Raw genomic sequence first — 57,671 nt, forward strand, 5'->3', positions numbered from 1 at the left:
CACGCTTTTTCAGACAAAGCCCCGTTTTTGCTCCCTAATGAGGCAGGCGTTACCCTTTTATAGAACAAAATCCTGCCGACTTGACGCTATGGCCCTCACTAAAAACGACAGCCTGACGAGTTGCACCTTATTCGCGACATTTTAGGGTTGCACCTGGTTGCACCCGCGTTTTCCTACAGATAATCTTGTCGCCAGCTTAAGCCGCACTCGTGGCAATAATGAGGATAAGAAATGGCGACGACCACCCTTGGGGTCAAACTCGATGACCCTACCCGTGAACGACTCAAGGCCGCTGCGCTGTCCGTGGACCGCACGCCGCACTGGTTGATCAAGCAAGCGATCTTCAGCTACCTGGAGAAGCTCGAGGGTGGCGCGACCCTGACCGAAATCAGTGGCCAGGCCCTGGGCCTGAGCGATGAAGCCGGCGATGTACAGCCCGAGCAAGGTCACCAGAGCTTCATGGAATTCGCCGAAAGCATCCTGCCGCAGTCGGTCCTGCGCTCGGCCATTACCGCAGCCTACCGTCGGCCCGAGCAGGAAATGGTGCCGATGCTGCTGGAGCAGGCGCGCCTGAGCGCTCCGCTTGCCGACGCGGCCAACAAGATGGCTGCCGGTATCGCCGAGAAACTGCGCAACCAGAAGAGCACCGGTGGCCGGGCCGGCATCGTTCAAGGCCTGCTGCAGGAATTCTCGTTGTCTTCGCAGGAAGGTGTGGCGCTGATGTGCCTGGCCGAAGCGCTGCTGCGCATCCCCGACAAAGGCACCCGCGACGCCCTGATCCGCGACAAGATCAGCACCGGCAACTGGCAGCCGCACCTGGGCAACAGCCCGTCGCTGTTCGTCAATGCCGCCACCTGGGGCCTGTTGCTGACGGGCAGGCTGGTAAGCACCCACAACGAATCCGGCCTGACCTCCTCGCTGACCCGTATCATCGGCAAGAGCGGCGAGCCGATGATCCGCAAGGGCGTGGACATGGCCATGCGCTTGATGGGCGAGCAGTTCGTCACCGGCGAAACCATCGCCGAAGCACTGGCCAATGCCACGCGCTTCGAGTCCAAGGGCTTCCGTTATTCCTATGACATGCTCGGTGAAGCAGCACTCACCGAGCATGATGCCCAAAAGTACCTGGCATCCTATGAGCAAGCCATCCACTCGATCGGCAAGGCTTCCAACGGCCGTGGCATCTATGAAGGCCCGGGCATTTCCATCAAGCTCTCGGCCCTGCACCCACGCTACAGCCGTGCCCAGTACGAGCGGGTGATGGAAGAGTTGTACCCGCGCCTGCTGTCCCTGACCCTGCTGGCCAAGCAATACGACATCGGCCTGAACATCGATGCCGAGGAAGCCGATCGCCTTGAGCTGTCCCTGGACCTGCTCGAGCGCCTGTGCTTCGAGCCCGCGCTGGCCGGCTGGAACGGTATCGGCTTCGTGATCCAGGCGTACCAGAAGCGCTGCCCGTATGTGATCGACTACGTGATCGACCTGGCCAAGCGCAGCCGCCACCGCCTGATGATCCGCCTGGTAAAAGGTGCCTACTGGGACAGCGAGATCAAGCGCGCCCAGGTCGAAGGCCTGGAGGGCTACCCGGTCTACACCCGCAAGGTCTACACCGACGTATCGTACGTCGCCTGCGCGCGCAAGCTGCTGGCTGTGCCCGAGGCCATCTACCCGCAGTTCGCCACGCACAACGCCCACACCCTGTCGGCCATCTACCAGATCGCCGGGCAGAACTACTACCCCGGCCAGTACGAGTTCCAGTGCCTGCACGGCATGGGTGAGCCGCTGTACGAACAGGTGGTCGGCAAGATCGCCGACGGCAAGCTGAACCGCCCTTGCCGCGTGTATGCGCCGGTCGGCACCCACGAAACCCTGCTGGCCTACCTGGTTCGCCGCCTGCTGGAAAACGGCGCGAACACCTCGTTCGTCAACCGCATCGCCGACCAGTCCATTTCCATCCAGGAACTGGTCGCCGACCCTGTTACCAGCATCGAGCGCATGGGTACCCAGGAAGGCCGCATCGGCTTGCCACACCCCCGCATTCCGCTGCCACGTGACCTGTACGGCACCGAGCGGGCCAACTCCGCCGGCATCGACATGGCCAACGAACACCGCCTGGCTTCGCTGTCCTGCGCCATGCTGGCCACCGCCAACAACGACTGGAAAGCCGGTCCGCTGCTGGCCTGCACCGCCAGTGACAGTGCGGCAACGCCGGTGCTGAACCCTGCCGATCACCGCGATGTGGTCGGCCACGTTCAGGAAGCGACCGTTGCAGACGTCGACAATGCCATCCAGTGCGCACTCAACGCAGCGCCCATCTGGCAGGCCACCCCGCCAGCCGAGCGCGCCGCCATCCTGGAACGCACGGCCGACCTGATGGAAGCCGAGATTCAGCCCCTGATGGGTCTGTTGATCCGCGAAGCCGGCAAGACCTTTGCCAACGCCATTGCCGAAGTGCGCGAAGCCGTCGACTTCCTGCGCTACTACGCCGTCCAGGCGCGCAACGACCTGAGCAACGATGCCCACCGCCCATTGGGCCCTGTGGTGTGCATCAGCCCATGGAACTTCCCGCTGGCGATCTTCACCGGCCAGGTGGCAGCAGCCTTGGCCGCCGGCAACCCGGTATTGGCCAAGCCTGCCGAGCAAACCCCGCTGATCGCCGCCCAGGCCGTGCGCCTGCTGCTGGAAGCCGGCATTCCGGAAGGTGTCCTGCAACTGCTGCCGGGCCGCGGCGAAACCGTCGGTGCTGGCCTGGTGGGTGACGAGCGCGTCAAGGGCGTGATGTTCACCGGCTCCACCGAGGTGGCGCGTCTGCTGCAACGCAACGTGGCAGGCCGCCTGGACAACCAGGGCCGCCCAGTGCCACTGATCGCCGAAACCGGCGGCCAGAACGCGATGATCGTCGACTCCTCGGCACTGACCGAGCAGGTGGTGATCGATGTCGTGTCCTCAGCCTTCGACAGTGCCGGCCAGCGTTGCTCCGCGCTGCGCGTACTGTGCCTGCAGGAAGACTCCGCCGACCGCGTGATCGAGATGCTCAAGGGCGCCATGGCCGAAAGCCGGCTCGGTTGCCCGGATCGCCTGGCCGTGGACATCGGCCCTGTGATCGACGCTGAAGCCAAGGCTGGCATCGAGAAGCACATCCAGGGCATGCGCGAGAAAGGCCGCTCGGTCTATCAGGTGGCGATTGCCGACAGCGCCGAGATCAAGCGTGGCACCTTCGTGATGCCAACCTTGATCGAACTGGACAGCTTCGACGAGCTCAAGCGCGAGATCTTCGGCCCAGTACTGCACGTGGTGCGCTACAACCGCCGCAACCTGGACCAGTTGATCGAACAGATCAACAATTCGGGCTACGGCCTGACCCTGGGTGTGCACACGCGTATCGACGAAACCATTGCCAAGGTGGTCGAGTCGGCCCATGCCGGCAACCTGTACGTCAACCGCAACATCGTCGGTGCCGTCGTAGGCGTACAGCCGTTCGGTGGCGAAGGCTTGTCGGGCACTGGCCCCAAAGCCGGCGGCCCGCTGTACCTGTACCGCCTGCTGTCGACCCGCCCGGCGGACGCCATCGGTAGCCACTTCCAGCACCAGGACGGCGAAGCCAAGCCAGACCGCGCGCTGCACGAGCAGCTTGTCAAGCCGCTCCACGCGCTGAAGGCCTGGGCCGAGAGCAATCAGCTGTCCGACCTCGCCGTGCTGTGCAGCCAGTTCGCCAGCCAGTCGCAGAGCGGTATCGCCCGTCTGCTGCCAGGCCCGACCGGCGAGCGCAACACTTACACCATCCTGCCGCGCGAACACGTGCTGTGCCTGGCGGACAACGAAACCGACCTGCTGGCGCAGTTCGCTGCCGTGCTGGCGGTGGGCAGCTCAGCGGTGTGGGCCGACGGCGAACCAGGCAAGGCCCTGCGCGCCCGCCTGCCACGCGAACTGCAGGCCAAGGTGAAGCTGGTACCGGACTGGACCAAGGACGAAGTGGCGTTCGATGCCGTGATCCATCACGGCGATTCGGACCAGCTGCGCAGTGTCTGCCAGCAGGTGGCCAAGCGTGCTGGGGCGATTGTCGGGGTACACGGCTTGTCCAGCGGTGATCATCAGATTGCACTGGAGCGCCTGGTGATCGAGCGGGCGGTGAGTGTGAACACTGCGGCGGCTGGGGGTAACGCCAGCTTGATGACCATTGGCTGAGGCTGAGGGTTGTTGAAGAAAAAGGGAGAGCTTCGGCTCTCCCTTTTTTATGGAGTGCATGACTTGAGACTGGGGATGGCAGACAGTCTCACAGTCTCCACCCTTTGCAGCGCCGGAGACCGAACGCCGCCCGCGGCATCGGCCACACTATCTTTCCAAGATGGGCGATCCAGAGGTACGCCAAAGCCGCCAGATACTCCATCCCTTAATCGCCTCTGAGGCAATTAACAACCCAACCCATATCCAGGTATTGATGCCAGCAACTACCATAGGCAAGAGCAAAACCACCGAAATTGACGGAACAATGAAGAACAATCTGAGTGGCATCTGCACCACCGCCAAAAACACCGCGAATTTTTGATACTTGAAAAAACTCACACACGTAACAATAACTGAAAGCTGTAAAAACAGCCCGACCCAAATCACAATCCCTGGACCACCCCAACTCCGCACCACTTCAAGACCACTGTTCAAATCTGACCAAAAAGGTATTGCGCCTCGGGCGACACTACGCAAGATGTACAAAACAATATAAAAAGCATCCATACTTGCCCAAAACAAGTATATCGATCGTTGCTTATTCATATTTGAGACCATCAATAGGCGCCCCCTCTATACTCATACTCCTCGTCAGGCACCACAGGACGCCAGTGCCAAGACTGCCCCGTGATCGCCCATGCATCGTCAGCCTGTACATCGTTCTGCGTTATCCGTCGTACATCGCCATATCGATGTTTAGCCGATAACCTGACGAAACTCCGCTCATTTTCACCCAACGGTACCCACCTCTGACTTACAAGCCTACGGGTATTGGCATAGTCTTTCCCCTCGCTCGAAAAATACGCCCCTCATCCCCCTGAGGTCGTAGGAAGCTAGCTTCCTGCTGACTTCTCCGAACAAGTCTCTGATGCTTCAAATTCTTCATGCCGTCAGTGGAACATCTGAGCTTGGAAGGTGCCATGGCTGACAGATGCATGCCTTTTGATCTCACAGGTGCTGCACTATTACTGTGAAAACCTACTTCTCTTGACGCTCACTCAACCCAGCCTCTTTGCCCCGTCAACCGACATCAGACGTTCCAAATACGAGAATCTGTGACTGAACATCATCTGAATCAATCATGGTAGCCAGCCCTGTTCGGCCAATCCTAGACTCGCACCAAGCCCGCTCTAGGACCGCCCCATGCCCGAGACCCTGCTCAGCCCTCGCAACCTGGCCTTCGAGCTCTACGAAGTCCTCGACGCCGAAGCCCTGACCCAACGCCCGCGCTTTGCCGAGCACAGCCGTGAAACCTTCGACGCTGCGCTGACCACCGCGCGCACCATCGCCGAGAAATATTTCGCCCCCCACAACCGCAAAGCTGACGAAAACGAACCGCGCTACGTAGACGGCCGCGCCGAGCTGATCCCCGAGGTCAAGCCTGCCGTGGATGCTTTTCTTGAAGCCGGTTTCCTCAACGCCAACCGCGACTTCGAGGTCGGGGGCATGCAGTTGCCCAGCCTGGTGTCACAAGCCTGCTTTGCCCATTTTCAGGCTGCGAACGCCGGCACCACCGCCTACCCGTTCCTGACCATGGGCGCGGCCAACCTGATCGAGAGCTTCGGCAGCGAAGAACAAAAGCGCCTGTACCTGCAGCCGATGATCGAGGGCCGCTACTTCGGCACCATGGCCCTGACCGAACCCCACGCCGGCTCATCGCTGGCTGACATCCGCACCCGCGCAGAACCGGCCGGTGACGGCAGCTACCGGCTCCGGGGCAACAAGATTTTCATCTCCGGCGGTGACCATGAGCTGTCGGAAAACATCGTGCACATGGTCCTGGCCAAACTGCCGGATGCCCCACCGGGGGTCAAAGGCATCTCGCTGTTCATCGTGCCCAAGTACCTGGTCGGGCCCGACGGCAGCCGGGGCTCGCGCAATGACGTAGTGCTGGCGGGGCTGTTTCACAAGATGGGCTGGCGCGGCACCACGTCCACGGCGCTGAACTTCGGCGACAACGGCCAGTGCGTGGGCTATCTGGTCGGCCAGCCACATCAAGGCCTGGCCTGCATGTTCCAGATGATGAACGAAGCACGCATCGGCGTCGGCATGGGCGCGGTGATGCTTGGTTACGCCGGCTACCTGTACTCGCTGGGCTATGCGCGGCAGCGCCCACAGGGCCGATCAGCCGACAACAAGGACCCACAAACCCCGGCCATCCCGATCATCGAGCACACCGATGTCAAAAGGATGCTGCTTGCGCAAAAGGCCTATGTGGAAGGCGCTTTCGACCTGGGCTTGTATGCGGCGCGCCTGTTCGACGACACCCACACGGCGCCCGATGAAGACACTCGCCAGCAGGCCCAGGCGCTGCTCGACCTGTTGACGCCCATCGTCAAATCCTGGCCCTCGGCGTATTGCCTGAAAGCGAACGAACTGGCCATCCAGATTCTCGGCGGCCACGGCTACACCCGGGAGTACCCGGTCGAGCAGTATTACCGTGACAATCGCCTGAACCCCATCCACGAAGGGACCGAGGGCATCCAGTCGCTCGATCTGCTGGGCCGCAAGCTGGCCCAGAACGGGGGTGCCGGACTCAAGCACTTGATGCGCCTGATCGCTATCACTGGTGAGCGCGCCAGCCATCACCCCAACCTCGACCCGCTGCGCCAGCCACTGGAACAGCTGGTCAATCGCTTGCAAGGTGTCACCCTGGCCCTGCTCGGCGACCTGGCCCAGGGCAAGGTCGCCGGCGCCCTGGCCAACTCGGCCCTGTACCTCAAGGTCTTCGGCCATTGCGTGATTGGCTGGCGCTGGCTGGAACAGGCGATTCATGCCGAACTCGGTCTGCTTCAGCGCGCCGCGGCTGACCGCGACTTCTACCTCGGCAAGCTGCAGGCAGCCCGGTATTTCCTGACCTGCGAAATACCGGGCTGCCATGCAGACCTGGCCTTGCTTGAAGCGCGCGATGACACCAGCTTGAACATGCAACAAGAGTGGTTCTAGAAAGTGGCCTTGGCCCGCTCATCGTTGCGGGCACTCCCCTGCTGACGGCACACGTCGAGCGGTACGGGTGATGGCAATGCCAGTGGCGACTATCGTGATACCCAGGTAGGTCGTCCAATGAATGGCATCGCCGAACATCAACGCCGCCCAAATGAGCGTTACAGGGGGTTCCAGGTAGACCAACGCGGACACCCGTGTTGCCGACAGCTTGGTCAAGAGTATCCACAGGCTCAGGTAGGCGATGAAGGTCGAAAACAAGGTCAACCACGCCACCGCCACCCATACCTGAGCACTGCTGGGCAGCTCGATCAGGCGCAACGGCACTCCTGTGACACTGAGCAGTACCAGCGTCGCGCTCGATTGCAGGAAGAGCGGCATCAACAAGCCCTCTTTACTGTGATCCGTGCCCATGACCGACTGTCGCCGTTGGTAAACGGTGGCAATCGATAACGTGATCGCGGCAATCAGCGGCAGCGCATACAGCCATGGCTCGAGCCGAGTTGAAGACAAGCTGTATTCACCAAGAATCACCACACTGACCCCGGCAAACCCGAGTACCAGCCCAAGCCACTCCTGCCTGCCGCTTCGCTCCTGCTGATCCGCACTACCCATTGCCGCCGTGATCAGGGGCTGCAGCGCGCAGATGATGGCGGCTATCCCCGCAGGCAAGCCACCGCGTATGGCAATGTAGACACTGATCAGGTAAGCGAACTGAGCCAGGAAACCGATGACTGCGTTGTAGCGAACTTGCGCCCAGGACAGGTTACGTAATCGATGCAAAACAAACGGCAATAAACAAAGACTGACCAATAGGAAGCGCCAGAACAGCAAGTTCACTGCGCCTGCATCCTGCGTGCCGAGCCGGGCGCCAATGAAACCGGAACTCCAGGACAGGACAAAGACAACTTGCAAGATCACCATGTAGAGCGCACTGGCAGGCATGGTTACGCCCCTGTATGACGTAGTTCTTCGAACGTTATCGGTTCGATACCCAGCCTGGCGTAATGACGGGCTGCTGACCGGTGGAGCGCCCAGCGCAGACCCAACCAATTGGGGACTGTACGAGGGATGCCGTCATCCGACGCCAAGTGCCAGAAGCGGTTGGAATCGTCGTTGAAGTAGGGGCAATGAAAGGACAACACGAGTGACATTCGCCGTCCGCTGAGCACCGGTCGCACACCGTGGAACAACCGACTGCCAAAGATGAGCAGCGCATCGCCTGATGCGTTCAGATGCGCCATCTCGAAGGTCCGGTAGTCCAGGGCGTCGAACGTATCGACCGTGCCATTGTGGTACAGGAATTCGCCGCCGGTGTAACTGGCCGGGTCCGTCAACACGATGTTCAACACATAGTTGGTGCCGTCGGTATGCCACATGCCCCTTTGCTGCTGTTGCTCGGGCGGTTTTGGGTAGTAGTAGTTGACCTGCGAGCGGGCGTTGAGCATCGGATAAGGCACCAGTGGCACACCTGCGATGCGCGAGACAGCTAACAGAAATGCACGACTGTTCATCATGTCGTTGATAAACGGCGAGCGTGCCGTCACCCCTCGCGTGCGCCTGGAAATGATCCAGTCACTGTCACCTGCCCCTTTCTCCAGGCGTGCGCAGATGTCTTGCAAAACCGTGACGCACTCAGGTGTGAACAACCGATGAACCGCCGCAACGCCTGTGATCGTATCAACGGCTACGGTTGCATGTGGGCTCTGACTGTATCCCAGCTCGCCCAGCGTACGAATGTCTGCGATAGCAGGCCCTACCGGCTGCAGCAGATCGTCCCGCCAGCAAGCGTTATCTTCATAACAGGCTTTTGATGGCCGAGGCGCACCCTTGAATGTCGACTTGAGCGCCAGCTTGACGCGGCCCAGGCCGCGTTCGAACAAGGGCAAGGTATTCGAATGGCTCATGACGTATATCTCCGTTTGATCACGCTATTGGAGGTACTCAGCGATCTGATAGCGCACCGAACCATCACCGCTGGCAAATTCATCCACGACCCTGCAGTTGCAGTGTCGAGCCCTGGTGCGACGAAACTGCTCCGGGGTGAACTTCAGACAGATGTTGGTCAAAAGAAACCCCTGCGTTTGCTCGCGTAGAACAGGCTGCAAGGTGACTGCCACATGGACGGTTTCGTCGAGTATGCGCAGAGGCACCAGTACAGCTTCATGCTCGGCCATGGGGCAGAAACCTTGCTGCAGGGCAACCAAACGAGAGAACTGAACCATATTGGCGTTGGCGTAGAAACCGAGAATGGTTTGCTCCAGGCCAGGCTCGTATACCTGCATTTCAGAAAGAACGTAGGTCCCCTTCCCGGCCAGTGTACGAATCAGTCTGCCCGTACTGACCGGCCATTCATTGCCCTCCTGAAAGCCCAGCAAGGTAATCAGTGTGATGTCCTCTCCAGGGTGCAACGCTTCGCGGGTCACGGTGCGATAGTCGGCAGCGATATAGTTGAAGCTTCCCTGGTTGCCCAGGATCGGACACAGGGCATCCCTCATGGCCGGTTCGGACGTCTGATTGATGTCGATGGCGGTATAGCGAACGGTTGTACAGGCATCAGCCATTTGCTTGAGCAAACAAGCACTCTTGACCGGTTCCGGCCCCAGTTCGACGTAGTGAACGCTCCGGCCGCGGCACAGTGCAGCCAGTCGTTGCGCTACATCACCAATAACGCTGCGCAGTGGCCCCCTCCCTTGCGCATCGGCGCATAAGCCAGATTGGTTCAAGCCCTGTTCGTTGAGGGCGCGCATGAGCAGAAATATCTCGTGATTGAAACGGTAGGTGACTTGAGTGCCCTGGTCGGGCGACACGAGGGTTGAGTATTTCTCATGGTTTTCGACGGACCATAACCGTGCACATTGATAGGAAGGGGTATGCACAAGAGCGTCTACAACAAAGTCGTTCAAGCTCATCCGTATCATTCCTTTGCATTTCGGGAGTGGCGCGCGCTTTGACCTCACGTTAAGAGGGGTTATAAAGCCTGTACAGTTGATTAAATCGAAGTGCTGATTCGATCCAGCCAAATCAGGTGCTTTCATGGGCAAAGGTCTAGATATCAATGTGTTGCGAACTTTTCAGGCCGTGGCTCGACTCGGTCGTTTCAACGCAGCGGCAGACTATGTCCATCGCAGTCCTTCAGCAGTGACCACGCAGATACAAAAGCTCGAAGAGCAGGTTGGCCAACAGCTGTTTGCGCGCAGCAACCAGGCAGTGGAGCTCACCCCCGCAGGCCGGCATCTACTGGGCGAGGCGACACGCTTTCTGATCGCCCACGACAAGCTGCTGGCGACGCTGTCCCCCCGGCAACTGACAGGCAAAGTCCGTCTGGGGGTACCGGATGGCTATGCCGCCACGCTCATGAGTGAATGCCTGCCGGTATTCGTTGCCAGTAATCCGAAGATGGAGCTGGAAGCTGTGGCGTGCTCCAGCGCGCAGTTGCTGGACCTGTTTGCCAGGCAGCAACTGGACCTGGCCGTGGCGGTCAGCAGCGAGCACATCCAGCAGGGTGACTGGCTGCGCCCCACAAAACCCCGTTGGGCCGCCGCGAAGGGCTTCATCCGCGATCACAGCCGCCCGCTACCTCTGGCATTGCAGCTAAAGGGCTGTCCCTACCGGGAGGCAGCGGTCCAGGCATTGAAAGCCGAAGGCATTGCGTACCGTATCCTGCTGGAAAGTGCCAACTGGCATGCGGTACTGGCCTGTGTCAAAAGTGGCCTGGCAGTTGGCATCGTCGAGGAGCTCGAAGCCGACGACTCGCTGGTCTTTTTGCATGACCAGGACCTGCCGACGCTTCCCGCGCACGGCATCTACCTGCTGACGGACTCCGCGCACCCTGTGGCAGTACATCTGCACGCAGTGCTCAAGGCTGCGATTCAAAAAGAAGCCGACTCAGAGCTCGCCGCAACGCAAACGCCCGTTAATGCCTGACCAGCACATCAGCAGGCTGCCATAATGACCCGGCATTGCCCGAGCCCGCAGCGCGGCCCGTCTCGGCATTGCCCAGCGCGTGGTTCCAGGGAGCCACCGTGTATCCGGAGGCTTGTCCATGTTCGATTCCAGCACCCTGCTGCGCCAGCGCTTCGCCGCCCTGCGCAGCACGGCCGATCTGTTTTCCTTGCGCCATGTCAGGCAGTCGCACCAGGCATTGTCCGTGCGCCGCAACGTTGCCGAACCGCCTGCCTTGAGCCAGGACGAGGGCGCCATGCTGACCGTGCGCATCAACGGTGTGGAGGCCTACGCCGCCACGGCCGATCTGTCCCAGAGTGGCCTGCAGCGCGCATTGGAGCAGGCTGAAACCCTCGCTCGACAGATTGCCCGCTACAGCCTGCTGGACCTGCGCGAACAGCCTGTGCCGACTGGGCGCCACGATTACCTTTCGCCTCATTTCGACCAACCGATGCCGGGCCTTGCCGACTGCCTCGGCTTGCTCGCCGAAGAATCGGCCAGCGTGCCGTCGGACTCGCGCCTGGTGGACTGGCAGGCAAGCCTTGGCATGAGCCTGGTCGAGCAGACTTACCTGAACTCGGCCGGTGCCGAACTGCGCCAGGCCCAGCGCTTTCTGTTCCCTGGCCTGGCCGTGACGGCCAGCAATGGCCAGGACAGCCAGAGCCGCAGCCTGGGCAGGGAGAACTTCGGTCAGCAAGGCGGCTTCGAAATCATCGAGCGCTGCGGCCTGAGGGGCTCGGCCCGGCAGGTTGCCGACCAGGCCCTGCAATTGCTGCAGGCGCCGAACACGCCCAGCGGCGTACGCGACCTGCTGTTGATGCCTGACCAGATGATGCTGCAGATCCACGAATCCATCGGGCACCCCTTGGAGATGGACCGCATCCTGGGCGATGAGCGCAACTACGCCGGTACCAGCTTCGTCAAAGCCAGTGACTTTGGCCAGTTGCAGTATGGTTCATCCCTGCTGAACGTAACCTTCGACCCGACCTTGAACGAAGAGCTGGCCAGCTACAGCCACGACGACGATGGCACGCCGGCCAGCAAGCAATTTCTCATTCAGGACGGCGTGCTGCTGCGCCCGCTGGGCGGTGCCCTTTCCCAGTTCCGCTCTGGTCTTGGCGGCGTGGCCAATAGCCGCGCCTGCGGCTGGAACCGGGCGCCGATCGACCGCATGGCGAACCTGAACATAGAGCCGGGGGACCAGTCCCTGGATCAGCTGATCGCAGGTATCGAGCATGGCATCCTGATGCGCACCAACCGGTCCTGGTCCATCGACGATGCGCGCAACAAGTTCCAGTTCGGCTGCGAATGGGGCCAACTGATCGAGAATGGCGAACTCAAGGGCATCGTGAAGAACCCCAACTACCGCGGCATCTCCGCACGGTTCTGGCGCAACCTGGCCGCCGTCGGCGACCGCAGCACCTTCCAGGTCCTGGGGACGCCCAATTGTGGCAAGGGCGAGCCCAACCAGGTGATCCGGGTTGGGCACGCCTCGCCAGCTTGCGTGTTCAGCGCCATCGACGTGTTTGGAGGAGATGCATGATGAAACAGGCCTTCCAATCCCTCATCGACACCCTGGGCGCTGCCCTGCAAGCAGGCGAACACTACACCCTGGGGTTGAGTGCCGAGCAGTCGCAGTTCGTGCGCTTGAACCATGCCAAGGTCCGTCAGGCGGGCGAGGTGAGCCAGGCCAGTGCTCACCTGCGCTTGATCCACGCTGGTCGTCAGGCCGAGCAACAGGTGACCCTTAGCGGTGATGCGCAGCTGGACCGCCAGCGCCTGCTCGACGCCCTGTCGCAACTGCGCCAGATGCTGCCGCTACTGGCGGCAGACCCGTACCTGAGGCTGGATGAAAGTGCCTGGCGCAGTGATAGCCAACAGACGCAGGCCCTGCCCGAGCTGAATGAGGTGCTGGCCCTGCTGGAACAGGAAGCCGGTGACCTGGACCTGGTCGGCATTTATGCCGCAGGCCCGATCTGGCGCGGTTTCGCCAGCTCGTTCGGCGCCTTTGGCTGGCACCAGGCCAATAGCTTCAACATCGACTGGAGCCTGTTCCACGAGAGCGGCCAGGCGGTCAAGGCCAACTATGCCGGGCAGGTATGGCGTGCCGACGACTTCACCGCCCGCCTGCGTCAGGCTCGGGCGCAGTTGGGCTACCTGGGGCGTGCGCCGGTGGTACTGCAACCGGGCAGCTACCGCGCCTACCTGGCGCCAGCGGCCATGGACGAAATCGCCGGCATGCTGTGCTGGGGCGGCTTCTCGGCGCAGGCCCTGGCGACCGGCAGCAGTGCCCTGCAGCGCCTGTACAGCGGTGACGCCACCCTGAGCCCACTGATCAGCTTCGCCGAGCAGGTCAGCGGTTCACTGAGTCCAGCGTTCTCCGACGAAGGCTCACCGCGCCTGGACGTGGCGCTGATCGAGCAGGGCAAGCCAGCACAACGCCTGGCTTGCGCGCGCAGCGCGGCCGAGTTCGGGGTGCTGGCAAACGGGGCCGACAGCTACGAGTCGCCCTGCGCGCTCAGCCTCGCGCCCGGTCAATTACCCCGTGAAGATGTTCTGGAGCGGCTCGGCACCGGCCTGTACATCAGCAACCTGTGGTACTTGAACTACTCCGACCTGCCCGCAGCGCGCATGACCGGCCTGACCCGCTTCGCCACGTTCTGGGTGCAGGACGGGCAGATCCAGGGGCCGGTCAACACGATGCGCTTCGATGACAGCCTGTACAACCTGCTGGGCGAGCAACTGGAGGCGTTGACGTGCGAGCGGGAGCTGATTCTGTCGACCAGCACTTACGGGCAACGCAGCACCGGATCGAGTCATTTGCCCGGCGCGCTGGTCAAAGCGCTGACGCTGACATTGTGATTGGATTTTGCCGGCCACCTCACGGCGGTAGCCACGCCTGCCACGCCCCGTAGGCGCGGCGCTTGCCGTCGAGAGGCCAGTACAGACAGACGAGGACGTCATGCCCGAACGCACCCCGCTCGACCCCATCACCGCCCGCTGGCTGCCATGGGTGGTGGCGATCGCCTTCTTCATGCAGTCGCTGGACGGCACCATTCTCAACACCGCGCTGCCCGCCATGGCCCGCTCCCTGGCCGAAGACCCCCTGCGCATGCAGGGTGTGATCATTTCATACATGCTCACCGTGGCCTTGCTGATCCCCGCCTCGGGCTGGATCGCCGACCGTTTCGGCACCAAGCGCATCTTCTTCAGCGCCATCCTGCTGTTCAGTTTCGGCTCGTTGCTATGCGCAGTGGCCAACAGCCTGGGCTTTCTGATCTTCGCGCGGATCGTGCAGGGGCTCGGCGGGGCGCTGATGCTGCCGGTCGGTCGGCTGGTGGTGCTGCGCGCCTATCCTCGCACCGAACTGGTGCGCATCATGAGCTTCATCACCATCCCGGGTCTGCTCGGGCCATTGCTGGGCCCGACGGTAGGTGGCTGGCTGGTGGAGATCCTGAGCTGGCACTGGATCTTCCTGCTCAACTTGCCGGTCGGCCTGCTGGGCTGTTACGCCGTCTGGAAGTTCATACCCGACCTGCGCGGCGCCGAGCGCACTACGTTCGACGGGCCGGGCTTTTTGCTGTTCGGCGCCGCGATGGTGCTGATCACCATCGCCATGGAAGGCCTGGGCGAGCTGCACCTGCCGCACTTGCGCGTCATGTTGCTGCTGTTCGCCGGCATGGCCTGCCTGGCGGCCTACTGGCTGCGAGCCGGGCGCGACCCGGAGCCGTTGTTCTCTCCGAGCCTGTTCCGCGTACGTACCTTCGCCATCGGTATCCTGGGCAACCTGTTCGCCCGCCTGGGCAGCGGTGCACTGCCGTTCCTGGTACCGCTGCTGCTTCAGGTAGCGCTTGGGTATTCACCGGCCCAGGCGGGCATGAGCATGATCCCCTTGGCGGCGGCGGCCATGGTCGCCAAGTCCGTCGCCAGGCCGCTGATCGAACGGCTCGGTTACCGCATCATCCTGACTGGCAACACGGTGCTGCTGGGTCTGCTGCTCGCTGGCCTGGGCCTGGTGGACGAGCAGACCCCGTATTGGTTGCTGCTGGTGCAACTGGGCCTGCTGGGCGCCGTGAACTCCCTGCAGTTCACTGCCATGAACACGGTGACGCTGATCGACCTGGACGATGCCAGCGCCAGTAGCGGCAACAGCTTGTTGTCGGTGGTGGCCCAGCTGTCGCTGAGCCTGGGGGTGGCCTGTGCTGGCGCGCTGCTGGGCGGCTTCACGGCAGCAGGCAGCGCCGAAGGCGTGGAAACCACACTGGGTGCGTTCCAGCTGACGTTCTTCACCATCGGCATCATGGCCATGCTGGCGGCGGCCATCTTCCTGCAACTGGCGCCGACGGACGGAAGGCGTGCCCGTCGTCCGGAAGAGCACGTGGAGTCTTAGGGCGAATGGCGTCGGGGCTGGTAGACTGTGCAGCATTTTTCGCTTCGCACCGCAGGCCCGCCTCGTGACCACCGATTCCACCGCCTTTGCCACCTTGCCGTTGTCCGCCGCCATGCTGGCCAACCTGGACGCCCTCGGCTACACCTCGATGACGCCGATCCAGGCCCAGAGCCTGCCGGTCATTCTCAAGGGCCAGGACCTGATCGCCCAGGCCAAGACCGGCAGCGGCAAGACCGCCGCCTTCGGTATCGGCTTGCTCAACCCGATCAACCCTCGGTACTTCGGCTGCCAGGCGCTGGTGCTGTGCCCTACGCGCGAGCTCGCCGACCAGGTGGCCAAGGAGCTGCGTCGCCTGGCCCGTGCCGAAGACAACATCAAGATCCTGACGCTGTGTGGCGGCGTGTCGCTGGGCCCGCAGATCGCCTCTCTGGAGCACGGCGCGCACATCATCGTCGGCACCCCGGGCCGCATCCAGCAGCACCTGGACAAGGGCACGCTGGTTTTGGGCGGCCTGAACACGCTGATCCTCGACGAAGCCGACCGCATGCTCGACATGGGCTTCTTCGATGCCATCGCCAGCATCATTGCCAAGACCCCAGCGCGCCGTCAGACCTTGCTGTTCTCCGCCACCTATCCCTCTGGCATCAAGCAGCTGGCGGCCGATTTTATGCGCGACCCGCAGCAGGTCAGAGTCGAAAGCCTGCATACCGACAACCAGATCGAGCAGCGCTTCATCGAAATCGCTCCCGAACAGCGCCTTGAAGCGGTTACCCGGGTGCTGGGCCATTATCGCCCGCAGTCCTGCGTGGCATTCTGCTTCACCAAGCAGCAGTGCGAAGACGTGGTGGCCCACCTTACGGCCAAGGGCATCGTGGCCCAGGCGCTGCACGGTGACCTGGAGCAGCGGGATCGCGACCAGGTGCTGACCATGTTCGCCAACCGCAGCAGCTCGGTGCTGGTGGCCACCGATGTGGCCGCCCGTGGCCTGGATATCGACGGCCTGGACATGGTCATCAACGTAGAGCTGGCGCGTGATGCCGAAATCCACGTGCACCGCGTGGGCCGCACCGGCCGCGCTGGCGAGAAGGGTATCGCGGTCAGCCTGGTCGCACCTGCCGAAGGCCATCGCGCCCAGGCCATCGAAGCCTTGCAGAAGAGCCCGCTGCGCTGGGACCTGTTGGACAGCCTCAAGAACAAGGGCGGTGAGCCGCTGCTGCCGGTGATGAGTACGCTGTGCATCGCAGCCGGGCGCAAGGACAAGCTGCGCCCGGGCGATATTCTCGGCGCGCTGACCGGTGATGCCGGTATCCCCGGCAAGCAGGTGGGCAAGATTGCGATCTTTGATTTCCAGGCGTTTGTGGCGGTGGAGCGGGCGCTGGCCAAGCAGGCCATGCAACGCTTGAATAGCGGCAAGATCAAGGGCCGCTCCCTCAAAGTCCGCATCGTCTGACATTTTTTCGGGCCGCGTTGCAGCCTATCGCAGACAAGCCAGCCCCTACAGGAACATCACAGGCCTACAGCCAGTTGCCTTCCCTGTAGGCGCTGGCGTGCCTGCGATGGGCCGCAACGCGGCCTCGGCTATTGATGAGGTAACACCGTGCACTCCACCGACGTGATCATCCTGGGCGCAGGCGCTGCCGGCCTGATGTGTGCCCAGCTCAGCGCCCGCCGAGGCCGCCGGGTCCTGCTGCTCGACCACGCCAACAAGCCAGGCAAGAAGATCCTGATGTCCGGCGGCGGGCGCTGCAATTTCACCAACCTGTACACCGAGCCAAGCAACTTTCTGTCGCACAACGCGCACTTCTGCAAGTCGGCCCTGGCTCGCTACACCCAGTGGGACTTCATCGAGCTGGTGTGCAAGCACGGCGTGCCCTACCACGAAAAAAAGCTCGGCCAGCTGTTCTGCGACAACAAGGCCAGCGACATCCTCGACATACTCCTGGCCGAGTGCGACGAGGCCGGCGTCCAGATCCGCATGCACACCAGCATCGAGCAGATCGACAAGACCGACAACGGCTACCTGCTGCAGACCAGCGCCGGCCCATTCGCCTGCCAGTCGCTGGTGATCGCGACGGGTGGTCTGTCCATCCCGACGTTGGGTGCGACCGGTTTCGGCTACCAGGTGGCCCGACAGTTCGGCCATACCTTGCTGCCGACCCGCGCGGGCCTGGTGCCATTCACCATCACCGAGCCCCAGCTCAAGGCCATGTGCACCGAGCTGTCCGGCACCTCGCTGGACTGCACCGCCAGCTGCAACGGCACCAGCTTCCGTGAAAACCTGCTGTTCACCCACCGGGGCCTGAGCGGCCCGGCGATCCTGCAGGTCTCATCGTTCTGGGAAGCCGGCGATACGCTTGAGATCAACCTGCTGCCTGACCGCGATGCGCTGGACTGGTTGCAGACCCAGCAAACCGAGCGCGGCAATGCTGAACTCAAGACCGTGCTGGGTGAGGTGTTCACACGCAAGCTGGCTACTTTGCTGGCCGAGCAGTGGTTCGAATCCAAGCCGATGAAGCAGTACACACCGGCTGAACTGGCCCTGATCGCCGACAAGCTGGCACGCTGGCAACTGGTGCCTGCCGGCACCGAGGGTTACCGCACTGCCGAAGTGACCCTGGGCGGTGTGGACACCCGTGAGGTCTCGTCCAAGACCATGGAGTCGCTCAAGAGCCCGGGGCTTTACTTCATCGGTGAAGTGCTGGACGTCACGGGTCACCTGGGCGGCTTCAACTTCCAGTGGGCTTGGGCATCGGCCAACGCCGCAGCGCAGTTCGTCTAGGGTAGAATCCACCGCGCAGCACGGAACGCTTCTTGCTGGCACGTGCTCAATAGCGGGTGGCGGGGCGCCTGGCGGCCCCGCTCATCGCTACGGTATTTCTACGATCACTGCCCGGCAGGCCATCATGTCATCGAGCTCGTTACGTCATTCACTGCGTCGCCTGTGGGGCCAGGACAAGTTCAGCTACAGCATCAGGGTGACCATTGCCCTTACCGGCAGCCTTGCCCTGTGCTGGCACCAGAACGAAATGGCCCTGCTGATCCCGTTGTTTCTGGGCATCATCGCCAGTGCCCTGGCTGAAACCGACGACAGCTGGCAAGGCCGCCTCAGCGCCCTGGCGGTCACCCTGGTCTGTTTTGCCATCGCGGCGCTCGCGGTCGAACTGCTGTTCCCCTACCCCCTGGTCTTCGTCTGCGCCCTGGCCCTGGCAGCGTTTGCCTTGACCATGCTGGGCGCCCTGGGCGAGCGCTACGGCGCCATCGCATCGGCAACACTCATCACGGCGGTCTACACGATGATCGGCGTGGACCAGCGCGGCGGGCAGGTGACGGATATCTGGCACGAACCCATGCTGCTGGTGGCAGGCGCGGCCTGGTATGGGCTGCTCTCGGTGCTGTGGCAGGCGTTGTTCTCCAACCAACCGGTGCAGCAGAGCCTGGCGAAGCTGTTCTTCGAACTGGGCAGCTATCTCAAGCTCAAGGCCAGCCTGTTCGAGCCTGTCCGCACCCTGGACGTCGAAGCACGTCGGCTCGAACTCGCCCAGCAAAATGGCAAGGTGGTGGCGGCCCTCAACGCGGCGAAGGAAATCATCCTGCACCGGGTGGGCAACAGCCAGCCCAACTCCAAGGTCAGCCGCTACCTGAAGCTCTACTTCCTGGCCCAGGACATCCATGAGCGGGTCAGCGCCTCCCACTACCCCTACAATGCACTGGCCGAAGCTTTCTTCCACAGCGATGTGATGTTCCGGTGCCAGCGCCTGCTGCGCAAGCAAGGCGCCTCGTGCCAGGAGCTTGCACGCTCGATTCGGCTGCGCCAACCCTTCGTGCTGGCCAGCGGCTTTACCGAGGCACTCGAAGACCTCAACGCTTCGCTCGAACACCTGCGCGGCCAGAACAACCCGGCCTGGCGCGGACTGCTGCGTTCATTGCGTGCACTGGCGGCCAACCTGGCCACGCTCGATCGCCTGCTCGGTGCCGCAAGCAACCCTGACAGCCTGGCCGATGCCAGCGACAGCAGCTTGCTGGACCGCTCGCCGCGCTCGCTCAAGGACATGGGCAAGCGCCTGCGTACGCAATTGACGCCCACCTCGCTGTTGTTCCGCCACGCCCTGCGCCTGCCGCTGGCCCTGTCCATCGGTTACGGCATGGTGCACCTGATCCACCCGACCCAGGGCTACTGGATCATCCTGACCACGCTGTTCGTGTGCCAACCCAACTACGGAGCGACCCGGCGCAAACTGGTGCAGCGCATCATCGGCACTGCCGTGGGCCTGACCGTCGGCTGGGCGCTGTTCGACCTGTTCCCCAACCCGGTCATCCAGTCGCTGTTCGCGGTCGTGGCGGGGGTGGTGTTCTTCGTCAACCGGACCACGCGCTACACCCTGGCCACGGCTGCGATCACACTGATGGTGCTGTTCTGCTTCAACCAGATCGGCGACGGCTACGGGCTGTTCCTGCCGCGGCTGTTCGACACCCTGGTCGGGAGCCTGATCGCCATTCTTGCCGTGTTCCTGTTCCTGCCCGACTGGCAAGGCCGCCGCTTGAACAAGGCGCTGGCCAACACACTGATCTGCGCCAGCGAATACCTGCGCCAGATCATGCAGCAATATGCCTACGGCAAGCGCGACGACCTGGCCTATCGCCTGGCGCGGCGCAATGCCCACAATGCCGATGCGGCCCTGTCGACGACCCTGGCCAACATGCTCATGGAGCCTGGCCACTTTCGCAAGGAGGCCGATGTGGGCTTCCGCTTCCTGGTGCTGTCGCACACCCTGCTCAGCTACCTGTCGGGACTGGGCGCCCACCGTGACACGGCTCTGCCGGCCGAGGCACGGGAGCACTTGATCGAAGACGCAGGCAGCCGCCTGGCAAACAGCCTTGAGGAAATAGCCAATGGCCTGGCGGCGCGCTCACCGGTAGCGATTCACAGCGATGCCGAAGAAGCGCTTGCCAACGCCTTGGAGCAGATGCCCGAAGAGGTGGATGAACATCAGCGCCTGGTACAGACGCAACTGGCACTGATCTGCCGCCAATTGGCTCCGCTGCGCACGTTGGCGGCGCATTTGATCAAGAAGGATGCTCCGGCAGGTGGCGCTTCGCGTTAGGTCTGGAGCAAGGATCAATAGCTTTGATTGGTCTTCGGAGGCTGGCGAATCTCCAGGCACAGCGGATTGGTAGGGGCTGTGCAATATCCTGATATTTCAGCTTCGCAGCGCATACTGCCGGGGCCGCTTTGCGGCCCATCGCGGCCGGTCCGGCGCCCCGGCAAGGGCCGCTCCTACAGGTACCGCGTTTGCCTGCAGATCCGCGCTACGCCTGCAGAGAACTTGCCATGCACCGTATCCAAAGGCTATCGATTTCCCATGTAGGAGCGGCCCTTGCCGGGGCGCCGGACCGGCCGCGATGGGCCGCAAAGCGGCCCCGGCACCATGAGCTGCGAAGCTGCAATCCTGAAGCCATTGCCAATGCCGGCGCATCGTAACGCCGCCGCTGCTCGCCTAGAAACCATACTGATGCAGTAACCGTTCATAACTGCCATCGGCCTTCATGGCGGCGATGGCCGCGTCGAAGCGAGCGACGATCGACTGGTGATCCGGGTGCTTCAAGCTGACCAGAATGTGCAGCGGGTTTTCGCCCAGTGCAGGCTCCACTAGCTCCACCTTGTCACGCACATTGTCCGGCTCGCGCTGCAGGTGATAGCGGGCCACGTACTCGTCCTCCACGGCCAGGCTCACACGCCCTGCCGCCAGCATGCGCACGGCGGACGAAAATGTACTCACCGCTACCTTGTGCAAGCGGGTATTGCCGTCGAACGCGCTCGAGTAGGCGTAATCACGCACCACGGCGATGCTGTAGGGATACAGGTCCGAAAGGTGCTCGAAATGCAGGCCCGCGTCCTTACGCTGCAGCAGACGGATACGGTTGTTCAGGTAGGCGCTGGAAAACAGCCCGATGCGCGCGCGCGATTCGTTGTGCCAGGCGTTGATCAGTATGTCGTAACGACCGTCCCCGACGCCTGCCAGGGCCCGAGCCCAGGGTGCCTCCTCGAAGCTGCTGCTGTAGCCCGCCCGCGTCAGCGCCGTGGTCACGATGCTGATGGCCAGACCGCCGCCAGGCATACTGGCGTCGGTGAAGGGCGGCCAATGATCCGATACCAGGCGCAGCTTGCCGGAGGCGGCGGCCGGAGGCGCCATGACAGTGGCCAGTAACCCGAGAACACAAAGCATCAGCCGCATGCCCAAGCCCTTGCGCGGTGAAGAAACGTACACTGCGGGTGAGCTTACACAAAGGCTCTGGTCGGGGCAGCGGTCAATAGTGTCATCTAGCCTCTATTCTGGCCGAACCTACGATTTTTATTGCAGTGGCCTTAACGGGTACAGGTCAGGGATAACCCAGTACCTTGCGTATTTGACTCAGGTGACGCTCGATCCACTGCCAGTCGATGGCCCCCCAGTCCTGTATGCGGTAATGGCCTGCGTGATTGCGCGCGCCTTCTTGCTGCTCGAAGGTGCAGACGATGTCCAGATCGGCCAGCGCTGCAAGGGTGTCCTGGGCCGTGCGCCGGGGCATGCCCGTAGCCTCCATCAGCGCAGGCACGCTGGTAGCGGCCTGGCTGTCGATCAGCCAGGCGACATAAAGACGGCGGTAGAAACTGCTCTTGGTCTTGCTTACTTCCATGCTGCGGGTCCTCAAGCGTTACCCGGCAACTCCCGATAGGTCAGGTAGACGCGCAGGTCGAATTCCAGTTGATGGTAGTCCGGCTCCATGTGCTGACAGAGCTGGTAGAACGCCTTGTTGTGGTCACGCTCGCGCAAGTGGGCCAACTCATGCACCACGATCATGCGCAGAAACTGCGGCGCAGCCTCCTTGAACAGCGAGGCGATGCGGATTTCCTTCTTGGCCTTGAGTTTGCCGCCCTGCACGCGAGAGACGGCAGTGTTCAGGCCCAGCGCCCGGTGGGTCAGATCCAGCCGGCTGTCGAACAGCACCTTGTCCAGTGGCGGTGCACTGCGCAGAAAACGCTGGCGCAGTTCCTGGGCGTAGCCGTACAAGGCCTTGTCGCTTTGTACCTCGTGGCGCTCGGGGTAGCGCTTGTGCAGGTATTCGCCAAGGCGGTCGCTGTCGATCATCTGCCGCACCTGTTGTTGCAGGTGCGGTGGGTAAGCTTGCAGGTAGCGTAGGACGGTCATGGCAGTACAGTCGGCGTAACGAGCGCCAATTCTAACCCGCTGGCGGGGCAGGCCAGGGGAAAATTGCCGGGAAGTTGCCGGCATCGGCAGCTGTCATAGGGTGCGCTACCAAGAAGCCCTGAACGTATTGGCAGCCTGCGGCTTTGAGCCATTGAGCCTGGGCCTGGGTTTCCACGCCCTCGGCAATCACGGTGATCCTGTAATCGGCACACAGCCCGATGACGCTGCGTGCCAGCGCCGCATCGGCCGACGCGTCCGGCAGGCGCGCCACCAGGTGGCGATCGAGTTTCAGGGTATCGATGGGCAAATCGCGCAGCATACGCAGTGAACAGTCACCGGCGCCGAAATCGTCCAGCGCCACCCGTACACCCAGCGCGCGCAACCGGTCGACCTGCTTGACCGCCGCATCGATGTTGTACATGAGCGAGGTTTCGGCCACTTCCACTTCCAGGTGCGCTGGCTGCAGGCCATAGCGCTGGATGACCCGTTGCAGCTCCTCGACCAGGCTTGGCGAGACGAACTGGGCCCGGCTCAGGCTGATGCCCAACACAATGTCGGTCGCAAAGCATTGGTACCAGGCCTGGCGCTGGGCAGCACTCTGTCCGTAGATCCAGCCGGCCAGGCGGTTGATCAGCCGCGCTTCTTCGAGCAGGGGAATGAACAGGCCTGGCGGCACATCGCCAACGCTGGGGTGCTGCCAGCGTAGCAGGGCTTCGAAGCCGCGCAGGCGACCATCGGCGAAAGCCACTTGCGGCTGATACACTAAAGTAAAATCCTGCTGCTCGATGGCCGTACGCACGCCGTCTTCGAGCATCAGGCGGGAACGGGCGCGGCCATTGAGTTCCTGGTCGTAGAAGCGATACTGCTGGCGCCCTGCCTGCTTGGCAGCGTACATGGCCGCGTCGGCTGCGCGCAGCAAGCCTTCGACGTTGCCACCGCAGTCGGGGTAGGTGGCGATGCCGATGCTCACGCCCAGGCATACGTCCAACCCATCGATCTGGTGGCTGATGGCAATGCGCTCGAGCAGCCGCTCGGCGTAGCGCCCGGCTTGCTCGGCATAGGGCAAGCCGTCGAACAGCGCGGTGAATTCGTCTCCGCCCATGCGTGCCAGCAGGGCTTCACTGCCCAGACAATCCTTGAGCTGCTCGGCCACCCAGCGCAAAACCCGGTCACCGGCATCGTGGCCAAGGGAATCGTTGATACGCTTGAAGCCATCCAGGTCCATGTACATCAAGGCCTGCGCCCGGTCCGAGCGCTCATTGCGCAGCAATGCCCCTTCGGCCGCCTGGTAGAACCCACGGCGGTTAAGCAGGCCGGTAAGTGGGTCGGTAATGGCCTGGTATTCGAGCTGTTGGTGCAGGTTGTGCACCGCCGACATGTCCAGCACGGTCACCACCATCGCCTGCTGCTCGGCAGGCAGGGGCGCACAGGACAGGGCCACCGGCAGCAGCTCGCCGCTCGGGCGACGCAATTGGGCGTCGTGCACGCGGTAGATGCGCCTGGCCAGGTAGCTTTGGTAGAACGCCGAATCCTGCCACGTACTCGGCGTGCTCAGCTGCAACAGCCCCAGCAGGTCGACGTTCTGCAACAGTTCAATAGGCGTTGCCAGCAGGGAACAGACAGCCGGGTTGGCGAAGCGGATGATGCCGCCTGCATCCACCACCAAAATACCCTCGGCCGCATTGTCCAGAATGGATGCGTTGAAGGCGCGGGCTTCGTCGAGTTCACGGGTCAGCGCCTGCAAACGCCGCCGATTGCGCTGCTGGTCGAGCAGGGCCTGAACCTTGGGCTTGAGAATCTGCGGGTCGAACGGCTTGAACATGTAGTCCACGGCGCCGTTGGCATAGCCTTTCAACACGGCGGCCTGGGACTGCTCGTTGGCTGTCAGGAAAATGATGGGCGTAAGCCGGGTTCGCTGGCTGCCACGCATCAGACGAGCGACTTCGAAGCCGTCCATCTCGGGCATGTGCACATCAAGTAAAACCAGGTCGACATCGTTTTCCAACAATGCGCTCAGGGCTTCTCGGCCCGAACTTGCCGTCAGCACCTGCCAATCCTGGCGCGACAACAAGGCTTGCATACTGATGAGGTTCTCCGGGTAATCGTCGACTACCAGAAGCACCGAGCTGCCATCCTGTGGCATGAGTTGAAGGTGAGCGCCATCCATGCTGCATCTCTGTTATATGACCGACTACAAACTGGCCGTTGGATCCAGTTTTACCCCAGGCATGAGCTGATAGCACGCATCACACGCCAAAACCATCAGTCACTGACTGAAGGTAGCCGACCGATAGCGGTTTCGCTGACATTCTGTGATACGCAACGGCAGATCGGTTTCGCGGCCACTGCCAGAAACGAAAAACCCGCATCGCTGCGGGTTTTCCGGGGGCCGGGTGGCTTAGTTGACCTTTGCAGCCAACTCGCCTTTGGCGTAGCGCTGGAACATGCCTTCCAGGGAGATCGGCTTGATCTTCGAGGCATGCCCGGCAGTGCCGAATGCTTCGTAACGGGCGATGCACACGTCGCGCATGGCTTTTACGGTTTCAGCGAAGAACTTGCGCGGGTCGAACTCGCTTGGGTTCATGGCCATGTGACGACGGATGGCACCGGTGGACGCCAGACGCAGGTCGGTGTCGATGTTGACCTTGCGCACGCCGTACTTGATGCCTTCGACGATTTCCTCGACCGGCACACCGTAGGTTTCCTTGATGTCGCCGCCATACTGGTTGATGATCGCCAGCCACTCCTGCGGTACCGAGGAAGAGCCGTGCATCACCAGGTGGGTGTCGGGGATGCGCTTGTGGATTTCCTTGATGCGGTCGATGGCCAGCACGTCACCGGTAGGCGGCTTGGTGAACTTGTACGCACCGTGGCTGGTGCCGATGGCGATGGCCAGGGCATCGACCTGGGTCTTCTTGACGAAGTCGGCCGCTTCTTCAGGGTCGGTCAGCATCTGGCTGTGGTCGAGCACGCCTTCGGCACCGATACCGTCTTCTTCACCGGCCATGCCGGTTTCCAGCGAGCCCAGGCAACCCAGTTCGCCTTCTACCGACACACCGCAGGCATGGGCCATGGCAACGGTCTGCTGGGTGACGCGCACGTTGTATTCGTAGTCGGTCGGGGTCTTGCCGTCTTCGCCGAGCGAGCCGTCCATCATGACCGAGCTGAAGCCCAGCTGGATGGAACGCTGGCAGACATCCGGGCTGGTGCCGTGATCCTGGTGCATGCACACCGGGATATGCGGGAATTCTTCGATGGCCGCCAGGATCAGGTGGCGCAGGAACGGCGCACCCGCGTACTTGCGCGCACCGGCCGAGGCCTGGACGATCACAGGGGAGTCGGTCTTGTCAGCCGCTTCCATGATGGCGCGCATCTGCTCGAGGTTGTTGACGTTGAAAGCTGGTACGCCGTAACCGAACTCGGCGGCGTGGTCCAGCATCTGGCGCATGCTAATGAGTGCCATTGTGTATCTCTCTCCCGACAAGCGTCGTTGTTTCATGCAAGCCTGCCGCAGGGGCGGTTGCTGTTCAAGTAGTGTGGGCCACCTAGGCTTTTCACACAGAGCCTAGCGGCCCGGCCAGTCACGGTGCCTTGCAGCCCCGCCCTATCAGATCGTTGGTCGCCACCCAGTACACCAGGCCTTCCTCACCCTGGGTGTGGAACGCCAGCATGCCGTCGCTGTACAGCGCGCCGGACGCGCCGGGCTCGGCCTTGAGCCGGTACACCTGATCGCCGCCACCAAGACGCACGTCGACCTGGTCCCGCTGCGGGTCGGCAAACCGCCACAGCACTTGGGCCTGGGTGTCGCAGACCCAGCGCGTCCAGTTGTCCGCCGGCGCGGTCTGCGCCGGTTGCAGCAGTGAACATCCTGCCAGTGTCGCCAGGGCCATTACGGCCAAGAGCGCTTTCATTCAATTACCTCGATGGGCAGCACACGGCCCTTCTCCAAGACCACAAACCGGCCTGCAGGTTGCCGGCGGCCCGATCAAGGGCAGCCTGGCGCCTTGCGCTGGTGCTCTTCGTCGTACTTTTCCAGGCCTTCCGGGCCTACGCGCTTGCTGATCACCGGCACGGTTTCGGCTTGCCATTCGGACTGATAGCACCCGCCCTTGGGCGGTTGCGCCGGATCGTCCTGGGCATCCGGGCTGCCGGCGCAGGCGCTCAGCAGCCCGGCCAGCAGCAACACAGGCAACTGCTTGGCCATCAGGCCACTCCTTTTGCCAGGCGCCGTGTTCATCAGGCTTTGGCCCGCTCTTCGAGCATGGCCACCGCTGGCAGGACTTTGCCTTCGACGAACTCGAGGAAGGCGCCGCCACCGGTAGAAATGTAGGAGATATCCTGGCTGACACCATATTTGTCGATGGCCGCCAGGGTATCACCGCCACCGGCAATGGAGAACGCGGCGCTGTCGGCGATCGCCTTGGCCAGCACCTGGGTGCCATTGCCGAACTGATCGAACTCGAATACGCCGACCGGGCCATTCCACAGGATGGTCTTGGAGGACTTGAGCAAGTCGGCGAACTGGGCGGCGGTCTGCGGGCCGATGTCCAGGATCATGTCGTCGGCAGCGACATCGGCAATGGCCTTGACGGTGGCTTCGGCGTCTTCGGCAAAGGCCTTGGCAACCACCACATCGACAGGCAGCGGCACGCTGACCTTGGCGGCAATGGCCTTGGCCGTTTCGACCAGATCAGGCTCGTACAGCGACTTACCGACCGGGTGCCCGGCAGCCGCCAGGAAGGTGTTGGCGATGCCGCCACCGACGATCAGCTGATCGCATACCGAGCTCAGGCTGTTGAGCACGTCCAGCTTGGTGGAAACCTTGGAACCGGCAACGATGGCGGCCATTGGCTTGGCCGGGGCCTTCAGCGCCTTGCCCAGGGCATCCAGCTCAGCTGCCAGCAACGGGCCAGCCGCCGCGACCTTGGCGAACTTGGCAACACCATGGGTAGAACCCTCGGCGCGGTGCGCCGTGCCGAAGGCGTCCATCACGAACACGTCGCACAATGCCGCGTACTGCTGGGCCAGCTCATCGGCGTTCTTCTTCTCGCCCTTGTTGAAGCGCACGTTCTCGAACAGCACCAGCTCGCCGGCCTTGATCTCGACGCCATCGAGGTAGTCACCCACCAGTGGTACGTCGCGGCCCAGCGCCTGGCTCAGATACTGGGCAACCGGCTTGAGGCTGTTTTCGGCAGAGAATTCACCTTCGGTGGGGCGGCCCAGGTGCGAGCAGACCATCACCGCCGCGCCCTTTTCCAAGGCCAGCTTGATGGTCGGCAGCGCCGCCTGGATGCGCGCATCGCTGGTCACCACACCGTCCTTGACAGGCACGTTCAGGTCTTCGCGAATCAGTACGCGCTTACCTTGCAGGTCGAGGTCGGTCATCTTCAACACGGTCATGAATGCGGTCCTTCAGGGCTGTTTGTTGCGGTTTGGGTGGACGACGTGCAGAAAATGTCCGGCGACGTCGAGCATACGGTTTGCAAACCCCCATTCGTTGTCGAACCAGGCCAGCAGGTTGACCAGGCGCGGGCCTGATACACGGGTCTGGCTGGCATCGACGATGGCCGAATGCGGGTCGTGGTTGAAATCACAACTGGCGTGGGGCAGCTCGGTATAGGCCAGCAGGCCTTTGAGCGGCCCGGTCAGCGCGGCCTCGCGCAGCACCCTGTTGACCTCGGCTGCGGTGGTGTCGCGAGCGGTCTGCAAGGTGATGTCCAGGCACGAGACGTTGACCGTCGGCACGCGTACCGCTTTGGCCTGGATTCGCCCGGCAAGTTCCGGGAGCAGGCGCTCGATGCCGCGCGCAAGCCCGGTGGACACCGGAATCACTGACTGGAACGCCGAACGGGTACGGCGCAGGTCTTCATGGTGATAGGCGTCGATCACCGGCTGATCGTTCATGGCCGAGTGAATGGTGGTGATCTGTACGTAGTCGATGCCAAATGCCTGATCCAGCACCCGCAGCAGCGGTACACCGCAGTTGGTGGTGCACGAAGCATTGGAGACCAGGCGCTCAGTGCCGGTCAGGCAATCCTGGTTGATGCCGTAGACCACCGTGGCATCGACGTCGGCCTCGCTGGCCATGGGCTGGGAAAACAGCACCCGTGGCGCACCCGCCTCCAGAAAGCGCTGGCCATCGGCACGTGTGTTGTAGGCCCCGGAACACTCCAGGACCAGGTCCACGTCCAGGGCTGCCCAGTCGATGCCTTCGGGCGTGGCGCTGCGCATCACCTTTACGCAATCACCATTGATATGCAGGCAATCGCCATCGACCTTGACCTCGCCGGGAAAGCGCCCATGGGTGGAGTCGAAGCGGGTGAGGTATTCCAGGCTGGCCTGGTCGGCCAGGTCGTTGAGCGCGACGATCTCGAAATCGGCCCTGCTGACCCGCTCGAACAGCGCGCGCAGAACACAGCGGCCGATACGGCCATAACCGTTGAGTGCAACTTTATAGGGACGCAAGTGGGACATTCGTTGACTCGCTAAGCGTGATGGCTTCGAGGCCGCATGGCGGCCTATCGCGGCACAAGGCCGCTACCACAGGTACCACGCCGTTGCTGGCAAGGTAGTACCTGTGGAAGCGGCCTCATGGCGCGATGGAGGGCGACGCCCTCCCCTCGCACGACCAGGAGGGCATCCTGCCCTCCCTGATACATCAGTCTTCCAGCAGCTCTTCGGCAGTACCCAGGATGTTCTCCAGGGTGAAGCCGAATTCTTCGAACAGTGCCGAAGCCGGCGCCGACTCACCGTAGGTGGTCATGCCGATGACGCGGCCTTCGAGGCCGACGTACTTGTACCAGAAGTCGGCATGGGCCGCTTCGATGGCAATACGGGCGCTGACTTCCAACGGCAACACCGACTGCTTGTAGGCAGCATCCTGGGCATCGAACACGCTGGTCGACGGCATGGACACCACGCGCACGTTGCGGCCCTGCTCGGTCAGCTTGTCGTAGGCCTGAACGGCCAGGCCCACTTCCGAGCCGGTGGCGATCAGGATCAGCTCAGGCTCGCCCGCGCAATCCTTGAGTACGTAGCCGCCACGGCTGATGGCAGCGAGCTGCTGCGCATCGCGAGCCTGGTGCTGCAGGTTCTGGCGCGAGAAGATCAGCGCCGATGGGCCATCCTTGCGCTCCAGGGCGTTCTTCCAGGCTACGGCCGACTCCACGGCATCTGCCGGGCGCCAGGTGTCCAGGTTCGGCGTGGTGCGCAGGCTGGTCAGCTGCTCGATCGGCTGGTGGGTCGGGCCGTCTTCGCCCAGGCCAATGGAGTCGTGGGTGTAGACGTGGATAACGCGCTGTTTCATCAACGCCGACATGCGCACGGCATTGCGGGCATATTCCATGAACATCAGGAAAGTCGCGCCGTAAGGCACCAGACCGCCGTGCAGTGCCACGCCGTTCATGATGGCGGTCATGCCGAACTCACGTACGCCGTAGAACACGTAGTTACCGCTGGCGTCGCCGGCTTCCACACCCTTGCAACCCTTCCACAGGGTCAGGTTGGAACCGGCCAGGTCCGCCGAGCCGCCAAGGAATTCAGGCAACATCGGGCCATAGGCGTTCAGGGCATTCTGGCTGGCCTTGCGGCTGGCGATGGTTTCGCCCTTGGCCGCCACTTCCTCGATGTAGGCCTGGGCCTTTTCGCTGAAGTCGGCAGGCAGGTCACCGGCCATGCGGCGCTTGAACTCTGCGGCCAGCTCCGGATGAGCCTGGGCGTAGGCGTCGAAACGCTGGTTCCACTCGGCTTCGGCCTTGGCACCGGCTTGCTTGGCGTCCCACTCGGCATAGATGTCGGCAGGGATTTCGAACGGGCCGTGGTTCCAGCCCAATGCCTGACGGGTCAGGGCAATTTCGTCGTTGCCCAGCGGCGCGCCGTGGGACTCTTCCTTGCCCTGCTTGTTCGGCGAACCGAAACCGATGGTGGTCTTGCAGCAGATCAGGGTCGGACGGTCGCTCTTGCGCGCGGTCTCGATGGCCGTCTTGATCTCTTCGGCGTCGTGGCCGTTGACGTTGCGAATCACCTGCCAGTTGTAGGCTTCGAAGCGCGCCGGGGTATTGTCGGTGAACCAGCCATGCACTTCGCCGTCGATGGAAATGCCGTTATCGTCGTAGAAGGCGATCAGCTTGTTCAGCCCCAGGGTGCCGGCCAGCGAGGCCACTTCGTGGGAGATGCCTTCCATCATGCAGCCATCGCCCAGGAACACGTAGGTGTTGTGGTCGACGATGGTGTGGCCGTCACGGTTGAACTGGGCCGCCATGACCTTTTCGGCCAGGGCGAAGCCCACGGCGTTGGCGATGCCTTGGCCGAGCGGGCCGGTGGTGGTTTCCACCCCGGGGGTGTAACCGTGCTCCGGGTGGCCAGGGGTACGGCTGTGCAGTTGACGGAAGCCCTTGAGGTCGTCGATCGACAGGTCGTAGCCAGTCAGGTGCAGCAGCGAGTAGATGAGCATCGAACCGTGGCCGTTGGACAGCACGAAGCGGTCGCGATCGGGAAATGCCGGGTTGCTCGGGTTGTGCTTGAGGTAGTCGCGCCAAAGAACTTCGGCGATATCCGCCATGCCCATGGGGGCACCGGGGTGGCCGCTGTTGGCCTTTTGCACGGCATCCATGCTAAGGGCACGAATGGCGTTGGCACGTTCACGACGGCTGGGCATCGCTGATCTCCTGGGGGCTTGAATAGGTGGTATTACGAAAAAGGCGGCCATTTTCGCCCACTAGGGCGCTTGGGGCAAACATTTAAGCAGCAGGCGGCGTGCATTGGTCCGATCATCGGCGCAATGGCAAGGCCGGGGTGAGGGTGATCGGGTAGCAGGCCTGCAATATCAAAACTTTTTGATATAGGCCTTGCTAGGGCAACGATGCCTGTCTAGACTCCCGCCCCATGAACCTTCGTGCGCACGCGATTCCGGAACAACGCGAGGCACTGGCCGCCCTGTGCAAGGCCAGTGGCGACGAGTTGCGCCTGAATGTACTGCGCGCCCTGGCCAACGATTCCTTCGGCGTGCTGGAGCTGGCGCAGATCTTCGACATCGGCCAGTCGGGCATGAGCCACCACCTCAAGGTGCTGGCCCAGGCCGACCTGGTCGCCACCCGTCGGGAAGGCAACGCCATTTTCTATCGCCGTGCCCTGCCCGATAGCCTGCGCTTGGGCGGGCGCCTGCATGCCGCGTTGCTCGACGAGGTCGATGACCTGGCCTTGCCCGCTGAGGTGCAGGGCCGCATCGCCCAGGTACAGCAGCGCCGCGCAGCAACCAGCCAGGACTTCTTCCTGCGTGTGGAAGAACGCTTTCGCGCCCAGCAGGACCTGATCGCAGGCTTGCCGCAATACCGCGAGAGCCTGCTGGCGCTGCTCGACAAACTGCATTTCGACCCAAGCGCCAGCGCGCTTGAAGTCGGCCCCGGCGATGGCGGGTTTCTGCCGGACCTGGCTCGGCGCTTTGCCCAGGTCACGGCGCTGGACAACAGCCCGACCATGCTCGAACTCGCCCGCCAGGTCTGTCAGCGCGAAGGGCTGGACAATGTGAACCTGCAGTTGGCCGATGCACTGGGTGCAACGGATGTGGTCGCTGACTGCGTTGTGCTGAACATGGTCCTGCACCATTTCAGCGATCCGGCCCTGGCGTTGTGCCAGCTGGCCAAACGGGTGAAAGCAGGCGGCAGCCTGCTGATCACCGAGTTGTGCAGCCATGACCAGGGGTGGGCGCGGGAAGCCTGCGGCGACCTGTGGCTCGGCTTCGAACAGGACGACTTGGCCCGCTGGGCCAACGCGGCAGGCCTGTCCCACGGGGATAGCCTGTACGTGGGCCTGCGTAACGGTTTCCAGATCCAGGTCCGCCATTTCCAGCGGACGGCTGGCGACATACACCATCGGTAAATTTCAGGAACCTTCGAGATGAGCGAATACTCCCTTTTCACCTCCGAGTCCGTGTCCGAAGGGCATCCGGATAAAATCGCCGACCAGATTTCGGACGCCGTGCTGGATGCGATCATCGCCCAGGACAAGTACGCCCGTGTCGCCTGTGAAACGCTGGTCAAGACCGGCGTGGCGATCATTGCCGGCGAGGTGAGCACCTCGGCCTGGGTCGACCTCGAGGACCTGGTACGCAAGGTCATCATCGACATCGGCTACAACAGCTCGGACGTAGGCTTCGACGGTGCCACCTGCGCCGTGATGAACATCATCGGCAAGCAGTCGGTGGACATCGCCCAGGGCGTCGACCGTTCCAAGCCAGAGGACCAGGGCGCCGGTGACCAGGGCCTGATGTTCGGCTACGCCAGCAACGAGACCGAAGTGCTGATGCCAGCGCCGATCTGCTTCTCGCACCGCCTGGTCGAACGCCAGGCCGAAGCGCGCAAGTCTGGCCTGCTGCCCTGGCTGCGCCCGGATGCCAAGTCGCAGGTCACCTGCCGCTACGAAGGCGGCAAGGTCGTGGGCATCGATGCGGTGGTCCTGTCCACCCAGCATAACCCTGAGGTATCGCAGAAAGACCTGCAGGAAGCGGTCATGGAACTGATCGTCAAGCACACGCTGCCTGCCGAGCTGCTGCACAAGGGTACCCAGTACCATATCAACCCGACCGGCAACTTCATCATCGGCGGCCCGGTCGGTGACTGCGGCCTGACCGGTCGCAAGATCATCGTCGACTCCTACGGCGGCATGGCCCGCCACGGTGGCGGCGCGTTCTCGGGCAAGGACCCGTCCAAGGTCGACCGTTCCGCCGCCTATGCCGGCCGCTACGTGGCCAAGAACATCGTCGCCGCCGGCCTGGCCGAGCGCTGCGAGATCCAGGTCTCGTACGCCATCGGCGTGGCCCAGCCGACTTCCATCTCGATCAACACCTTCGGCACCGGCAAAGTGTCGGACGAGAAGATCATCCAGCTGGTGCGCGAGTGCTTCGACCTGCGTCCATATGCCATCACCACCATGCTCGACCTGCTGCACCCGATGTATCAGGAAACCGCTGCCTACGGCCACTTCGGCCGCACCCCGCAACAAAAAACAGTGGGTGACGATACCTTCACCACCTTCACCTGGGAACGCACCGACCGCGCTGAAGCGCTGCGTGACGCTGCCGGCCTGTAATTTCCTACAGCGCTGAGCGAAAGCCCCTGCCGAGCAATCGGCAGGGGCTTTTTTGTGACATCTCGCCTGACAAACCGTGCGAGGCGAACACCGTGAAAAACCCATAGGCTCGGCACATTCTCAGCCACGCAAGGAAGCGGGCCATGCCAATCGTATTGCTGCTGATCATGGTGGTGCTCCACCTGCCGCCGACCTGGGCCAACGCTTGCCCGGATTGGACACCGTCGCGCTCACACGCTGAGATCGCCCAACTGAGCGCCACGCTCGCGCACTGGGACGAACGTTATCACCGTGACGGCGTGGCACTGGTGGCCGATGAGCTGTATGACCAGAGCCGCGATCACCTGGCCATGCTGCAACGCTGCGTTGGCCTTGCGACCCAGGCCTCGCCGCTGGCCAGCGCAGGTGGCCCAGTCGTCCATCCCGTGCCGCACACCGGCGTGCAGAAGCTGGCCGACTTCCAGCGTGTTGCCGGCTGGATGGCTGGCAAGACCGACCTGTGGATACAGCCAAAGGTCGATGGCGTGGCCGTTTCACTGATCTACCGCCAAGGCCGGCTGACCCAGTTGATCAGCCGAGGCGACGGGGTCCAGGGGCACGATTGGAGCCGCCACATCCCACAACTCGAACGGATTGTCCGGCAACTGCCCCACCCGCTCGATCTGTCGCTTCAAGGCGAGCTCTATTTGCGCCTTGAGGACCACATACAGGCAAGCGCAGGGGGTATCAATGCCCGTGGCACGGTCGCCGGCCTGCTTGCTCGCCACCACATCGACGAGGAACAAGGCGCCCGCATCGGTCTGTTCGTGTGGGATTGGCCCAAGGGGCCTGAGCAGCAAACCGAGCGCCTGTCGCAGCTGGTCCAGTTAGGTTTTGCGGACAGTCAGCATTACAGCGTTGCGATCAATACCCCCGAAGAAGCTGCGCGGTGGCGGGACCACTGGTACAGCACGCCGCTACCCTTCGCCAGCGACGGGGTGATCCTGCGCCAGGGCAAACGCCCGCCCGCCCAACGCTGGCAGGCCAAGGCGCCGTACTGGATCGCAGCCTGGAAATACCCCTACGCACGTAAGTTGGCGCAGGTGCGTGATGTGCGCTTCCAGGTCGGCCGTACTGGCAAGGTTACCCCCATCGTTCACCTCGAGCCGGTCACCCTCGATGACCGACGCGTGACCCGTATCAGCCTGGGTTCGCTGTCACGCTGGCAGGCATTGGACGTTCGACCAGGCGACCAGATAGCCATTAGCCTGGCGGGGCTGACCATCCCCCGTTTCGACCAGATTGTGCATTACTCGGTCGAGCGCCAGCCAGTCACCGCACCTGCAGTCGACCAATACCATGCCCATAGCTGCTGGCGTGCTGGAGAGAGCTGCAATGAGCAGTTCATCGCCCGCCTCAGCTGGCTGGCCGGCAAACAGGGCCTGGCCCTGCCTGGGATGGGCCCAGGGACCTGGCGGCGACTGGTCGAGGCAGGCCTGGTGTCGACGATGACCGACTGGCTGGAGCTCGATGAGGGGCGCCTGCAACAGGTGCCAGGCATCAGCACCCTGAGGGCAGCCCAATTGCTGGCCGCCTTCGAGCAGGCCCGCTCGCGCCCATTTTCCCAATGGGTTCGCGGTATTGGAGCACCCATTGGCAAAGGTGTGCTGCTGCCCGGTGACTGGCCGACAGTGGTTGCCCAGACGCGCGCGCAGTGGCAAGCCCAGCCTGGCATCGGCTCGAAACGGGCGGACGAACTTGCGCGATTCTTCGCCAGCGCCGAGGTGCAAGCCATTGCAGCCCATCTGGCCGGGCAGGCTGTAGACGGGTTCTCGGAGCAGCCGCTCAGGCCTGAGCAATGATTATTTACCAAAAAAACTGTAGGAAAAGCCGGAGATTTAGCGGCCCAGCTTTATCAAGGGTTTCTAAATAGCCAAAACCAAGGCAGGATTTCCATCCAGAATTTTTCTCGTTGCCCTGCCCCGTCCAGGAGGCTTTTCATGAAACGCTTTTCCCCCCTTTTTCTGCTCGCGGCCTTGGGCCTGGGCGCAGGCACTGCACAAGCAGCCGCGCCCGATGCCGGCCTGACAGGTTGCGACGCCAAGCGCAGCGCGATCGAGAACCAGCTCAAAATCGCCCGTGAGCATGGCAATGCCGCTCAGGCTGCCGGGCTGGAAGAAGCCTTGCGTGGCGTGGCCAACTGCACCGACGCCAGCCTGCGCAAGGAGCGTGAGCAGAAGGTACTCGATGCGCGCCATGAGGTGGCCCAGCGAGAGAAGGACCTGAAAAAGGCCGAGAAGAAAGGCGATGCCGAAAAGATCAACAAGCGCAAGGACAAGCTCGCCGAGTCCCGCAAGGAACTGCAGGACGCGGTAGACGACCTTGACCGCTGAGGCCAGCGCCTGAGGCGGCGCACGGGCCAGTCGCCGCCCGCCTCGTCATTCAATGGTTACGAAATTCGCTATGGCACGCCCGGCATGCGCCTTCGACTTTGTCCATGGGCGCCTTCAATTGCGCAGCGTCCAGCGATGGCTGGCGCGTCGCTTGTACGAGCTCGCCAGTGGCTGCCTCCAATTGCCGGGCCAGGTCCTGAAAGCGCGCCTGCCGTTGCCACACCTCAGGACGGGCTGCGCTGCTGTCGCCTTCACGCACCTGCGTAAAGTGCTGCCAGGGTTGGTGAGACAGCGTATCCAGTGTCTGCGCCCCTTGGGCGAAGCGGCCGGCGTCGAACGGCAGTCGACCACGCAACATGCCGCCCAGGTCCTCGCTTGTCGTGAGCATGTCCTTGAAGATGGCCTTGCGCTTACCCAGCGGCGAGTCGGGGTCAACGCCCCCGCACCCCGTCAGGCCACTGCCCAAGGTCAATGCTGCAAGCACCACAACGCCCAACCGCTTAAACATCTCGCCTACCCATGCCTGGAAAAAAGGGCCGGCCAGTATCGCTGGCAAAAGGCGAAAGACCAATAGCCACATAAAAAACAGGGGTGAACCGCGTGTTCGTCCATGACAGGAATACAACGATGAAACATGCCTTGCGCCACCTGGCCTGGACATTCCCGCTAATGGCGTTGCTGGCCGGCTGCGACAACGACCAGACGACAAAGCCCGAGCCCCACGCCATCGCGACCTACGCGCCCGTTGCCTGGAAAGACCTGCCCACGGTCAGTGACGAAGACATGCTCGCCGGTTTCTATGCCTGGCGCAGCGGCTGCGAAAAACTCACACGCGACCCGGTCTGGGCCGCCACCTGTGAAGCCGCCGGGAGCCAGCCGGCAAGCGCTGCACAGGTGCGCACCTTTCTCGAGCAGAACCTTGAGGTCTACGGCCTGCGTTCGGCCGACAACAGTGCCGACGGCTTGATCACCGGCTATTACGAGCCTGTCTACCCCGGCAGCCTGACCCCATCTGCCACCTATCATGTGGCGGTCTACGGCCCTCCCGAAGACATGATCACGGTGGACCTGGCCAGCGTGTACCCGGAACTCAAGGGCAAGCGCCTGCGCGGTCGCCTCGAAGGGCGCGTGCTCAAGCCCTACGACACCGCAGAGGTGATCAACCGCAACGGCGCCAAGGCACCGGTACTGGCCTGGCTGACCGACCCGATGGACTTGCAGTTCCTGCAAATCCAGGGCTCTGGCCGCGTTCAACTGGAGGGCGGGCGCCAGCTGCGCCTGGGTTACGCCGACCAGAACGGTCATCCGTATCGTCCCATTGGCCGCTGGTTGGTCGAGCAAGGGCAGCTGAAAAAAGAAGATGTGAGCATGGGCGCCATTCATGCGTGGGCCCAGGCCAACCCTTCACGGGTGCCTGAATTGCTGGCCAGCAACCCCAGCTACGTATTCTTCAGCACGCGCCCCGACAGCAATGAGGGGCCGCGTGGCTCGCTCAACGTTCCGCTGACGGCGGGCTACAGTGTGGCCATTGACCGCAAGGTCATCCCGCTTGGCAGCCTGCTGTGGCTATCGACCACACGCCCGGACGGCAGCCCCGTCGTGCGCCCGGTCGCAGCCCAGGACACCGGAGGCGCCATCGCAGGCGAGGTGCGCGCCGACCTGTTCTGGGGGACCGGCCAGGCAGCCGGAGACCTTGCAGGGAACATGAAGCAGCAGGGCCAGATCTGGATGCTCTGGCCCAAGGGCCAACCGCTGCCTGAGGTGCCCAAGGTCCCGTGACCGGGGCTTTGGCATCGGGCGATGGGGTCAGGCCGAGACCACGAAGAACGCCACGATGATCGCAAGGCCGGCGAACCAGACCAACGAGCGCAGTGCCGCCCAGTCGGCGAGGTAGCAGATGATGTAAAGCAGTCGGCTGGTGATGTACATCACCCCCAGCACATCCTGGGTCACCTGTTCGGCATTGCCGACGATGTCTGCCACCAGCACGGCGGCGGCGAATGCCGGAAAGGCTTCGTACCCGTTCTGCTGGGCTGAGTGCGCGCGCCGCGGCAGCCCGGACAGGGTATCGAGGAAGGCGCGCGGGTCATGGTTGTGCTTCAAGCCGAACCGGCCGCTCGCCAGTTTGGCGATCAGCGCACAGAGCGGCGGCAGGATCATCGCGATCAGGATGCACCACAGGGCAACGGTCATGGACAGGGTTCCTCGTTCGTCAGTCGGTCAGAGCTTCATTACCAGCATACCTGCCAGTACCAGCCCGCAAGCTAGGAGTCTTGGCCCGCCGAAAGGTTCTTTGAGGTAGCGCATCCCCAGCAACACCACCAGGATCACGCTCAGCTCGCGCAGCGCCGCTGCCTCGGCCACCGACCCCAGGTGCATCGCCCAGAGCACCAGGGCATAACTGAACAGCACGCACAGCCCAACGGCCAGGCCCAGCCGCCACTGGGTTTTCCAGAACAGCACGAACGGGGCCCGGCGCGCCACCACGGCCAGCGCGGGGAATTGCCAGGCGCTGAGCAACGTCAGCCACACCAGGTAGTCCCAGGGCTTGCCCCATTCGCGCACGGCCTGACCGTCGAACCAGGTATAGCACCCGATGCACAGCCCGATCAGGGCCACTACCGGCAACATCGACCAAGGCAGCCGGTCCCCGCCACCGCCCTGCCACAGCAGGCAGGCCATGCCACAGGGAATCAGCAGAATGCCGATGATTTGTTGCTGGCTCAGGGGTTCTCCGGCAAACACCAGGGTTAGCGCCAGCACGACCAGGGGCGACAGCCCACGCATCAGCGGATAGACCAGGCCCAAATCACCCACGCGGTAAGCCTTGATCAGCAGCCAGCGATACAGCTGCTCGGCAAACGCCGAAGCCAGCAACCAAGGCCAGATACTGGCAGGCGGGATGTCCACGAAGGCCACCGCAGGCAACACCAGTGCCAGGGCCACCGTGTCCATGCTCGCAATGACCAGCAGGCGCTCGCCGCTGAATTTGATCAAGGTGTTCCAGGTGGCATGGAGCAAGGCAGCGATCAGCACCAGAGACGTGGCCAACACGCGGTGGGTCCTCAATGGGTTAACGGACGCAGACTATAAGCCCTGGCCAGGTGAACGCGTCAATCACAAGGCGGCCGAGCACCCCCCGTGGTGCAGCCCGCCCACCGCCGTTAGCAGGGCTCGAACGGGAACGTTTACGGCAAATTCGGTCAAACCCTGTGCCCCGAACCCCTCGTCAGGTCATCAAAGAGCTGCCCGAGTCATTCGGGTGACGACTTGGAAGCCACTGTTACAGGAATCGGGATGCTTGAATTAGTTGCCGCGTTTATCTGCCTCACCACCCTGCTCACCTATGTGAACTATCGATTCATCGGCCTGCCCCCTGCGATCGGCGTGATGGTCACGGCCTTGCTGTTTTCGCTCATGCTGCAGGCATTGAGCCTGATCGGCTTTCCGGGCCTGGAAGCCCGCGTCGAAGCCCTGATGAACCAGATCGACTTCAATGACCTGCTGATGCACTGGATGCTGGCGTTCCTGCTGTTCGCCGGTGCCTTGCACGTGAACTTGTCCGACCTGCGCAGCTACCGCTGGCCCATCGGCCTGCTGGCCACCGTGGGCGTGCTGATCGCCACCGTGGTCATCGGCTACCTGTCGCACTGGGTGTTCGCGATGTTCGGCTGGCAGGTGCCGCTGATCTACTGCCTGCTGTTCGGCGCGCTTATCTCGCCGACCGACCCGATTGCAGTGTTGGGCGCCCTGCGTACGGCCAACGCTCCAAAACCCCTGAAGACCACCATCGTCGGCGAGTCGCTGTTCAACGACGGTACTGCCGTTGTGGTCTTCACCGTGCTGCTGGGCATCATCCAGCTCGGTGAAACCCCGAGCATCGCCGACACCGCGCTGCTGTTCGCTCGCGAAGCCATCGGCGGCGTGCTGTTCGGCGGTGTGATCGGCTACGCCACCTACCGCATGATCAAGAGCGTGGAGCAGTACCAGGTCGAGGTCATGCTGACCCTGGCACTGGTGATCGGTGGCTCGGCGATGTGCTACGAGCTGCACGTCTCGGCACCCATCGCGATGGTGGTGGCAGGCCTGATCATCGGCAACCTGGGCCGCAACCTGGCGATGAACGACATGACCCGTCGCTACATGGACGGTTTCTGGGAGTTGATCGACGACATGCTCAACGCGCTGCTGTTCGCGTTGATCGGCCTCGAACTGCTGTTGCTGCCGTTCAACTGGCTGCACATGGCCGCCGGCAGTGTACTGGCGCTGGCCGTGCTGCTGTCGCGCCTGCTGACCGTGGCGCCGGCCATCGTGTTGCTGCGGCGTTGGCGTGCGGTGCCCAAAGGCACGGTGCGGGTGCTGACCTGGGGTGGCCTGCGGGGTGGGGTATCGGTAGCCCTGGCGCTGTCGTTGCCATTGGGTGAAGAGCGTGACCTGCTGCTGTCGATCACCTACATCGTGGTGCTGTCCTCGATCCTGGTCCAGGGCCTGAGCATCGGCAAGGTGGTGCGCAGGGTCAGCGCACAACCCTGAAAGAAGCGGGGCTGCACCCTGCAGCCCCAGACCGTCACTCCACGGCAGAATCGGGGAACTGGTCCTGCACGTACTTGATCTCGGTACGCCCGTGGGGTGCAGGCAGGCCGTCCTCGCCCAGGTTCACGAAGACCATGCGTTCGACGGTCAGGATGCTCTTGCGCGTGATCTTGTTGCGCACTTCGCAGCGCAGCGTGATCGAGGTGCGGCCGAACTCGGTGGCCGTGATGCCCAGCTCGATGATGTCGCCTTTGCGCGAGGCACTGACGAAGTTGATTTCCGACATGTACTTGGTCACCACGCGCTGGTTGCCCAGTTGCACGATGGCATAGATGGCCGCTTCCTCGTCGATCCAGCGCAGCAGGCTGCCACCGAACAGCGTGCCGTTGGGGTTGAGGTCTTCGGGTTTAACCCACTTGCGGGTATGGAAGTTCATCGGGACTCCTGAGCATCCTGGCTTGCGTAAAACGATGATGGCAGAGCGGCCAGCGTCACTCCACCCAACATCGACTATCGTCTCGATTAATCGACAGAAAACCTTGGGGATGGTGCCGCACCCGGCTATAATCGTGGCCGTTTTACATGGCCGTCCACAGCGGCGCCATGCCCGCCACCTGTCCGAGGGGCGCTGCAGCAGGCTCGACCTGTCAGGCTCGGATGGGGCGTTGTCCGCTCCCGCGGACGCTCAACGCACAACGGCGCCCATTCGCACACTACGAATGGAGGCTCTGATGAGCGCTGCAAACATGCCTGCTGGTTTTACCGATTTCAAAGTTGCCGACATCTCCCTGGCCGCCTGGGGCCGTCGCGAAACCATCATCGCCGAATCGGAAATGCCTGCGCTGATGGGCCTGCGCCGCAAGTACCAGGCCGAGCAACCGCTCAAGGGTGCCAAGATCCTGGGCTGCATCCACATGACCATCCAGACTGCCGTGCTGATCGAGACCCTGGTCGCCCTGGGTGCCGAAGTGCGCTGGTCGTCGTGCAACATCTTCTCCACCCAGGACCAGGCCGCCGCCTCCATCGCAGCCGCCGGTATCCCGGTCTTCGCCTGGAAGGGTGAAACCGAGCAGGAATACGAATGGTGCCTGGAACAGACCATCCTCAAGGACGGCCAGCCCTGGGATGCCAACATGGTCCTGGATGACGGTGGCGACCTGACCGAGCTGCTGCACAAGAAGTACCCACAGGTGCTCGAGCGCGTCCACGGCGTGACCGAAGAAACCACCACCGGCGTGCATCGCCTGCTGGACATGCTGGCCAAGGGCGAGCTGAAGGTTCCGGCCATCAACGTCAACGACTCGGTCACCAAGAGCAAGAACGACAACAAGTACGGCTGCCGTCACAGCCTGAACGATGCCATCAAGCGCGGTACCGACCACCTGCTGTCGGGCAAACAGGCCCTGGTGATCGGCTACGGTGACGTGGGCAAGGGCTCGGCTCAGTCGCTGCGTCAGGAAGGCATGATCGTCAAGGTCACCGAAGTCGACCCCATCTGCGCGATGCAGGCCTGCATGGACGGTTTCGAAGTGGTATCGCCCTTCCTCGATGGCCTGAACGATGGCACCGAGGCCAGTGTCGACAAGGCGCTGCTGGGCAAGATCGACCTGATCGTCACCACCACCGGTAACGTCAACGTCTGCGACGCCAACATGCTCAAGGCCCTGAAAAAGCGTGCCGTGGTCTGCAACATCGGCCACTTCGACAACGAAATCGACACCGCTTTCATGCGCAAGAACTGGGCATGGGAAGAGGTCAAGCCGCAGGTGCACAAGATTCACCGCACTGGTGCTGGCAGCTTCGATCCTCAGAACGACGACTACCTGATCCTGCTGGCCGAAGGCCGCCTGGTCAACCTGGGCAATGCCACTGGCCACCCAAGCCGCATCATGGACGGCTCCTTCGCCAACCAGGTCCTGGCACAAATCTTCCTGTTCGAGCAGAAGTACGCCGACCTGTCGGCCGAGAAGAAAGCCGAGCGCCTGACGGTCGAAGTGCTGCCCAAGAAGCTCGACGAAGAAGTAGCCCTGGAAATGGTCCGCGGTTTTGGCGGCGTGGTCACCCAGTTGACCAAGCAGCAGGCCGACTACATCGGCGTAACCGTTGAAGGCCCGTTCAAGCCAGACGCTTACCGTTACTGATTGGCACCCTTCAAGCGCAGGCAGTGCCAGACCGTGGCATTACCGCTTGGAGTACACGCCTGAAAGAAACGTGAACGATGCCAGGCCAGGTCGGCCATCACCGACCTGGCTTCTACTTGCAGCTTGCAGCTTTGGGCTTGCTGTTAGAGGAACGAGTGATGTCACAGGAATGCCGCTACAGTTTCGAGTTCTTCCCGACCAAAACCGACGCAGGTCATGAAAAGCTGATGGGCGTGGCGCGCCAGTTGGCCGCCTGCAACCCTGATTTCTTCTCCTGCACCTATGGCGCTGGTGGTTCCACCCGCGACCGCACGCTCAACACCGTGTTGCAGCTGGAGAGCCAGGTGCAGGTGCCGGCTGCGCCCCACCTCTCGTGCGTGGGCGATACCAAGGCCGAGTTGCGCGCGCTGCTGGCCGAGTACAAGCAAGTCGGCATCAAGCGCATCGTCGCACTGCGCGGTGACCTGCCTTCGGGCATGGGCATGGCCAGTGGCGAGCTGCGTTATGCCAGCGACCTGGTTGAGTTCATCCGTCAGGAAACGGGTGACCACTTCCACCTCGAAGTCGCCGCCTACCCCGAGATGCACCCGCAGGCACGCAACTTCGAAGCCGACCTGGCCAATTTCGCGCACAAGGTCAAGGCCGGTGCCGACAGCGCCATCACCCAGTACTTCTTCAACGCCGACAGCTACTTCTACTTCGTCGAGCGGGCCCAGAAGCTGGGCGTGGACATTCCAGTGGTGCCCGGCATCATGCCGATCACCAACTACAGCAAGCTGGCGCGTTTTTCCGACGCCTGCGGCGCCGAAATCCCACGCTGGATTCGCAAACAGCTCGAAGCCTATGCGGACGATACGGCCAGCATCCAGGCCTTCGGGGAAGAAGTCATCACCCGCATGTGCGAGGAGCTGCTGCAAGGCGGCGCACCGAGCCTGCACTTCTACACCTTGAACCAGGCAGAACCGAGCATGGCGATCTGGAACAACCTCCAACCCTCTCGTTGAAGCCTGATGGACCATGTGCTGGTTTCCGACCGGCGCCTGGTTCATTCGCACGTGTCGCAGGCCCCACCTGCGGCGCCCTGCTCCGCCCAATCCGGCACTGGTCTTGACCTGGCCGAGCGCGTAATCTCCGGGCATGCCAATCTCCGCCCGTCTGATCTGGATCCTGCTGCTCTTTTGCCTCAGCCCGTTCGCGCTGGGCGAGCGCTTGCGCCTGATAAGCGATGACTGGGCACCCTATGTCTACGAGCAAAACGGTCAGCCGCGAGGCATCGACTACGAGGTCACGACCGAGGTGCTGCGTCGCCTGGGGTACGAGGTCCAATGGCAATTCATGCCCTTCAAACGTTGCCTGGCGATGATCGAGCAAGGGCAGGCCGACGGCATCATGGATGTCTTCCAGGTCGAGTCCCGCCATCCTTATTTGCTGTATGTCCCAGAACCCATGTCCACGGCCGAGTTGATCCTGTTCCAGACCAAGGCACGCCGGCATGAGGTATCGAGCCTGGATGAGCTGGCCGGCCTGACCGTCGGCACCTCGCCAGGCTACAACTACAGTGCGGCTTTCAATGAGGCTGAGTTCTTCAAGCGCGAAGCGGCGCCGACCCATGAAGCGAACTTCGGCAAGCTGGCGCTGGGGCGCATAGACCTAGCGATCACCGACCGCAGGGTCGGCCTGCATGTCATCCGGCTCATGGGCCTGGAGCAACAGATCGAGGCCTTGCCGCTTGTCGTCAGTCGTCAGCCCCAATACCTGGGCCTGGCCCGCAAGCCCGGGCGCGAGGCACTGGCCCAGGCCTTTGCCGAGGAACTGCGACGCTTCAAGCAGGAACCGGCCTATGGGGCCATCATGGACCATTACACACACGACCCTGAGACCGTTGCGAACGCCGTTGAGCAGCAGGAAAGCAGCACAGCGCGCTAGCTCTGTTATACTCGGGCCTTCCCGCCCGGCTCACGCCCGGACGCTCGGCCTCGCAACAGGCATCCCGATCGGCATCGACGCACTCAGGCGTCAGCCCTCCGTTTCCCGGATGTGCAGTGAACGCCCAGCTGGACCGGACGCGATCGCATCTTGCCGATGCCCGTCGCGCCAGGCAGAACATCCCTACGGGCCCAGCCCACACGAGAACAGGATTGCCCATGTCCTTTGCTTCCCTCGGTCTCTCCGAGGCTCTTGTCCGCGCCATTGAAGCCGCGGGCTATACCCAGCCGACCCCCGTGCAACAGCGGGCAGTTCCCGCCGTGTTGCAAGGCCGCGACCTGATGGTCGCTGCACAAACCGGTACCGGTAAGACCGGCGGCTTCGCCCTGCCGATTCTCGAACGTCTGTTCCCGGCCGGTCATCCTGACAAATCCCAGCGCCATGGCCCACGCCAGCCACGCGTCCTGGTACTGACCCCGACCCGCGAACTCGCGGCCCAGGTGCACGACAGCTTCAAGCTGTACGCCCGCGACCTGCCGCTGGTCAGTGCGTGCGTCTTCGGCGGCGTCGGCATGAACCCGCAGGTGCAGGCCATTGCCAAGGGCGTCGACGTCCTGGTTGCCTGCCCTGGCCGCCTGCTCGATCTGGCCGGTCAAGGCAAGGTCGACCTGGCCCACGTAGAAATTCTGGTCCTGGATGAAGCTGACCGCATGCTCGACATGGGCTTCATCCACGACGTCAAGAAAGTGCTGGCCCGCCTGCCGGCCAAACGCCAGAACCTGCTGTTCTCGGCCACGTTCTCCAAAGACATCACCGACCTTGCCGACAAGCTCCTGCACAACCCGGAGCGCATCGAGGTCACCCCGCCCAACACCACCGTCGAGCGCATCGAGCAGCGTGTCTACCGCCTGCCGGCCAGCCACAAGCGTGCTCTGCTGGCGCACCTGATCACCCTGGGTGCGTGGGAACAAGTGCTGGTCTTCACCCGCACCAAGCACGGCGCCAACCGCCTGGCTGAGTACCTGGAAAAGCACGGCCTGACTGCCGCCGCCATCCACGGCAACAAGAGCCAGAACGCGCGCACCAAGGCCCTGGCTGATTTCAAGGCCAACAACATTCGCGTTCTGGTCGCCACCGACATCGCCGCTCGCGGCCTGGACATCGACCAACTGCCCCACGTCGTCAACTTCGAGCTGCCAAACGTCGAAGAAGACTACGTGCACCGCATTGGCCGTACTGGCCGCGCCGGTCGCTCGGGCGAGGCCATCTCCCTGGTGGCACCTGACGAGGAAAAACTGCTCAAGAGCATCGAGCGCGTGACCCGTCAGAAAATCGCGGACGGCGACCTGATGGGCTTCGATGCCAGCCAGGTCGAGGCCGAGAAGCCCGAAGTACGCGAACGCCAGCAAACCAATGGCCGCGGCGGTCGTGGTCAGCAGGCCCGTGGCGAGGGTGGCAAAGACGCCAACGGTGGCCGCAAGGACAAGGGCAAGGACAAGGGCAAGACCCGCCAGCAGGCTGCGGACAAACCCGCTGACAAGGAAAAGGCCGGCGACAGGCAGCAACAGCCGCGCAAGCCACGTGACAAAAAGCCTCGTCAGCAACAGGCCAGTAACGCTACCCCTCCGGTCATGCAGCCCAACCGCGACCCGGAAGAGTTTCTGGATGACGATGTGGACAACTTCGGTAACCGTGCCGACTACGTAAGCCCCTACCAGAATGGCAAGGGCCAGGGCCGCAACCGTCGCCCAGCCGGTAATGGCGGTCAACCGCAAGGGGGTACGTCGCGTACCAATGCCGGTGGTCAAGGCCGCAACAACGGTCAACCCCGTAGTGGCGGTGGCGAAAAACGCCCGCCTCGCGGCAATAATGGCGGCGCTGCCCGCCGTGACGGCGGCGCACGTGGTGGTCGTCCACCGCGTGACGCCGCTGCCCGCCAGGAACCGGCCGTGGGTAACACGCGCCAGCCACAGCATCAGCCTGTGATCATCCGCAAGGAATCCAAGCTGGACCGTTATCCGACTCCCGAGCAACTGGACGATCTGCCAAGCCGTCCGCGGGGCGAACGCCCAGCACTGCTGACCCGCAAGGGATCGTAAACGAAAACGGGGCCGCTAGCGGCCCCGTTTTTCATTCGGCTGGCGTTTATTACTTCTGCTTCACGCCCTCGACGCTGATGTCCAGATCCAGCGTCTGCGAGGTTGGGCCTGGGCCTTTGATGCCGAAGTCGTTCAGGTTCAAGGTGGTGGTGGCGTTGAAGCCAGCGCGCTCACCGCCCCACGGGTCCTTGCCCTCACCATTGAAGGTAGCCTTGAACGTCACCGGCTTGGTCACGCCGTGCAGGGTCAGGTCACCGGTCACGTCAGCGGTCTTGTCACCCGTGGACTTGACGCTGGTGGATACGAACTTGGCATCCGGGTACTTCTTCACGTCCAGGAAGTCGGCGCTGGCAATGTGCTTGTCACGCTCGGCGTGGTTCGACCACAGGCTGGCGGTTTTCAGGTCGACGCTGATCTTGCTGGCTTCAGGCTTGGCACTGTCCCAAGTGAAGTTACCGTCGAAGTCCTTGAACGTACCGTGAATGAAGCTGTAGCCCAGGTGGCTGATCTTCCAGTCCACGAAAGCGTGCTGGCCTTCCTTGTCGATCTTGTACTCGGCTGCCATGGCCTGGCCAGCGGAGAACAGAGCAGTACCGAGCGCCAGAGCGGCAAAAGTCTTTTTCAACATCGTTACTTCCTTCCTTTGCGATTGAGGTTGAGCGTCAAGCTTTGCGGCCCAGCATGCGCATGAGGGTCGCGTCACGGTCGATGAAATGGTGCTTGAGTGCGGCCAGCGCGTGCAACCCCGCAAAAACCACCACACCCCAGGCCAGCCACAGGTGAATGACGCCGGCCAGGTCCGCCTGGTCTGGCAGATTGCTGACCAGGGCGGGCACCTCGAACAGGCCAAACACCGGGATACCTACGCCGTCGGCGGTGGATATCAGGTAACCGGCGATCATTACGGCGAACAATCCCAGGTACAGCGCCAGATGCCCCAGCTTGGCCCCCAAGCGGGTGAGCGGGCCATAACTGGCCAGTGCCGGCGGTGGGGGGCTCACAAAGCGCCACAGCACGCGCAATAGCATCACCGCCAGCAGCACCAGACCGATGCTTTTATGCAGGTCCGGGCCGGCCTTGCGCCATGGGTCATAGTAGTCGAGCCCGACCATCCACAACCCGAGGCCGAAAAGGCTGAAGACGGTCAGCGCCACGCCCCAGTGCATGAAGATGCTGACAGCGCCGTAGCGTGAAGATGAATTGCGCACTTGCATGTTGGCGTTCTTCCCCGTGAAAGCTATGCAAAGACTAGCGTCAAACGTATCGAATAAAAGCGGAAAAAATTGCTTTGGATTATCGACAAATCCGATAGCAAGTTTCGCTACGGCCTATTAAGGAAACGTTAACGCCGATAACGGGCAGCGCGTGCTTCGATCAACGCGCATGACACAGGGCTCAGTCAAGTGGCTGGGCCCTTCTGACAGGCCTGCCGGGCAGTGCCCGACAGACCTGCAGTATCAGCTCGCCTTGGCCTGGCTATCGGTTGCAGGCTTCTTGGCTGGCGCCGGCTTGGTAGCAGCTTTTTTGCTGTCGGCAGGCTTGTGCGCTGGCTTGTGCACCGGTTTGGCCGCTGGCTTGTGGGCCGGCGCCTGCTTGACCGGGGCAGCCTTGGTGGTTGCCGCCTTGGTGGGCGCTGCCTTGACGACGGGCGCCGGGCTGGCCGGGGCTTGCGCCGCCGGTTGCGCTGCGGGTGGCGCCACAGGGGCTACTTCAGCGGCCTTGGCCGCCGGTTGAGGCGCTGGCGCCGGGGTTTCCTTGGCACCGAACAGGCGAGCGAAGAAGCCTGGCTTTTTCTGGCCCGTCGCATCGGCCGATTGGGTCTCAGGCTTGGCCGGCGCTTGGTCGACTGCCTTGTCCTTGTCGGACGCGCCGCCGCCGAACAGGTTGGTGAAGAAATTGCCCTTGCTCTTGGCCGCTGCCGCGCCTGCAGCGGCGGTCGCTGCCACCGGCACGGCCTTGACCGGGTCGAACGACTTGCCGGCCAGCAGGTCCTGCACTTGGCCGGCAGCCCGTTGACCGCTGCGCAGTGCGCCTTCAAGCGTGCCTGGGTACAAGGCATCGGTGTGCTCACCGGCAAAGGCGATGCGTTGTACCGGGCGCTCCCAAAGGCGCCAGTACTTGCTGATCTGGCCAGGTCCATAGGCCAGGTAGGCTCCCCCAGTGCCAGCATCGGCGCTGTAGCGCTTGACTTCATAACCGGTGAAAGCGCCACGGGCCTGAGGGTAGAAGGTATGCAGGCGAATGAGCACCTGGTCGACCATCTGCTTGTCACCAAAGGCCTGCAGCAGGCGGGCGTTGTCGCCGGAAAGGTTGATCACCACGTTGGCACCGCCCTTGAGGGCCGGTTCGATCCACAACATGCCCAGGCCCGTATTGCTGAAGATCTCACCCGACATGCGCGCCCGGCTTTCCCAGACCGGTTTCTTGAACTTGAGCATCACCTGGTCGCGCCAACCGTAGTTGGTGCCCTTGAGCGCCGCCACATGCTGGTTATCCAGGCCAGGCGTCATCTGGATCTTGGCCAGTGCACGCAGGGGCACGGCCATCACCACGTAATCGGCGCGGTAACCCACGCTGCCGACTTTTACGGTAACGCCGTCCTTGTCCTGAACGATTGCACTCACCGGCGAGCCGGTCTTGATGGTCTTCAGTTGCTTGACGAACGCCTGCGCCAGCACCGGGCTGCCGCCGGGCAGCCGCGCTGCACGCAGGTCACGGTCGCTCACGTCACGGTAGACGCGGTTCTGCTGGGCAAAATACAGCAGCGACAGGCGCGACGGCTCGTCGTAGCGGCTGCGGATCTGCTGGTTGACCAACTGACGGGCCGTGGCAGGTAACTGCAACTTGTCCAGCCAGGAGGACACGTTGATCTGGTCCAGGGCGAACAGGGTGCTGGTCGCCTGGGGGTTGAGCGGATCGTCGATCGAACGGGCCAGGTCGTCCAGGGTTTTCTCGTAGCGCTTGAGGGCTTCGGCCGTGGCCGGCTGCTTGAGGGCCAGGTCTGCGGCACTGAAGTACTCGCCATCGATCAGGTACCCAGGGGTGCGCACGAATTCGGGCGCCGGCAGCGTGTCGAGCTTGAAGCGATCAACGTACTGGTTGAGTACCGGCTGCGCCTTGGTATTGCCGATCCATTCGCTGGTGGCCAGGCCCGAGCGGCCGCCCATGCCTGCCTTGGCTTCGAGCAGGGTCACCTGCCAGCCCTTGTTCTGCAGCTCATAGGCTGCGGTCAGGCCCGCCATGCCGCCGCCCACGACGATTGCCGTGGGCGTCTTGTCACTCCCCAGCGCGGCACCGCTGGAAACACCAATCAATACCAACGCGCACAGGCGCACCCAAGCAGCAGCCATGTTGGCGAACTCCGAGTCAAAGGTTGCAGAAAAACAGAGAGAGGCGGGATGCCCCGAGAGAGGCGCTAGAATACGTCACCGCTGCCAGGGCTGCCAGCGTAGTGACATCAAGTGGTCTGGCTAAATGACATTTTCTGGCGGGTTGTTCTCACCCGTGCCATTGCTTAGGCTTACGCCCCCACGCCGCCAAGCCAGGAGAAGTGCTCATGGGCCTCAATGATCAGTGGATGCAGCGCGACCTCAAGGTCCTCTGGCACCCCTGCACCCAGATGAAAGACCACGAGCAACTGCCGCTGATACCGATCAAGCGCGGTGAAGGGGTGTGGCTCGAGGATTTCGAGGGCCGGCGCTACCTGGATGCCGTGAGCAGCTGGTGGGTGAACGTGTTCGGCCATGCCAACCCGCGTATCAATGAGCGCATCAAGGAGCAGGTCGACCAGCTTGAGCATGTGATTCTGGCAGGCTTCAGCCACCAGCCTGTCATCGAACTGTCCGAGCGCCTGGTGGCCATGACGCCAGCCGGGCTCGACCGGGTGTTCTACGCCGACAATGGCTCGTCCTGCATCGAAGTGGCGCTGAAGATGAGCTTTCACTACTGGCAGAACGTCGGCAAGCCGGACAAGAAGCGGTTCGTCACCCTGACCAACAGCTATCACGGTGAAACCATCGCCGCCATGTCCGTCGGTGACGTCCCGTTGTTCACCGAAACCTACAAGGCGTTGCTGCTCGACACCCTGAAAGTCCCGAGCCCCGATTGCTACCTGCGCCCGGAGGGCGTCAGCTGGGAGGCGCATTCACGCACCCTGTTCCAGGTCATGGAGCAGACCTTGGCCGAGCATCATGCCTCGATCAGCGCGGTCATCATCGAGCCGTTGATCCAGGGCGCCGGCGGCATGCGCATGTACCATCCGGTCTATCTCAAGCTCTTGCGCGAAGCCTGCGATCGCTACGACGTGCACCTGATCCATGACGAGATCGCGGTTGGCTTCGGTCGCACGGGCACCATGTTCGCCTGCGAGCAGGCAGGTATTCGCCCGGACTTCCTGTGCCTGTCCAAGGCCCTGACCGGAGGGTATCTGCCCCTGGCTGCCTGCCTGACCACCGACAAGGTGTACCAGGCGTTCTATGACGACTACCGCACGTTGCGCGCGTTCTTGCATTCGCACAGCTACACCGGCAACCCGCTGGCGTGCGCGGCCGCCTTGGCCACCCTCGACATCTTCGAGCAGGACAATGTGATCGAGGCCAACAAGGCGCTGGCTACGCGCATGGCCAGCGCCACTGCGCATCTGGCCGACCATGCCCACGTGGCCGAGATTCGCCAGACCGGCATGGTCCTGGCCATCGAAATGGTCCAGGACAAGGCCGGCAAGGTGCCCTACCCCTGGCAGGCGCGACGCGGCCTTAAAGTGTTCGAGCATGCCCTGACCCGTGGCGCGCTGCTGCGCCCGCTGGGCAGTGTGGTGTATTTCCTGCCACCGTATATCATCACGCCCGAACAGATCGACTTCCTGGCCGAAGTGGCCAGCGAAGGCATCGACATCGCCACCCGCGACAGCACCCGCGTGACGGTGCCCAGCACCTTCCACCCGGATTTTCGCGATCCGGGCTGATAGCGAGTTGAAGGCCATGCCTGCGACCGCGCCGGAACCTGCGCTGCATGCGTCATGCCGGCGCGGGCCTTTCGGTCGTCCTTACCTTTTCAGAGCTTACCCATGAGACTGTCCCGCTTCTTCATCGACGCCCCCCTGAGCCTTGGCGAACACGACCTGCCCGAGGCACAGGCCCACTACATCGGCCGCGTATTGCGCATGGCGGCGGGTGACCCCGTGCAGCTGTTCGACGGCAGCGGCCAGGAATACCGTGGGCAGTTGCTGGAGGTGGGCAAGAAAGCTGTGCGCGTGAGCCTGGACCAGGCATTCGCTGGCCAAGCCGACTCACCGCTGCAGGTGCACCTGGGCCAAGGGCTGTCGCGGGGCGAGCGTATGGACTGGGCCATCCAGAAAGCCACCGAGCTGGGCGCCAATGAGATCACCCCGATCGTCAGCGAGCGGTGCGAGGTGCGCCTGAAGGACGAGCGCGCCGACAAGCGCCTGGCCCACTGGCGGCAAGTGGCGATCAGCGCCTGCGAACAGTGTGGCCGCTCCAGCCTGCCGATCATCCACCCGCCCATCACCCTGGCTGAGTGGCTGGCCGCCACCCAGGCGCAGCTCAAGCTGGTGTTGCACCCGGTAGCCGAACCGCTGGTCAGCCATGCCAAACCGGCAAGCCTGGCGTTCCTGATTGGCCCGGAAGGCGGCTTGAGCGAACCCGAGGTCGAGCAGGCCAAGGCAGCGGGCTTTCATGCGGCGCGCCTGGGCCCGCGGGTATTGCGCACCGAAACCGCCCCCGTGGTGGCCCTTTCAGTGGCGCAACAGCTCTGGGGCGATTTCTAAGCGTTCCCAGGCGAACGGGCGGTGCTCACAGTGATCAACGCACGTAGTGCGACACCGCCACGAAATGCATCAGGCTGCCGGCAATCACGAACAAGTGCCAGATGCCATGCCAGTGACGAAAACGCCGGTCGAATGCGAAAAAGATGATGCCCACGGTGTAGAACACGCCCCCTGCGGCCAGCCAGGCAAAACCGGCGGTACCCAGCGCCTGCAGCAGCGGGTTGACCGCGACCAGCACGATCCAGCCCATCACGGCGTAGATCACGATGGACAAGACCCGTGCTTCGGAGCGCGGCTTGATTTCCTGCAGCATGCCCAGTACTGCCAGCCCCCAGACGATGCCGAACAGGCTCCAGCCCCAAGGCCCGCGCAGGCTGATCAGGCAGAAGGGCGTGTAGCTGCCGGCGATCAGCAAATAGATAGAGAGGTGATCGAGCTTGCGCATGATCACCTTCGCCCGCCCGCGCGTGCTGTGATACAGCGTCGAAATGCTGTACAGCAGCAACAGCGTGCCGCCGTAGATGGAGAAACTGACGATCTTCCAGGGGTCTCCCTGCAAGATGGACCCGACGATCAGCCAGAGGGCACCGAGGCCTGCCAGCAACGCACCCACCAAGTGGGTCCAGGCATTGAAGCGTTCACCGTAATACATGCACTTGAAGACCTTTCGAAACCCATCTAGTTTCAGCCACGACAATCGGCGCACAGCGGCCGCACGCTCTAACCCGGCGCTTGCAGCCTGCCGCTGCGCTGCGCGTCCCTGACCAGGCGCTCGAGCCCCACCAGGTCAGGTACGCGCGCCACCTGATCCCCTACCTGGACAGCGGCCAACTCAAGGGGTGCCAATGCCACGTCGACGTAGTTGAGCTGGCTGTCGAGCTTGCACGAGCGCGGTATGCCTTGCAGCAGCAAGGCCAGGTAACGCAAGCCCATGTCGCCCAATGCGTTGAGCACCACCACGCGGGCCCGTTCGCCACAGGGCGTATGGCTGTCGCAGGCCGCTTCGAAACCGATCAGGGGCAAGCGCTGCTGGCGCCAGTCGACCCAGCCCAGGTGCCAGGGCAGGTCACCGCGCTGGCACGCCACATTGCGCAGCCCACTGAGTTCGGCCACGGCCACATTGGGCAGCACCAACGTACGGTCGCCCAAGGGCAGCAACAGCCCGGTGAGGCTGCTGCGCTGCCCGGCTATCAGTTCAAGCATGGGACTGGCTCCACTGGAGGATGCTGTGCAGCAATACCGACTCCTGATAAGGCTTGCCGAGGTATTCGTTGACCCCGATGGCCATGGCTCGGTCGCGGTGCTTCTGCCCCGTACGCGAGGTGATCATGATGATGGGCAGGTCCTTGAGGCGGGCGTCCTGGCGAATGCGGGTCGCCACTTCGAAACCGTCCATGCGCGGCATTTCGATATCCAGCAGCAACACATCGGGCCGATGCCCTTCGAGCACCGCCATCGCATCCACCCCGTCCTTGGCGGTGATCACGCTCATGCCATGGCGCTCCAACAGCCGGCTGGTGACCTTGCGCACCGTGACCGAGTCATCCACCACCATCACCAGCAAGGTGCGATCCGGGGTCGCTGCCGGCAGCAACCCACGTGGCGTGCCTCCAGGCAAACGAGCAAGCCGCCGTTGCTGGCCGCGCAACTGCCCCAGAAGGTCCAGAATCAGCACCACTCGCCCATCCCCCAGCAACGTTGCACCCGACAGGCCGGCAACGGCCGCGAACTGCGGGCCCAGGCTTTTGACCACGATCTCCCGGCTGGGCGACAAGCTGTCGACCTGGATGGCGAACGACTGCTCCTGCGAATGTACCAGCAGCAAGGGCAATGGCACGCTCTGGCCCAGCAGCGTGGGACGCGGGGCGCCCTGCACCAGCTCGCCCAGGTAGCGCAGATGGTACTGATGGCCTGCGTAGGCGTAGCGCGGCGGCTCCTGCTCGTAGCAGGCTGCCAGTTCAGCGGGCGGTACCCGCACGATGCCTTCGATGGTGTTGAGCGGGATCGCGTACTGCTCATCGCCCAGGTGCACCATCAGTGCGCGGTTGATCGACACCGTGAACGGCAGGCGAATCTGGAAACGCGCCCCCTTGCCCTGGGCCGACTCGATGGTCATCGAGCCGCCCAACTGCTTGACCTCTTCGTGGACCACGTCCATGCCCAGGCCCCGGCCTGAAATCTGCGTGATCTTTTCGGCCGTGGAAAAGCCCGGCCTGAGGATGAACTGCAGTATCTCGTGGTCGCTCAGCTGCGCCTGCGGGTCCAGCAGGCCGCGCTTGATGGCCTTGAGCCGGACAGCGTGTAGCGGCACGCCGGCGCCGTCGTCGGTCATCTCGATGACGATGTCCGCCCCCTCGTGCAGCAGGTTCAGGTGGATCGTGCCCTGCTCGGGCTTGCCCGCGGCCAATCGAGCTTCGCGGCCTTCCAGGCCATGGTCGACGGCATTGCGCAACATGTGTTCAAGGGGCGCCACCATGCGTTCCAGCACGCTGCGATCCAGCTCCCCCTCGGCGTTGCCCACCACCAGCTCGACCTGCTTGCCCAGCTCGCTCGCCACCTGCCGCACCACGCGCTGCAAGCGCGGCACCAGGCGTTCGAAGGGCACCATCAACGTTGCCGTCAGGCCTTCCTGGAGTTGGCTGTTGACCCGCGCCTGCTGCTGGAGCAGGCCGTAGGCTTCCTGGGCGCGCTGGGCCATGGTCTCTTTCAGGTCCAGCAGGTCCGAGGCCGACTCGAACAGGGCCCGCGACAACTGCTGCAACTGCGAGTGGCGGTCCATTTCCAGTGGGTCGAAATCTTCATAGACATCGCCTTCGATCTGCTGGCGGCTGGAGATCCGGCCCTGGGTTTCGATATCCAGGCGTAGCAGCTGGTCACGCATGCGCTCGAGCGTGGTTTCCATTTCGTTGAGCGTGAACTGGGCGTCATTGACCTGCTGCTCGATACGCCCACGGATGATCGAATGCTCACCGGCCAGGTTGCCCAGGTCGTCCAGCAATTCGGCATCGACCTTGACCATATCCCCCGGTACGCGCTCAGGGGTTACTGCCGGCCCTTCGCTGGCGGCAGTTTCGACCGGGCTGGTGCCGGCCGCGCTGTCGGTCAGCCCGGCGCTGCTGAAGTTGCGGATGTAATCGATCAGCGCCGTGGCAGCGTGCAGCGGTTGCCCCAGGCGCACGGCATCGAGCATGTGCGCCAGGCGGTCGTGGCAGTTCTGCAACAGCGAGAACAGGGCCCCGCTCGGTGGCAGGCGCCCTGCCGCGAGCAACTCGTACAAAAATTCCAGCTCATGGGCCAGGTCACCGATGGGGCCGATTTCGACCATGCGTGCCACCCCTTTGAGGGTGTGCAGGTCGCGCATCAGGTTGTCCACCTCCACCGTGCTGCGTGGGTCGGCCTGCCACCGCGCCAGGGCCGCCGCAGCGCTCTCGACGATGTCCGAGCTTTCTTCGAGAAAGACCTCCATCAGCTCTTCCCCGGCGCTTTCCGGAGCCTGGGACGGCTGTACTGGCGCCGGGTCGAGGGCTACGTCAGGGGTCGGTGGGTCGATCAGCTGCACGTCCATGTCCGGGTGCAGCGGTGTGACACTGTCGAGGCCCACGCGCCCGGTAGCATCCGGAGCCAGCCCTTGCCCTTGCAGGTCGCGCAGACGGGTCACCAGCGCCGTACGCGGGGCGACGTCCTGGCCAGCAGCCAGCTCGTCGAGCATGTCCAACAGCGCTTCGTGGGCGTGCTGGGCATGGGTGAAGAACTGCCCATCGGCAGGCAGACTGCCCTCCTCCACGGCACCGTACAGGTCCAGCAAGGCTTCGCACACCTCATCGACCTGCCACAGATCGGCTGAATGGGCGGCATGGGCAAGGTCGGTCATGTCATCGAGCAGCGTGTCCAAGGCCCCCCGTTGGGCCGGGTGCCGCTGCCAGTCGGCCAGCAACGTCTCGGCATCCAGCAGACGGTCCATGGCCTGTGACAGGAACGTTGCGACCTGTTGCGGGTCGCGGGCGTTGCCGGTCGAGGCATGCGCATCGCCACCCAGGGCGGCAATACGCGCATCCAGGGCCAACTCAACCTGCTCGATCAACTGGGCCGCGCCGGGCAGGGGGTCGAACGGGGTGGTGGATAACTGCGCCAGGCCCTGCCCGAACATTGAGGCGGCGGACGTGAGCCAGCGCAGCTCCGTTTCGTCGAGCAGCAGGTCGTGCGCCTTGTACTCACGCACCAGCCGATCGAATACGGTGGCAAGTTCAGCCATGGGCAAGACCCCGGCCATGGCCGCACTGCCCTTGAGGGTGTGCAAGGCCCGCTGCAGGGCGTCGTCCACAGGGACGCCGTGCTGGGCATGTGCCAGGAACATATCGAGGCTGGCCAGGTGGCCTTGCGCCTCGGAACGGAAGATGTCCAGCAACTGCGGGTCGAGCCCCCCCTGCGCGTTGGCCGCGGCTGGCAAATCGCGCTCGGCAAGGGCATGCAGGCGGCCCACCAATTGCTGTACTGCGCTCACGTGCGGCAGGTGCCCTGCGGCGAAGTCAGCGAGCACCTCGGGCAGTTGCGCGAACGCTTGCTCAAGCGCTATCTGCCCGTCTGCGCCAAGCACGTTGCGGCCGGCAAGCACGCGGTTGAGCAGGTGCTCGGCGGCCCAAGTCAGCTCTGCCAACGCCTGGGCATGCACCAGGCGGGCTGCGCCCTTGAGCGTATGCAACGCCCGGTGCACGTCGATCAGCGCGTCCTGCTGCTGGTGGTCGGCACGCCAGTTCAGCCAGTGCCGCTCAATGTCCTGAAGCAGTGTTTGGGCTTCTTCGATGAATACGCCACGCAACTCGTCCTGAAGGCCGTCCCCGTCCTCCAGGTCGGCATGCTCTTGTGCGGTGGAACAGTGGACGCCCAACGCCCCCAGGCGCTCGCGGGCCATGACGATGAAGCGCTGGACGTCGGCCAGCGGGTCGGCCACGCGCCATTGCAGGTAGCATTCGCCAGCGCTCAAGGCTTCGGCCAGCAGCGTCAGCTCCTCGGAGGAGGGGTCGGCCTGCGCCTGTTGTACCCA

Annotated in this window: 45 protein-coding genes and 1 riboswitch (1 of these 46 running past the window's edge); of the genes, 21 read left to right on the plus strand and 24 right to left on the minus strand. The window is 63.0% G+C overall.

Going from position 1 to position 57,671, the window contains the following annotated elements; all coding sequences use genetic code 11:
• The first annotated feature begins 231 nt into the window (after window positions 1–231).
• Window positions 232–4,185: a trifunctional transcriptional regulator/proline dehydrogenase/L-glutamate gamma-semialdehyde dehydrogenase gene (putA, locus tag ACK59L_RS07795; RefSeq protein WP_409272816.1), complete on the plus strand. Its 3,954-nt coding sequence runs from the start codon at window positions 232–234 to the stop codon at window positions 4,183–4,185.
• Between the two features lie 147 nt (window positions 4,186–4,332).
• Here putA and ACK59L_RS07800 read toward each other — a convergent pair whose 3' ends face one another.
• Complete coding sequence (locus tag ACK59L_RS07800; RefSeq protein ID WP_409272818.1) at window positions 4,333–4,770, minus strand: hypothetical protein; 438 nt, start codon at window positions 4,768–4,770, stop codon at window positions 4,333–4,335.
• A 597-nt stretch (window positions 4,771–5,367) separates the two neighbouring features.
• Between ACK59L_RS07800 and ACK59L_RS07805 the strand changes: the two genes are divergently transcribed.
• Window positions 5,368–7,170 (plus strand): acyl-CoA dehydrogenase, encoded by a 1,803-nt coding sequence (locus ACK59L_RS07805; protein WP_409272820.1) that lies wholly within the window; start codon window positions 5,368–5,370, stop codon window positions 7,168–7,170.
• Between the two features lie 18 nt (window positions 7,171–7,188).
• Here ACK59L_RS07805 and ACK59L_RS07810 read toward each other — a convergent pair whose 3' ends face one another.
• From ACK59L_RS07810 to ACK59L_RS07820, 3 genes are read right to left on the minus strand one after another with little or no spacing between them, the layout of a single operon-like run.
• Window positions 7,189–8,112 carry a DMT family transporter gene (locus ACK59L_RS07810; protein WP_409272822.1) on the minus strand — a complete coding sequence of 308 codons (924 nt, stop codon included), beginning with the start codon at window positions 8,110–8,112 and terminating at the stop codon, window positions 7,189–7,191.
• Window positions 8,113–8,114: 2 nt separating this feature from the next.
• Entirely contained in the window at window positions 8,115–9,074 is a 960-nt protein-coding gene (locus tag ACK59L_RS07815; protein WP_409272824.1) for a 2OG-Fe(II) oxygenase, read from the minus strand.
• 24 nt (window positions 9,075–9,098) lie between these two features.
• Window positions 9,099–10,079 (minus strand): hypothetical protein, encoded by a 981-nt coding sequence (locus tag ACK59L_RS07820; protein ID WP_409272826.1) that lies wholly within the window; start codon window positions 10,077–10,079, stop codon window positions 9,099–9,101.
• Between the two features lie 124 nt (window positions 10,080–10,203).
• Here ACK59L_RS07820 and ACK59L_RS07825 point away from each other — a divergent pair, with 124 nt between their 5' ends.
• From ACK59L_RS07825 to yccS, 7 genes are all read left to right on the plus strand, one after another.
• A complete protein-coding gene (locus ACK59L_RS07825; protein ID WP_409272828.1) occupies window positions 10,204–11,094 on the plus strand; it encodes a LysR family transcriptional regulator in 891 nt (296 codons plus the stop codon).
• Between the two features lie 118 nt (window positions 11,095–11,212).
• Window positions 11,213–12,655, plus strand: coding sequence for a TldD/PmbA family protein (locus ACK59L_RS07830; protein ID WP_409272830.1), 1,443 nt, complete (start codon window positions 11,213–11,215; stop codon window positions 12,653–12,655).
• Window positions 12,655–13,974 (plus strand): TldD/PmbA family protein, encoded by a 1,320-nt coding sequence (locus ACK59L_RS07835; RefSeq protein ID WP_409272832.1) that lies wholly within the window; start codon window positions 12,655–12,657, stop codon window positions 13,972–13,974. The genes ACK59L_RS07830 and ACK59L_RS07835 overlap by 1 nt, the downstream gene beginning before the upstream one ends.
• Before the next feature lie 100 nt (window positions 13,975–14,074).
• Window positions 14,075–15,502 carry a multidrug transporter subunit MdtD gene (gene mdtD, locus ACK59L_RS07840; RefSeq protein WP_409272834.1) on the plus strand — a complete coding sequence of 476 codons (1,428 nt, stop codon included), beginning with the start codon at window positions 14,075–14,077 and terminating at the stop codon, window positions 15,500–15,502.
• A gap of 112 nt (window positions 15,503–15,614) precedes the next feature.
• Window positions 15,615–16,952, plus strand: a complete 1,338-nt coding sequence (dbpA, locus tag ACK59L_RS07845) for an ATP-dependent RNA helicase DbpA (RefSeq protein WP_230375157.1) — start codon at window positions 15,615–15,617, stop codon at window positions 16,950–16,952.
• A gap of 147 nt (window positions 16,953–17,099) precedes the next feature.
• Window positions 17,100–18,281 (plus strand): NAD(P)/FAD-dependent oxidoreductase, encoded by a 1,182-nt coding sequence (locus ACK59L_RS07850; RefSeq protein ID WP_409272836.1) that lies wholly within the window; start codon window positions 17,100–17,102, stop codon window positions 18,279–18,281.
• A 124-nt stretch (window positions 18,282–18,405) separates the two neighbouring features.
• On the plus strand, window positions 18,406–20,604 hold the full coding sequence (yccS, locus tag ACK59L_RS07855) for a YccS family putative transporter (protein WP_409272838.1): 2,199 nt from the start codon (window positions 18,406–18,408) through the stop codon (window positions 20,602–20,604).
• Between the two features lie 393 nt (window positions 20,605–20,997).
• Here yccS and ACK59L_RS07860 read toward each other — a convergent pair whose 3' ends face one another.
• From ACK59L_RS07860 to tkt, 10 genes are all read right to left on the minus strand, one after another.
• On the minus strand, window positions 20,998–21,735 hold the full coding sequence (locus ACK59L_RS07860) for a substrate-binding periplasmic protein (RefSeq protein ID WP_409272840.1): 738 nt from the start codon (window positions 21,733–21,735) through the stop codon (window positions 20,998–21,000).
• 145 nt (window positions 21,736–21,880) lie between these two features.
• On the minus strand, window positions 21,881–22,177 hold the full coding sequence (locus tag ACK59L_RS07865; RefSeq protein ID WP_409272842.1) for a helix-turn-helix domain-containing protein: 297 nt from the start codon (window positions 22,175–22,177) through the stop codon (window positions 21,881–21,883).
• 11 nt (window positions 22,178–22,188) lie between these two features.
• Complete coding sequence (locus ACK59L_RS07870; protein ID WP_058638888.1) at window positions 22,189–22,689, minus strand: M48 family metallopeptidase; 501 nt, start codon at window positions 22,687–22,689, stop codon at window positions 22,189–22,191.
• 31 nt (window positions 22,690–22,720) lie between these two features.
• A complete protein-coding gene (locus ACK59L_RS07875) occupies window positions 22,721–24,856 on the minus strand; it encodes a putative bifunctional diguanylate cyclase/phosphodiesterase (RefSeq protein ID WP_409272844.1) in 2,136 nt (711 codons plus the stop codon).
• Between the two features lie 231 nt (window positions 24,857–25,087).
• Window positions 25,088–26,152, minus strand: coding sequence for a class II fructose-bisphosphate aldolase (gene fba / locus ACK59L_RS07880; RefSeq protein ID WP_023533056.1), 1,065 nt, complete (start codon window positions 26,150–26,152; stop codon window positions 25,088–25,090).
• 118 nt (window positions 26,153–26,270) lie between these two features.
• Entirely contained in the window at window positions 26,271–26,600 is a 330-nt protein-coding gene (locus ACK59L_RS07885) for an MliC family protein (protein WP_409272846.1), read from the minus strand.
• A 74-nt stretch (window positions 26,601–26,674) separates the two neighbouring features.
• A complete protein-coding gene (locus tag ACK59L_RS07890) occupies window positions 26,675–26,926 on the minus strand; it encodes a hypothetical protein (protein ID WP_409272848.1) in 252 nt (83 codons plus the stop codon).
• Entirely contained in the window at window positions 26,926–28,089 is a 1,164-nt protein-coding gene (locus ACK59L_RS07895; RefSeq protein WP_058604037.1) for a phosphoglycerate kinase, read from the minus strand. Before ACK59L_RS07895 ends, ACK59L_RS07890 begins: the two co-directional genes overlap by 1 nt.
• A gap of 12 nt (window positions 28,090–28,101) precedes the next feature.
• Window positions 28,102–29,163, minus strand: coding sequence for an erythrose-4-phosphate dehydrogenase (gene epd, locus ACK59L_RS07900; RefSeq protein ID WP_409272851.1), 1,062 nt, complete (start codon window positions 29,161–29,163; stop codon window positions 28,102–28,104).
• A 184-nt stretch (window positions 29,164–29,347) separates the two neighbouring features.
• Window positions 29,348–31,345, minus strand: a complete 1,998-nt coding sequence (tkt, locus tag ACK59L_RS07905; protein WP_409272852.1) for a transketolase — start codon at window positions 31,343–31,345, stop codon at window positions 29,348–29,350.
• 227 nt (window positions 31,346–31,572) lie between these two features.
• On the opposite strand from tkt, the gene ACK59L_RS07910 reads away from it, so the two are divergent.
• The 4 genes from ACK59L_RS07910 (at window position 31,573) to ACK59L_RS07925 (ending at window position 36,146) form a co-directional block, all read left to right on the plus strand.
• Window positions 31,573–32,565, plus strand: coding sequence for a metalloregulator ArsR/SmtB family transcription factor (locus ACK59L_RS07910; RefSeq protein ID WP_196135529.1), 993 nt, complete (start codon window positions 31,573–31,575; stop codon window positions 32,563–32,565).
• 18 nt (window positions 32,566–32,583) lie between these two features.
• Window positions 32,584–33,774, plus strand: coding sequence for a methionine adenosyltransferase (gene metK / locus ACK59L_RS07915; RefSeq protein WP_023532964.1), 1,191 nt, complete (start codon window positions 32,584–32,586; stop codon window positions 33,772–33,774).
• A gap of 143 nt (window positions 33,775–33,917) precedes the next feature.
• Window positions 33,918–35,615: an NAD-dependent DNA ligase LigB gene (gene ligB, locus ACK59L_RS07920; protein ID WP_409272855.1), complete on the plus strand. Its 1,698-nt coding sequence runs from the start codon at window positions 33,918–33,920 to the stop codon at window positions 35,613–35,615.
• 138 nt (window positions 35,616–35,753) lie between these two features.
• Window positions 35,754–36,146 carry a DUF1090 domain-containing protein gene (locus ACK59L_RS07925; RefSeq protein WP_100850659.1) on the plus strand — a complete coding sequence of 131 codons (393 nt, stop codon included), beginning with the start codon at window positions 35,754–35,756 and terminating at the stop codon, window positions 36,144–36,146.
• A 49-nt stretch (window positions 36,147–36,195) separates the two neighbouring features.
• On the opposite strand, the gene ACK59L_RS07930 is transcribed toward ACK59L_RS07925, so the two are convergent.
• Window positions 36,196–36,654, minus strand: a complete 459-nt coding sequence (locus tag ACK59L_RS07930; RefSeq protein ID WP_196126747.1) for a cytochrome c — start codon at window positions 36,652–36,654, stop codon at window positions 36,196–36,198.
• 119 nt (window positions 36,655–36,773) lie between these two features.
• On the opposite strand from ACK59L_RS07930, the gene ACK59L_RS07935 reads away from it, so the two are divergent.
• Complete coding sequence (locus tag ACK59L_RS07935) at window positions 36,774–37,925, plus strand: murein transglycosylase A (protein WP_100850658.1); 1,152 nt, start codon at window positions 36,774–36,776, stop codon at window positions 37,923–37,925.
• 27 nt (window positions 37,926–37,952) lie between these two features.
• Here the strand turns inward: ACK59L_RS07935 and ACK59L_RS07940 are convergent, their stop codons facing one another.
• Both ACK59L_RS07940 and ACK59L_RS07945 read right to left on the minus strand, forming a co-directional pair.
• The gene (locus tag ACK59L_RS07940) at window positions 37,953–38,339 is read right to left on the minus strand and encodes an MAPEG family protein (RefSeq protein ID WP_100850657.1); all 387 of its coding nucleotides are present in this window, start codon (window positions 38,337–38,339) and stop codon (window positions 37,953–37,955) included.
• A 27-nt stretch (window positions 38,340–38,366) separates the two neighbouring features.
• A complete protein-coding gene (locus tag ACK59L_RS07945) occupies window positions 38,367–39,200 on the minus strand; it encodes an EamA family transporter (protein ID WP_409272857.1) in 834 nt (277 codons plus the stop codon).
• Window positions 39,201–39,443: 243 nt separating this feature from the next.
• Here ACK59L_RS07945 and ACK59L_RS07950 point away from each other — a divergent pair, with 243 nt between their 5' ends.
• Window positions 39,444–40,679 (plus strand): sodium:proton antiporter, encoded by a 1,236-nt coding sequence (locus ACK59L_RS07950; protein WP_058604046.1) that lies wholly within the window; start codon window positions 39,444–39,446, stop codon window positions 40,677–40,679.
• Window positions 40,680–40,713: 34 nt separating this feature from the next.
• Here ACK59L_RS07950 and ACK59L_RS07955 read toward each other — a convergent pair whose 3' ends face one another.
• Window positions 40,714–41,115 carry an acyl-CoA thioesterase gene (locus ACK59L_RS07955; protein WP_023533000.1) on the minus strand — a complete coding sequence of 134 codons (402 nt, stop codon included), beginning with the start codon at window positions 41,113–41,115 and terminating at the stop codon, window positions 40,714–40,716.
• A 178-nt stretch (window positions 41,116–41,293) separates the two neighbouring features.
• A riboswitch (S-adenosyl-L-homocysteine riboswitch) is annotated at window positions 41,294–41,390 on the plus strand.
• Between the two features lie 20 nt (window positions 41,391–41,410).
• On the opposite strand from ACK59L_RS07955, the gene ahcY reads away from it, so the two are divergent.
• The 4 genes from ahcY (at window position 41,411) to ACK59L_RS07975 (ending at window position 46,845) form a co-directional block, all read left to right on the plus strand.
• The gene (gene ahcY / locus ACK59L_RS07960) at window positions 41,411–42,820 is read left to right on the plus strand and encodes an adenosylhomocysteinase (protein WP_027914022.1); all 1,410 of its coding nucleotides are present in this window, start codon (window positions 41,411–41,413) and stop codon (window positions 42,818–42,820) included.
• A 158-nt stretch (window positions 42,821–42,978) separates the two neighbouring features.
• Complete coding sequence (gene metF, locus ACK59L_RS07965) at window positions 42,979–43,824, plus strand: methylenetetrahydrofolate reductase [NAD(P)H] (protein ID WP_409272860.1); 846 nt, start codon at window positions 42,979–42,981, stop codon at window positions 43,822–43,824.
• A 133-nt stretch (window positions 43,825–43,957) separates the two neighbouring features.
• Window positions 43,958–44,746, plus strand: a complete 789-nt coding sequence (locus ACK59L_RS07970) for a substrate-binding periplasmic protein (RefSeq protein ID WP_409272862.1) — start codon at window positions 43,958–43,960, stop codon at window positions 44,744–44,746.
• 218 nt (window positions 44,747–44,964) lie between these two features.
• On the plus strand, window positions 44,965–46,845 hold the full coding sequence (locus ACK59L_RS07975) for a DEAD/DEAH box helicase (protein WP_409272864.1): 1,881 nt from the start codon (window positions 44,965–44,967) through the stop codon (window positions 46,843–46,845).
• Window positions 46,846–46,894: 49 nt separating this feature from the next.
• Here the strand turns inward: ACK59L_RS07975 and ACK59L_RS07980 are convergent, their stop codons facing one another.
• The 3 genes from ACK59L_RS07980 to ACK59L_RS07990 all read right to left on the minus strand — a co-directional run bounded on the left by ACK59L_RS07980 (window position 46,895) and on the right by ACK59L_RS07990 (window position 50,195).
• Entirely contained in the window at window positions 46,895–47,473 is a 579-nt protein-coding gene (locus tag ACK59L_RS07980) for a YceI family protein (protein ID WP_058604050.1), read from the minus strand.
• A gap of 34 nt (window positions 47,474–47,507) precedes the next feature.
• Window positions 47,508–48,059 carry a cytochrome b gene (locus ACK59L_RS07985; RefSeq protein ID WP_058638878.1) on the minus strand — a complete coding sequence of 184 codons (552 nt, stop codon included), beginning with the start codon at window positions 48,057–48,059 and terminating at the stop codon, window positions 47,508–47,510.
• A gap of 243 nt (window positions 48,060–48,302) precedes the next feature.
• On the minus strand, window positions 48,303–50,195 hold the full coding sequence (locus ACK59L_RS07990; protein WP_409272866.1) for an FAD-dependent oxidoreductase: 1,893 nt from the start codon (window positions 50,193–50,195) through the stop codon (window positions 48,303–48,305).
• A 206-nt stretch (window positions 50,196–50,401) separates the two neighbouring features.
• Between ACK59L_RS07990 and ACK59L_RS07995 the strand changes: the two genes are divergently transcribed.
• Entirely contained in the window at window positions 50,402–51,808 is a 1,407-nt protein-coding gene (locus ACK59L_RS07995; RefSeq protein WP_058638876.1) for an adenosylmethionine--8-amino-7-oxononanoate transaminase, read from the plus strand.
• Between the two features lie 102 nt (window positions 51,809–51,910).
• Entirely contained in the window at window positions 51,911–52,630 is a 720-nt protein-coding gene (locus ACK59L_RS08000) for a 16S rRNA (uracil(1498)-N(3))-methyltransferase (RefSeq protein ID WP_196126753.1), read from the plus strand.
• A gap of 34 nt (window positions 52,631–52,664) precedes the next feature.
• Here the strand turns inward: ACK59L_RS08000 and trhA are convergent, their stop codons facing one another.
• The 3 genes from trhA to ACK59L_RS08015 form a co-directional block, all read right to left on the minus strand.
• Window positions 52,665–53,282: a PAQR family membrane homeostasis protein TrhA gene (gene trhA, locus ACK59L_RS08005; protein WP_409272869.1), complete on the minus strand. Its 618-nt coding sequence runs from the start codon at window positions 53,280–53,282 to the stop codon at window positions 52,665–52,667.
• Window positions 53,283–53,350: 68 nt separating this feature from the next.
• Entirely contained in the window at window positions 53,351–53,833 is a 483-nt protein-coding gene (locus tag ACK59L_RS08010; protein ID WP_409272870.1) for a chemotaxis protein CheW, read from the minus strand.
• Window positions 53,826–57,671, minus strand: the 3' portion of a protein-coding gene (locus ACK59L_RS08015) for an Hpt domain-containing protein (RefSeq protein WP_409272872.1). The gene runs 1,107 nt beyond the window's last position; only the last 3,846 of its 4,953 coding nucleotides appear in the window; the start codon falls outside the window, past its right edge; it ends in the stop codon at window positions 53,826–53,828. The genes ACK59L_RS08010 and ACK59L_RS08015 overlap by 8 nt, the downstream gene beginning before the upstream one ends.

The sequence above is a fragment of the Pseudomonas sp. KCJK9111 genome, from assembly GCF_046231935.1.
Taxonomy (GTDB): Bacteria; Pseudomonadota; Gammaproteobacteria; order Pseudomonadales; family Pseudomonadaceae; genus Aquipseudomonas; species Aquipseudomonas parafulva_B.

Coding starts and splice junctions, on each gene's coding strand:
- putA (WP_409272816.1), top strand. CDS start 232: ATGGCGACGACCACCCTTGGGGTCAAACTCGATGACCCTACCCGTGAA.
- ACK59L_RS07800 (WP_409272818.1), bottom strand. CDS start 4,770: ATGAATAAGCAACGATCGATATACTTGTTTTGGGCAAGTATGGATGCT.
- ACK59L_RS07805 (WP_409272820.1), top strand. CDS start 5,368: ATGCCCGAGACCCTGCTCAGCCCTCGCAACCTGGCCTTCGAGCTCTAC.
- ACK59L_RS07810 (WP_409272822.1), bottom strand. CDS start 8,112: ATGCCTGCCAGTGCGCTCTACATGGTGATCTTGCAAGTTGTCTTTGTC.
- ACK59L_RS07815 (WP_409272824.1), bottom strand. CDS start 9,074: ATGAGCCATTCGAATACCTTGCCCTTGTTCGAACGCGGCCTGGGCCGC.
- ACK59L_RS07820 (WP_409272826.1), bottom strand. CDS start 10,079: ATGAGCTTGAACGACTTTGTTGTAGACGCTCTTGTGCATACCCCTTCC.
- ACK59L_RS07825 (WP_409272828.1), top strand. CDS start 10,204: ATGGGCAAAGGTCTAGATATCAATGTGTTGCGAACTTTTCAGGCCGTG.
- ACK59L_RS07830 (WP_409272830.1), top strand. CDS start 11,213: ATGTTCGATTCCAGCACCCTGCTGCGCCAGCGCTTCGCCGCCCTGCGC.
- ACK59L_RS07835 (WP_409272832.1), top strand. CDS start 12,655: ATGAAACAGGCCTTCCAATCCCTCATCGACACCCTGGGCGCTGCCCTG.
- mdtD (WP_409272834.1), top strand. CDS start 14,075: ATGCCCGAACGCACCCCGCTCGACCCCATCACCGCCCGCTGGCTGCCA.
- dbpA (WP_230375157.1), top strand. CDS start 15,615: ATGCTGGCCAACCTGGACGCCCTCGGCTACACCTCGATGACGCCGATC.
- yccS (WP_409272838.1), top strand. CDS start 18,406: ATGTCATCGAGCTCGTTACGTCATTCACTGCGTCGCCTGTGGGGCCAG.
- ACK59L_RS07860 (WP_409272840.1), bottom strand. CDS start 21,735: ATGCGGCTGATGCTTTGTGTTCTCGGGTTACTGGCCACTGTCATGGCG.
- ACK59L_RS07865 (WP_409272842.1), bottom strand. CDS start 22,177: ATGGAAGTAAGCAAGACCAAGAGCAGTTTCTACCGCCGTCTTTATGTC.
- ACK59L_RS07870 (WP_058638888.1), bottom strand. CDS start 22,689: ATGACCGTCCTACGCTACCTGCAAGCTTACCCACCGCACCTGCAACAA.
- ACK59L_RS07875 (WP_409272844.1), bottom strand. CDS start 24,856: ATGGATGGCGCTCACCTTCAACTCATGCCACAGGATGGCAGCTCGGTG.
- fba (WP_023533056.1), bottom strand. CDS start 26,152: ATGGCACTCATTAGCATGCGCCAGATGCTGGACCACGCCGCCGAGTTC.
- ACK59L_RS07885 (WP_409272846.1), bottom strand. CDS start 26,600: ATGAAAGCGCTCTTGGCCGTAATGGCCCTGGCGACACTGGCAGGATGT.
- ACK59L_RS07890 (WP_409272848.1), bottom strand. CDS start 26,926: ATGAACACGGCGCCTGGCAAAAGGAGTGGCCTGATGGCCAAGCAGTTG.
- ACK59L_RS07895 (WP_058604037.1), bottom strand. CDS start 28,089: ATGACCGTGTTGAAGATGACCGACCTCGACCTGCAAGGTAAGCGCGTA.
- epd (WP_409272851.1), bottom strand. CDS start 29,163: ATGTCCCACTTGCGTCCCTATAAAGTTGCACTCAACGGTTATGGCCGT.
- tkt (WP_409272852.1), bottom strand. CDS start 31,345: ATGCCCAGCCGTCGTGAACGTGCCAACGCCATTCGTGCCCTTAGCATG.
- ACK59L_RS07910 (WP_196135529.1), top strand. CDS start 31,573: ATGAACCTTCGTGCGCACGCGATTCCGGAACAACGCGAGGCACTGGCC.
- metK (WP_023532964.1), top strand. CDS start 32,584: ATGAGCGAATACTCCCTTTTCACCTCCGAGTCCGTGTCCGAAGGGCAT.
- ligB (WP_409272855.1), top strand. CDS start 33,918: ATGCCAATCGTATTGCTGCTGATCATGGTGGTGCTCCACCTGCCGCCG.
- ACK59L_RS07925 (WP_100850659.1), top strand. CDS start 35,754: ATGAAACGCTTTTCCCCCCTTTTTCTGCTCGCGGCCTTGGGCCTGGGC.
- ACK59L_RS07930 (WP_196126747.1), bottom strand. CDS start 36,654: ATGTTTAAGCGGTTGGGCGTTGTGGTGCTTGCAGCATTGACCTTGGGC.
- ACK59L_RS07935 (WP_100850658.1), top strand. CDS start 36,774: ATGAAACATGCCTTGCGCCACCTGGCCTGGACATTCCCGCTAATGGCG.
- ACK59L_RS07940 (WP_100850657.1), bottom strand. CDS start 38,339: ATGACCGTTGCCCTGTGGTGCATCCTGATCGCGATGATCCTGCCGCCG.
- ACK59L_RS07950 (WP_058604046.1), top strand. CDS start 39,444: ATGCTTGAATTAGTTGCCGCGTTTATCTGCCTCACCACCCTGCTCACC.
- ACK59L_RS07955 (WP_023533000.1), bottom strand. CDS start 41,115: ATGAACTTCCATACCCGCAAGTGGGTTAAACCCGAAGACCTCAACCCC.
- ahcY (WP_027914022.1), top strand. CDS start 41,411: ATGAGCGCTGCAAACATGCCTGCTGGTTTTACCGATTTCAAAGTTGCC.
- metF (WP_409272860.1), top strand. CDS start 42,979: ATGTCACAGGAATGCCGCTACAGTTTCGAGTTCTTCCCGACCAAAACC.
- ACK59L_RS07970 (WP_409272862.1), top strand. CDS start 43,958: ATGCCAATCTCCGCCCGTCTGATCTGGATCCTGCTGCTCTTTTGCCTC.
- ACK59L_RS07975 (WP_409272864.1), top strand. CDS start 44,965: ATGTCCTTTGCTTCCCTCGGTCTCTCCGAGGCTCTTGTCCGCGCCATT.
- ACK59L_RS07980 (WP_058604050.1), bottom strand. CDS start 47,473: ATGTTGAAAAAGACTTTTGCCGCTCTGGCGCTCGGTACTGCTCTGTTC.
- ACK59L_RS07985 (WP_058638878.1), bottom strand. CDS start 48,059: ATGCAAGTGCGCAATTCATCTTCACGCTACGGCGCTGTCAGCATCTTC.
- ACK59L_RS07990 (WP_409272866.1), bottom strand. CDS start 50,195: ATGGCTGCTGCTTGGGTGCGCCTGTGCGCGTTGGTATTGATTGGTGTT.
- ACK59L_RS07995 (WP_058638876.1), top strand. CDS start 50,402: ATGGGCCTCAATGATCAGTGGATGCAGCGCGACCTCAAGGTCCTCTGG.
- ACK59L_RS08000 (WP_196126753.1), top strand. CDS start 51,911: ATGAGACTGTCCCGCTTCTTCATCGACGCCCCCCTGAGCCTTGGCGAA.
- trhA (WP_409272869.1), bottom strand. CDS start 53,282: ATGTATTACGGTGAACGCTTCAATGCCTGGACCCACTTGGTGGGTGCG.
- ACK59L_RS08010 (WP_409272870.1), bottom strand. CDS start 53,833: ATGCTTGAACTGATAGCCGGGCAGCGCAGCAGCCTCACCGGGCTGTTG.